Annotated in this window: 52 protein-coding genes and 2 tRNA genes; 36 read left to right on the top strand and 18 right to left on the bottom strand. The window is 41.4% G+C overall.

The features are described from left to right. Positions 1-95: 95 nt before the first annotated feature. Together RMY64_RS14105 and RMY64_RS14110 are read right to left on the bottom strand one after the other, a co-directional pair. Positions 96-1,382 (bottom strand): sulfite oxidase, encoded by a 1,287-nt coding sequence (locus RMY64_RS14105; RefSeq protein WP_322673628.1) that lies wholly within the window; start codon positions 1,380-1,382, stop codon positions 96-98. 212 nt (positions 1,383-1,594) lie between these two features. Further along, positions 1,595-3,049 (bottom strand): aminotransferase class V-fold PLP-dependent enzyme, encoded by a 1,455-nt coding sequence (locus tag RMY64_RS14110; RefSeq protein WP_322673627.1) that lies wholly within the window; start codon positions 3,047-3,049, stop codon positions 1,595-1,597. A 1,017-nt stretch (positions 3,050-4,066) separates the two neighbouring features. On the opposite strand from RMY64_RS14110, the gene RMY64_RS14115 reads away from it, so the two are divergent. Next, a complete protein-coding gene (locus RMY64_RS14115; RefSeq protein WP_322673633.1) occupies positions 4,067-5,590 on the top strand; it encodes a hypothetical protein in 1,524 nt (507 codons plus the stop codon). Between the two features lie 61 nt (positions 5,591-5,651). On the opposite strand, the gene RMY64_RS14120 is transcribed toward RMY64_RS14115, so the two are convergent. Then, positions 5,652-7,817, bottom strand: a complete 2,166-nt coding sequence (locus RMY64_RS14120) for a flavin-dependent dehydrogenase (RefSeq protein WP_322673626.1) — start codon at positions 7,815-7,817, stop codon at positions 5,652-5,654. 160 nt (positions 7,818-7,977) lie between these two features. On the opposite strand from RMY64_RS14120, the gene RMY64_RS14125 reads away from it, so the two are divergent. The 6 genes from RMY64_RS14125 to RMY64_RS14150 all read left to right on the top strand — a co-directional run bounded on the left by RMY64_RS14125 (position 7,978) and on the right by RMY64_RS14150 (position 11,989). Next, positions 7,978-8,211: a hypothetical protein gene (locus RMY64_RS14125; protein ID WP_322673625.1), complete on the top strand. Its 234-nt coding sequence runs from the start codon at positions 7,978-7,980 to the stop codon at positions 8,209-8,211. Positions 8,212-8,771: 560 nt separating this feature from the next. Next, a complete protein-coding gene (locus RMY64_RS14130) occupies positions 8,772-9,896 on the top strand; it encodes an alpha-hydroxy acid oxidase (protein ID WP_322700392.1) in 1,125 nt (374 codons plus the stop codon). A gap of 105 nt (positions 9,897-10,001) precedes the next feature. After that, positions 10,002-10,085 (top strand) — tRNA-Leu (locus RMY64_RS14135). A 33-nt stretch (positions 10,086-10,118) separates the two neighbouring features. After that, complete coding sequence (locus RMY64_RS14140) at positions 10,119-10,376, top strand: hypothetical protein (RefSeq protein WP_322700346.1); 258 nt, start codon at positions 10,119-10,121, stop codon at positions 10,374-10,376. A gap of 492 nt (positions 10,377-10,868) precedes the next feature. Then, positions 10,869-11,666 (top strand): WecB/TagA/CpsF family glycosyltransferase, encoded by a 798-nt coding sequence (locus tag RMY64_RS14145; protein WP_322673623.1) that lies wholly within the window; start codon positions 10,869-10,871, stop codon positions 11,664-11,666. 251 nt (positions 11,667-11,917) lie between these two features. Beyond that, positions 11,918-11,989: transfer RNA gene (locus RMY64_RS14150), tRNA-Gln, on the top strand. Positions 11,990-12,078: 89 nt separating this feature from the next. Here the strand turns inward: RMY64_RS14150 and RMY64_RS14155 are convergent. Continuing rightward, entirely contained in the window at positions 12,079-12,558 is a 480-nt protein-coding gene (locus RMY64_RS14155) for a hypothetical protein (RefSeq protein ID WP_322673622.1), read from the bottom strand. Between the two features lie 216 nt (positions 12,559-12,774). Between RMY64_RS14155 and RMY64_RS14160 the strand changes: the two genes are divergently transcribed. Further along, entirely contained in the window at positions 12,775-14,073 is a 1,299-nt protein-coding gene (locus tag RMY64_RS14160) for a hypothetical protein (RefSeq protein WP_322700347.1), read from the top strand. Positions 14,074-14,263: 190 nt separating this feature from the next. Here RMY64_RS14160 and RMY64_RS14165 read toward each other — a convergent pair whose 3' ends face one another. From RMY64_RS14165 to RMY64_RS14175, 3 genes are all read right to left on the bottom strand, one after another. After that, entirely contained in the window at positions 14,264-15,409 is a 1,146-nt protein-coding gene (locus RMY64_RS14165; RefSeq protein WP_322688816.1) for a SpoIID/LytB domain-containing protein, read from the bottom strand. Positions 15,410-15,607: 198 nt separating this feature from the next. Next, entirely contained in the window at positions 15,608-17,800 is a 2,193-nt protein-coding gene (locus tag RMY64_RS14170) for a polysaccharide biosynthesis tyrosine autokinase (protein ID WP_322700348.1), read from the bottom strand. Positions 17,801-18,541: 741 nt separating this feature from the next. Then, complete coding sequence (locus RMY64_RS14175) at positions 18,542-19,501, bottom strand: ribonuclease Z (RefSeq protein ID WP_322673618.1); 960 nt, start codon at positions 19,499-19,501, stop codon at positions 18,542-18,544. 504 nt (positions 19,502-20,005) lie between these two features. On the opposite strand from RMY64_RS14175, the gene RMY64_RS14180 reads away from it, so the two are divergent. Next, positions 20,006-21,754 carry an endonuclease gene (locus RMY64_RS14180; protein ID WP_322700349.1) on the top strand — a complete coding sequence of 583 codons (1,749 nt, stop codon included), beginning with the start codon at positions 20,006-20,008 and terminating at the stop codon, positions 21,752-21,754. Between the two features lie 202 nt (positions 21,755-21,956). Here RMY64_RS14180 and RMY64_RS14185 read toward each other — a convergent pair whose 3' ends face one another. Continuing rightward, positions 21,957-22,376, bottom strand: coding sequence for a hypothetical protein (locus RMY64_RS14185; protein WP_322700350.1), 420 nt, complete (start codon positions 22,374-22,376; stop codon positions 21,957-21,959). Positions 22,377-22,428: 52 nt separating this feature from the next. Beyond that, complete coding sequence (cobU, locus tag RMY64_RS14190) at positions 22,429-23,004, bottom strand: bifunctional adenosylcobinamide kinase/adenosylcobinamide-phosphate guanylyltransferase (protein WP_322700351.1); 576 nt, start codon at positions 23,002-23,004, stop codon at positions 22,429-22,431. Positions 23,005-23,407: 403 nt separating this feature from the next. Here cobU and RMY64_RS14195 point away from each other — a divergent pair, with 403 nt between their 5' ends. From RMY64_RS14195 to RMY64_RS14220, 6 genes are all read left to right on the top strand, one after another. After that, positions 23,408-24,235, top strand: a complete 828-nt coding sequence (locus RMY64_RS14195; protein ID WP_322700352.1) for a hypothetical protein — start codon at positions 23,408-23,410, stop codon at positions 24,233-24,235. A 203-nt stretch (positions 24,236-24,438) separates the two neighbouring features. Continuing rightward, positions 24,439-25,371, top strand: coding sequence for a glycosyltransferase family A protein (locus RMY64_RS14200; RefSeq protein WP_322683628.1), 933 nt, complete (start codon positions 24,439-24,441; stop codon positions 25,369-25,371). 24 nt (positions 25,372-25,395) lie between these two features. Further along, positions 25,396-26,352, top strand: coding sequence for a glycosyltransferase family 2 protein (locus RMY64_RS14205; RefSeq protein WP_322700353.1), 957 nt, complete (start codon positions 25,396-25,398; stop codon positions 26,350-26,352). A gap of 51 nt (positions 26,353-26,403) precedes the next feature. Further along, positions 26,404-26,985 (top strand): hormogonium polysaccharide biosynthesis acetyltransferase HpsU, encoded by a 582-nt coding sequence (gene hpsU / locus RMY64_RS14210; RefSeq protein ID WP_322700354.1) that lies wholly within the window; start codon positions 26,404-26,406, stop codon positions 26,983-26,985. 626 nt (positions 26,986-27,611) lie between these two features. Then, entirely contained in the window at positions 27,612-30,008 is a 2,397-nt protein-coding gene (locus RMY64_RS14215; RefSeq protein ID WP_322700355.1) for a response regulator, read from the top strand. 118 nt (positions 30,009-30,126) lie between these two features. After that, the gene (locus RMY64_RS14220; RefSeq protein WP_322700356.1) at positions 30,127-30,603 is read left to right on the top strand and encodes a hypothetical protein; all 477 of its coding nucleotides are present in this window, start codon (positions 30,127-30,129) and stop codon (positions 30,601-30,603) included. Positions 30,604-30,639: 36 nt separating this feature from the next. Here the strand turns inward: RMY64_RS14220 and RMY64_RS14225 are convergent, their stop codons facing one another. The 5 genes from RMY64_RS14225 to RMY64_RS14245 form a co-directional block, all read right to left on the bottom strand. Beyond that, complete coding sequence (locus RMY64_RS14225; protein WP_322673609.1) at positions 30,640-31,038, bottom strand: nuclear transport factor 2 family protein; 399 nt, start codon at positions 31,036-31,038, stop codon at positions 30,640-30,642. A 37-nt stretch (positions 31,039-31,075) separates the two neighbouring features. Beyond that, the gene (locus RMY64_RS14230; RefSeq protein WP_322700357.1) at positions 31,076-31,243 is read right to left on the bottom strand and encodes a hypothetical protein; all 168 of its coding nucleotides are present in this window, start codon (positions 31,241-31,243) and stop codon (positions 31,076-31,078) included. Positions 31,244-31,378: 135 nt separating this feature from the next. Continuing rightward, on the bottom strand, positions 31,379-31,678 hold the full coding sequence (locus RMY64_RS14235) for a protealysin inhibitor emfourin (RefSeq protein WP_322683540.1): 300 nt from the start codon (positions 31,676-31,678) through the stop codon (positions 31,379-31,381). A gap of 173 nt (positions 31,679-31,851) precedes the next feature. Next, positions 31,852-32,931, bottom strand: coding sequence for a M4 family metallopeptidase (locus RMY64_RS14240; RefSeq protein ID WP_322673606.1), 1,080 nt, complete (start codon positions 32,929-32,931; stop codon positions 31,852-31,854). Between the two features lie 415 nt (positions 32,932-33,346). Further along, positions 33,347-34,063, bottom strand: coding sequence for a class I SAM-dependent methyltransferase (locus RMY64_RS14245; protein ID WP_322700358.1), 717 nt, complete (start codon positions 34,061-34,063; stop codon positions 33,347-33,349). A gap of 251 nt (positions 34,064-34,314) precedes the next feature. Here RMY64_RS14245 and RMY64_RS14250 point away from each other — a divergent pair, with 251 nt between their 5' ends. Then, positions 34,315-35,517: a HAMP domain-containing sensor histidine kinase gene (locus RMY64_RS14250; RefSeq protein ID WP_322700359.1), complete on the top strand. Its 1,203-nt coding sequence runs from the start codon at positions 34,315-34,317 to the stop codon at positions 35,515-35,517. 79 nt (positions 35,518-35,596) lie between these two features. On the opposite strand, the gene RMY64_RS14255 is transcribed toward RMY64_RS14250, so the two are convergent. Continuing rightward, a complete protein-coding gene (locus RMY64_RS14255; protein ID WP_322673603.1) occupies positions 35,597-37,867 on the bottom strand; it encodes a bifunctional (p)ppGpp synthetase/guanosine-3',5'-bis(diphosphate) 3'-pyrophosphohydrolase in 2,271 nt (756 codons plus the stop codon). Between the two features lie 295 nt (positions 37,868-38,162). Between RMY64_RS14255 and patD the strand changes: the two genes are divergently transcribed. After that, complete coding sequence (patD, locus tag RMY64_RS14260) at positions 38,163-38,516, top strand: heterocyst frequency control protein PatD (RefSeq protein WP_322673602.1); 354 nt, start codon at positions 38,163-38,165, stop codon at positions 38,514-38,516. Positions 38,517-38,750: 234 nt separating this feature from the next. Here patD and RMY64_RS14265 read toward each other — a convergent pair whose 3' ends face one another. After that, positions 38,751-39,347, bottom strand: a complete 597-nt coding sequence (locus RMY64_RS14265) for a TetR/AcrR family transcriptional regulator (protein ID WP_322700360.1) — start codon at positions 39,345-39,347, stop codon at positions 38,751-38,753. 276 nt (positions 39,348-39,623) lie between these two features. Here RMY64_RS14265 and RMY64_RS14270 point away from each other — a divergent pair, with 276 nt between their 5' ends. From RMY64_RS14270 to RMY64_RS14345, 16 genes are all read left to right on the top strand, one after another. Then, positions 39,624-41,213, top strand: coding sequence for a DHA2 family efflux MFS transporter permease subunit (locus tag RMY64_RS14270; RefSeq protein WP_322700361.1), 1,590 nt, complete (start codon positions 39,624-39,626; stop codon positions 41,211-41,213). A 614-nt stretch (positions 41,214-41,827) separates the two neighbouring features. Continuing rightward, a complete protein-coding gene (cysH, locus tag RMY64_RS14275) occupies positions 41,828-42,553 on the top strand; it encodes a phosphoadenosine phosphosulfate reductase (RefSeq protein WP_322673599.1) in 726 nt (241 codons plus the stop codon). Positions 42,554-42,682: 129 nt separating this feature from the next. Further along, positions 42,683-43,936 (top strand): exonuclease SbcCD subunit D, encoded by a 1,254-nt coding sequence (locus tag RMY64_RS14280; protein WP_322700362.1) that lies wholly within the window; start codon positions 42,683-42,685, stop codon positions 43,934-43,936. Between the two features lie 151 nt (positions 43,937-44,087). Beyond that, complete coding sequence (locus RMY64_RS14285) at positions 44,088-44,717, top strand: restriction endonuclease subunit R (RefSeq protein WP_322673597.1); 630 nt, start codon at positions 44,088-44,090, stop codon at positions 44,715-44,717. 151 nt (positions 44,718-44,868) lie between these two features. Then, positions 44,869-45,144 carry a hypothetical protein gene (locus tag RMY64_RS14290; RefSeq protein WP_322673596.1) on the top strand — a complete coding sequence of 92 codons (276 nt, stop codon included), beginning with the start codon at positions 44,869-44,871 and terminating at the stop codon, positions 45,142-45,144. Between the two features lie 11 nt (positions 45,145-45,155). Then, the gene (locus RMY64_RS14295) at positions 45,156-45,548 is read left to right on the top strand and encodes a type II toxin-antitoxin system VapC family toxin (protein ID WP_322673595.1); all 393 of its coding nucleotides are present in this window, start codon (positions 45,156-45,158) and stop codon (positions 45,546-45,548) included. Positions 45,549-45,675: 127 nt separating this feature from the next. Then, positions 45,676-45,891, top strand: coding sequence for a type II toxin-antitoxin system HicB family antitoxin (locus RMY64_RS14300; protein WP_322673631.1), 216 nt, complete (start codon positions 45,676-45,678; stop codon positions 45,889-45,891). 289 nt (positions 45,892-46,180) lie between these two features. After that, complete coding sequence (locus RMY64_RS14305) at positions 46,181-47,338, top strand: sulfate ABC transporter substrate-binding protein (protein WP_322673594.1); 1,158 nt, start codon at positions 46,181-46,183, stop codon at positions 47,336-47,338. 88 nt (positions 47,339-47,426) lie between these two features. Next, positions 47,427-48,428: a PstS family phosphate ABC transporter substrate-binding protein gene (locus RMY64_RS14310; protein ID WP_322673593.1), complete on the top strand. Its 1,002-nt coding sequence runs from the start codon at positions 47,427-47,429 to the stop codon at positions 48,426-48,428. Between the two features lie 49 nt (positions 48,429-48,477). Then, complete coding sequence (gene pstC / locus RMY64_RS14315) at positions 48,478-49,419, top strand: phosphate ABC transporter permease subunit PstC (RefSeq protein WP_322673592.1); 942 nt, start codon at positions 48,478-48,480, stop codon at positions 49,417-49,419. A 6-nt stretch (positions 49,420-49,425) separates the two neighbouring features. Beyond that, positions 49,426-50,325: a phosphate ABC transporter permease PstA gene (pstA, locus tag RMY64_RS14320; RefSeq protein WP_322673591.1), complete on the top strand. Its 900-nt coding sequence runs from the start codon at positions 49,426-49,428 to the stop codon at positions 50,323-50,325. Positions 50,326-50,376: 51 nt separating this feature from the next. Beyond that, on the top strand, positions 50,377-51,204 hold the full coding sequence (gene pstB, locus RMY64_RS14325) for a phosphate ABC transporter ATP-binding protein PstB (RefSeq protein ID WP_322673590.1): 828 nt from the start codon (positions 50,377-50,379) through the stop codon (positions 51,202-51,204). A gap of 143 nt (positions 51,205-51,347) precedes the next feature. Continuing rightward, positions 51,348-51,572 (top strand): hypothetical protein, encoded by a 225-nt coding sequence (locus RMY64_RS14330; RefSeq protein ID WP_322673589.1) that lies wholly within the window; start codon positions 51,348-51,350, stop codon positions 51,570-51,572. Then, entirely contained in the window at positions 51,541-51,822 is a 282-nt protein-coding gene (locus RMY64_RS14335) for a type II toxin-antitoxin system RelE family toxin (protein WP_322673588.1), read from the top strand. The genes RMY64_RS14330 and RMY64_RS14335 overlap by 32 nt, the downstream gene beginning before the upstream one ends. A 115-nt stretch (positions 51,823-51,937) precedes the next feature. Then, positions 51,938-52,363 (top strand): hypothetical protein, encoded by a 426-nt coding sequence (locus tag RMY64_RS14340; protein WP_322673587.1) that lies wholly within the window; start codon positions 51,938-51,940, stop codon positions 52,361-52,363. A gap of 81 nt (positions 52,364-52,444) precedes the next feature. Then, entirely contained in the window at positions 52,445-54,541 is a 2,097-nt protein-coding gene (locus RMY64_RS14345; RefSeq protein WP_322673586.1) for a single-stranded-DNA-specific exonuclease RecJ, read from the top strand. A gap of 78 nt (positions 54,542-54,619) precedes the next feature. On the opposite strand, the gene psb30 is transcribed toward RMY64_RS14345, so the two are convergent. Beyond that, positions 54,620-54,763 (bottom strand): photosystem II reaction center protein Ycf12/Psb30, encoded by a 144-nt coding sequence (psb30, locus tag RMY64_RS14350; RefSeq protein ID WP_069068686.1) that lies wholly within the window; start codon positions 54,761-54,763, stop codon positions 54,620-54,622. Positions 54,764-55,155: 392 nt separating this feature from the next. Between psb30 and RMY64_RS14355 the strand changes: the two genes are divergently transcribed. The 3 genes from RMY64_RS14355 (at position 55,156) to RMY64_RS14365 (ending at position 56,418) form a co-directional block, all read left to right on the top strand. Next, a complete protein-coding gene (locus tag RMY64_RS14355) occupies positions 55,156-55,506 on the top strand; it encodes a YkgJ family cysteine cluster protein (RefSeq protein WP_322673585.1) in 351 nt (116 codons plus the stop codon). Positions 55,507-55,606: 100 nt separating this feature from the next. Then, on the top strand, positions 55,607-56,038 hold the full coding sequence (locus RMY64_RS14360; RefSeq protein ID WP_322673584.1) for a TMEM165/GDT1 family protein: 432 nt from the start codon (positions 55,607-55,609) through the stop codon (positions 56,036-56,038). Positions 56,039-56,115: 77 nt separating this feature from the next. Then, complete coding sequence (locus RMY64_RS14365) at positions 56,116-56,418, top strand: TMEM165/GDT1 family protein (RefSeq protein WP_322673583.1); 303 nt, start codon at positions 56,116-56,118, stop codon at positions 56,416-56,418. 158 nt (positions 56,419-56,576) lie between these two features. On the opposite strand, the gene RMY64_RS14370 is transcribed toward RMY64_RS14365, so the two are convergent. After that, complete coding sequence (locus tag RMY64_RS14370; protein WP_322673582.1) at positions 56,577-57,503, bottom strand: cobalamin-binding protein; 927 nt, start codon at positions 57,501-57,503, stop codon at positions 56,577-56,579. Positions 57,504-57,671 lie beyond the last annotated feature (168 nt).

A 57,671-nucleotide genomic window follows, 5' to 3' on the forward strand; every position in this document is an offset into this window, starting at 1 on the left:
GGGCATTGGGCATTGGGCATTGGGCATTGGGCATTGGGCATTGGGCATTGGGCATAGATTATTCTTCTTGTACCCCTGATACTCCCTTATTTTCCTCATGCCTGTACTGTCACCGGATGGCTAACAACACCTCCGTAAAGCAATCCAGAGTCATTCCACGGAACTGTACTCGGTTGTGTATTACCTAAATTGTCAGTAGCACGAGCCTGGAGAAAATATTCCCCAGGAAGTGGGTTCCATTCAATGTCCCAGCGTACCCACGCAAATGGAAAATTTGGTTCTCTCAGTCTTGCAAATTGCCAAGTTTTACCACCATCTAGGCTGACTTCCACACGGATAATTTTTCCTTTCCCAGACCAAGAACGTCCACGTAGTAAGTGGGTTTTAGCAGAAAGAGTAGCTGGCCATGCCAACTCGAAAGCGCTCTTAACATTTTGATAGGTAATCAGCTTACCTTTATATGGTGCGATCGCTGGGTAATCTGCACCAACTAGCACCATTTGCTCTGTTACCCACTGCGTATATATCGGTGTTTGGGAAACTTCAATTCGCTCAATCCATTTAACGTTGGCGTTTCCTCCCCAACCAGGGAATAACACACGGCACGGCTGACCATGATCTGGAGGTAATGGTTCTCCATTCATTGCGTAGACGACGAGCGAGTTATCTGCTAATGCTTTGCTAATTGGAACTACACTGCTGAACTTGGATTTATTTGTCTCCTTAGAGTCCAGCGAATCCACATCTGCACCCTCAACGAGTACGTCTTTCGCTGTGGATTTCAATCCAGCTCGCTCTAATAACATACCAAGTGGTACACCAGTCCACTCAGCCACACCAATAGCCCCAAGTCTCCACCGTGTTCCAGGGAGTGGTGTGTTGTAAGCCTCTTCAAAGAAGCGCCGACCGTTAGCAGCACATTCAATGGCACAAGTGACTGAGATGGATGGCATGGCGATGATTTGATCGTAAGTAAACTCACTAGGGGCAGAAACGCCAGTTCCATGAATTTGCAAACGCCATGTAGACGGATCAAAAGGGAGAGGTGCGCTGCGGTTGTGAACATAGAACCAATCATTTGGTACTAAATAACCACGCCCATACATCGCTTCCCAGTTCATCTCTAATGTACCTTTGCTATGAGAGATATACCCTGGTGGCAATGGCTTAAGTATTTTACTGCCTTTAGTTTTAATAGCTGCCTGACTGTGAGCAAGCGCAGGTTTAGCTAACCCCCCGATGGCTGTAGCGCCAACCATAGTAGCTAGTATTTTCAGAAAGCGCTGGCGCGAAATACCTGCATCTGTGCTTTTTTGCCAGATGCACTGTTCAACCCGTGCCTTTAGATAATCCTCTTGGTCAAAGAGGTTTTCATCGCTCAAGCTATTACCCCCTTGTAATTTATAATTCGTAATTCGTAATTAAGGCACAGAGTAATGAAGGGGCAAAGGGAGATGAAAGAGATAAGGGAGACAAGGAGAAAAACCAATGCCCAATGACGGCAGTTGCTCCACTTGGGGAGACCCCATCGCCCTTGGCGTCTCCCCTTGGGAGAAGACCGCACTGCCTCCCCCATGCCCAATGCCCTAAAAAACTAGCTGTTTATTGCTGTCCAAACACCAGTTATCGGATCTTGTGTGTAGTTAGGCAAATAGTGAGCTAATCCGTTTTTAGCTATTTGAGCGATCGCATTTATAAAGCGATCGCAATCTTCTAATGTATTATATACAGCAAAGCTGGCTCGGATAATACTAGGAATGTTCCGTGTAATTCCTCTGTCTACTTCTTGAGCAATCTCACAGTCTTGTTCGTCTGAAACATTCTTGAGTTTGCGAATGTATTCATAAGTGCAGAAAGCCCCAGCCCGAACCCCAATACCGTATTCTTGTGCCAAAATTTCTGCTACTAAGCGTCCGTCAAATCCATCAATATCAAAGGGAATAACATGGGCTAAATTATCTCCAGGAATATGTAATTTGACACCAGGAATCAGCCCAAGCCGTGTATATGTAAATTCAACTAGAGAGCGTTCATACTGAGCAATGCGATCGCGCCCTACTGCTTCGATAATTTCAATCGCCTTGGCAATAGCGATCGCACCCATTGCGTTTGGTGTTCCGGGGTCATGGGCCCGTTCTGTATAAAAACGCTTGATCTCTAGGTTTCTAGTGATATAAGGCAAGTTTCCACCCCCAATTTGATAAGGGTAGGAGCTATCAAAAAATTCTTTTGGCCCCAGCAAAACCCCGGTTCCATAAGGGGCATACATCTTGTGTCCAGAGAAAGCTACAAAATCTAAATGACATGGATCGTCATCAGCACACATATCGACTCGTTCATGCTGAATTAACTGACACACGTCAGCGAATATCTTCGCACCATACCGATGTGCTAAAGCTGCGATTTCGTAAATTGGTGGTCTATAACCTGTAATTGTCGAAGCACCTGTAATAGTTACTAACTTAATTTGCTCGGCTTCGGGGAGATTTTGGTGTGCCTTGAAGATATCTTCAATTTCTGCAATACTTACACTCCCATCTGGCTGTGTTCTGTACTGCACAACCTCGTCTCTAGTAACCCAAGGCAGCAGGTTAGATGAATGCTCGATATCAGAAACTAGAATTTTTCCAGGTTTTTTTGCCCAAAGTGTGGCAGCTCCATTAATTGCTTCTGTTGTATTCTTGGCAAAGATTACATAGTTATTTGAAGATGACCCGACAAAGTCACGAATGATGTTTCGACTGGCGTCATATTCTCGTGTAGTGATGATGGATTTTTGCCCAGAACCTCGATGTACGCTGCCATAGGTGTCAAGCATTTCGTCCACGTACTGCTTGAGGGTTGCAAAGGGTGTGGTTGTAGCTCCATTATCCAAGTTCACGTACTTAGCATAGTTTCCGTTAAGAGTTTTAACCTTGAAAGATAGAGACTCATCTGTAAATAACGGTCTGATTTCTTTGTCCCAAAAGCTGTCACAATTTTCTACAAACTGCGGTAATTTAGCATTCTCTTGCTTGATATTTGCGCTCATTGCAAGTATATCAGTCATCTTTAGCACCCCGATTTTAAATTTTGATTTTTTTGAAAAAGCCTAACTGCTGCAACACTTTATTTCGCGCTACAACCAGATTAATTTTCAGTAATTATGGTCTTTATAATTACTTTACTTATAGTAGAAACCGCGGTTATTACAATTATTCTTTAATAAAAAAATTAAAATTAGTATCCGTATTAATGCTCAACTTAAATATTTTTATCGTAAATTAATATACAGTGTAAATATTGTTATTAAGTAATAAAGTATACTTTAAACAATTTTATTCCAGTCATTAAACAAACTTGACGTATTGAAGATAAGTCGATCGAAAAGCTTATAACTAATAAAACCTGCAATTCCCTACTGGCAATGTATTTATCGAGAAAAAAGTCCTCACTAAGTTGAGATTACTCTTTAAAAAAGTTTTATATTTTACTTAAACGAATTGTTACGTCTTTATTAAGACTTTATAAGTATTTATTCGTATTGAGCGATATCTCTTAAGATTGCAGTTATAGCGAAAGCTCTTAGTTGTTTGCTGACATTAAATAGCGATCGCTTCGGATGAGAGAATTATCATTGAAGAGTAGATACTTGTACGGACATCTATATCTAAATCTAAGTACTCAATCAGGAATTACAAAATGTATTTCAGAAAAAATCATATTTTATATCTTAAGACAGATGCGATATTAAAAAATAAAGTATATTAAGGCAGTTTTTTATGTAAAAAACTTCATCAGCCAGCCAATACAGTTTAATTTTTAATGTATCGGGTTTCTCCTCGCTCTGGCCTATCTTCAAAGGCGGCCAGAGTTCCCCTTCCACCTCTTCTTGACGGGGCAGAGCATCATAATGTTATAACGGCATCAGTCTAGATACAAAATGGGGAACACCAATTGATAATTAATTGCTGGTGCTTGGAGAGAGTTAAACTTAGCTTCTAGAGCAAACCCTGATTAGACACAGTTGATAAGCAATGCTAATGCCAGCACTGCTAAATATTTTTAAGCAGGTGAGTCAAGAGTGATGAATGAAGCTGACACCTCAAACAAGGGGGCTGTGATGGAATCCCTAAATTCTGCTAATTCGCCACAATCAGAGCAGGCGAATTGTCCCTTTTACTCAGTTGTGCCTAATGACAATATGACAGTTAAGAAACTGCCACTCCTCATGCCAGCTGAAGATACACAATTTTCACAAGATACCACCCAGCAGGACTGGGTTGCAGAGCCTGAAAGCGGCAAACAAGCACTTATTGACTCGGAATTTCAAAAATTGCTGGCATTGAACGAAGAATTACGTGCGGCTAACAATAAATTGTATGAACAAGTGGAGCAGCTAAAAGACAACCTAGCTGAGTCAGAAAAGGTTTTGCAGTGGCAGAAAACGCGTTCTAGCGTTAGTGAGTCGATGCTCAACCAACACACTCAGGAACTAGCTGCGGCTCAAGAACAGATAAAATCTTTATTTCAACAATTAGAAACTGCTGTACAGACTGTTCAACGTCAGGAAATTTTCACTGATACTTATAAAGCACAGCTACAAATTAGCCAACAACGCCTAGCCCAGTTAGAGCGAGAATGTACGTTGCTACACACTAATAACAACGAACAATCTCAGCAGTTATTGCAATCAGAAAATGTTTGTCGGGAGTTACGTACTAGACTGATGCGACAACAACGCCAGACGCTGCAATTCAAAGCAGCTTTGGAAAAATGTCTAGATACCTCGGTTCCTAGCTATGACTCCTTAGAGGATGCTGCCAAACATCCTAAAGACATAACTAGTAGCCAAGGAAGATTTTCTAGAAAAGCTCGGTCTTTGTTTCCTAACGCCCAGCCAATTCAACCTTGGTCAGGAGAAGAAGAATCATTAAGTAACGATCTAGATAATTCTTGGGGTGAACCTTCAGCACCAATTCCATTCCAAAGAAATGAAGCTCCTGCAACACCGCCATCATCTCCTTGGAACTGGACAGTTAAGAAAGACACGCCAACACCAACACAACCCGCGCCATCTCCAAAAGTTGATGATCCAGATACAACTGAAGCGGTTTCACCTGCGGATTCATCAAATTTAGATCGGCAATTAGATAGTTTAATCCAAATGTTTTTCACCTCCCAGCCTGCATCTACATCACCACCACCTGCTGCGAAAACCGATGTTAGTGATGTGCCTATTTGGGAGACTTTAGCAACAATCTTAGAAGACGATGAGGAACTAGAAAATCCACACGAGGAAGATTTGAAGGCAGAAATTAATCCTTCTGCAACTACCTCTACTTCTTGGACGACGGATTCTGTGCTTTCACCAGCTAATAACTTACTGCTTTCCTCTAATCCATCTCACACCGAAACGCCTGTTGGAGAAACTGAAGACTACTGGTTAGAAGTTTCTCAATTGTCAGCAAGTGATTTGTCCTCAGAGTCATTAGGTGATAACACCAATGATGACAATTCACCTTCACCAGTAGTTTATCCCCAGCGCCCACCCAAGGGGCGTAAATCATTGGCATCTGTAGAACTGCCGAATTTTCGCCCCAAGAGTTAGGAGAGACGCGATTAATCGCGTCTGTACAAGTGATTAATGCCTAATGTTCCATGCTCCATTCCTAATTCAGAATTCTTGCTTCTGACTTCGGAATTATGGCTTCTGGGTTGGTTTTTGCTACCTGACTTGACGATCGCGGTTTGCCTGTGGCGATCGCATAATTAATCGCCAATAACCACAGCCACAAGCTTGGATTTCGGGGTTCTAGCCAAGAACCTACCCGGTTTAAGAAGCGCGGCAACCACGGGCTTAATAAAGCATTAACCAGGGCATGACGACCGAAGTTGAAATAACTACCAAGCCATCGCACTAAATCTCTAGGGCCAGCAAGTTCCCAAATCCATAAAAGCAAGGCAGGATTTTTCCTGGCTGCTTTCAGTGCTAAACGGTTAAAGGTTAACCAATCACACCGATCTTTGATGAAGTTATCTGCCACCTCTGGCGGTTCGTCTGCTAACAGCCCAAAAAAGGTATTGAGCATGGAGTTAATCCGTTGTGGTGGTAAAAATTTCCCTGTGGGAACCATCATCCCTTTGGAAAATAGCCAAGTCACAGAAACGTTGCTTTGGTAGGCGCGAATTTGGTTCAAGTGGCGGAAACTCAACAAGTCATGTTTGAGGGCAGTATCCAAGAGCGTTGTTAAGCGCTCTAAGTTGCGAACTAGGGAACCAAAACCGGTGAAAACGAGGGGAGATTGGAGTGATGCTGCATCACCAATCGCCATCAATCGATCGAAGGCAACTGTGCGATCGCGACTCCCCACACTAAAATGCCCTGGTATATACCCAAATGTCGGCTTTTTCCACACCAATTTGTCCATATCGCACCTGCGATACTCTGGCAAAATTGTGAAAAAGTCTTCGTACATCTCCAGCAAAGAACCGGGATTTTCAGCATTGACTTCGTGGTAATGAAATAAATAAATCGTCAGTTCCTTATCTGCTGCGGGAAACAATTCCCAAATCAACTGCCTTCCCCGCGAAATATCCCCATGACTGTAAAGAACATCCCCATATTGGGAATCCCATACCCCTGGTTCAAATCCGCTCTCAATTGCCGCTCCCACTGTCGGACAGACACTATCAAAGGCACGACCACCATTTAATTGCCAAGCGATGGGGGAGGCAGTTCCCATTGCATCTATTAGCAGTCGTCCACTTACTTGCTTCTCAATCTGACTGGGCAAGTGCTTGACTTGCAAAACTACCTGTGATATATCAATATCTGCACGGATAAATTCTGTTTCATCCCAAATTTCACCGCCTGCCGCTTGCAGTTTTTGCCCACACATTTGGAGCCATTTGTCGGAATCCAAGCCTAAATTTAGGACTGTGGGTGTGTGGAGGATGGGCGATCGCAGTTTGGCTGGATTATTAGCATCAAAAAACTTATTGAATCCGTCTTTGTATTCCCTGGCAATGATGGTTTCTAACTCAGCGGGGGTGAGTAAACCCAAGTTAACCAAGCTTTGAATCTCGTCGCGGGAAATATTCCATTCTCGGTTCATCCGCCCAAAGGGCATTCGTTCTACCAGCAAGACTTTATATCCGAGTTTTGCCATCAGTGCTGCATGGATTACGCCTAATGCGCCGCCAATGTAGATGATGTCGTACTGGGCATAGGGCATGGGGGATGGGGCATTGCTTATTTCCCCCCTGCTCCCCTGCTCCTCTGCTCCCTTGCTCCCCTGCTCCTCTGCTCCCCTGCTCCCCTGCGAAAACACCACTTGACGCGGCTGTTGCGGATTCCGCACCCCTTCGCGCCATCGTTGTTCCCACCAATAGGCACGAGTTAGGTCATATTCACCGTTGGGCATTTTCTGAAAATACTTGACGGTAAGGGGGTAAGTAGAGCCTAGTACGGTAAATATTGATTGCTGGGATAAATCAATTGTTGGCGGTTCTGGGTAATGATGCGGAAAACGGCTTCTGATTTCCTTGGTCAAGCGTTGCAGAATTTGTCCTTCACTGGGAAAAGGTTGTTCTGCCCAGCGAAACACTTTCAGATAGGTAGTTCGTTGCACCGACCAGACAAATACCGAAAGTTCTGTAGGCAAGTTTTCGGAAGGAGCCACTCCAGTATCTGTAGTAGCACTAGCTATTCTAAGGCGAAAGCCTTCCGAAGTAAGCACTTTTTCTCCATTTCCAGGTTCAAAATCTGTTTGTAACCAACTACGCACAGTTTCTGTTTCTGGAGTTGGAACTTCTAAATAAAGGATTTCTTTCATTTTTTCCTGACATCTCCCATCAATCTACTCACTAAGACAGATTTTCTTAAGGCATAAAGTAAGGTAAACTCCGCCCTATTAGTTTCGTAAAGATTCAGTGAAGAAATTTTAAGAGTTTGTCAAAGTTATTGTTCATTTTGTATTTCTGTAAACCCACGCCATGAATTATCCCATTCCAGACAGTCCCCAAGAAATTATTGCTCTGCGACAACAGCCAATTGATGAAGAACTAGTTGCCAGTGCGATCGCTGGAGTAATTAAAATTGTCCGCGCTCAGGGTCAATCTTTGGAAGAATTGACCGCTCAGTTGTTAGCAGACGATCCACTACTGGATCGGGAACAACGCCGCTGGTTAAGCCAATTAGTTGCCCAATCCTGGGAAAAGTTCTCCTAAAATCTTGCATAAAATGAAGTTTTGGTCGCAGCATTAGATTTCTATATCTGTACCTAAATGTTGGCGATGCCTGCGGCGGGCTGCGCCTACGCATTGTCGGTATAGGAGTAATAATAATGGTCAGTATGGGATTGGCAATTGGGTTACTATTTTTGTGTTCGTGGCACAGAAGCCACTAAATTAACCATATCAGCGTTTTACATTGCTTATAAATTTTACAATGTTCTGAAACAGAAAGACCTCTGCTTTACGCCAGAGGTCTTTTTTTGGGAGCAATCTTGATACTATTTGTTGAACAACGCCTCAACACATAAATTAATTGAGCGATCGCTAACTAAGTAAAAATAAATACATTTGCAAGCCTTGACAAAGAATAATCGTAGTCAGCGGCTCTAGCCATTTAAAATCTTATGCAGAGCGATAAATCGCTCACTACGAACAAAAGTTTTATCTCATAGCACAAGCTTTGGTGATTAGGACATCAACAGATGATAAAACTTAGACACAAAAAGACTTTTCACCCAGTCCCCAGTCCCCAGTCCCTTGCTATAGATTTAATGATGTCTACCGATTTATCTACTAACGATCGCTTTCAACCCATCAATCTTTTTGAGTACGAAAAGCTAGCAAAAGAATATCTATCTCAAACGACACTTGATTACTATAGCAGTGGTGCTTGGGACGAAATCACATTACGAGATAATCGTGCTGCCTTTGAGCGAGTCAAGCTGCGACCTCGGATATTAGTCGATGTGAGCGATCGCAATCTAAGTACCTCCATTTTAGGACAACCCCTGCAACTACCTTTGTTAATTGCACCGATGGCTTTTCAATGTCTAGCCCATCCAGACGGAGAAGTTGCCACGGCCCTAGCTGCTGCATCAGCTGGTGTGGGTATGGTGTTAAGTACAATGGCAACAAAGAGCATTGAAGAAGTGGCGACTGCATGTAATCAGTTTCCAGATTCTCTGCGGTGGTTCCAGCTTTACATCCATAAAGACCGGGGATTAACTCGTGCTTTGGTAGAAAAAGCCTATAAAGCAGGTTACAAAGCACTTTGTCTAACTGTGGATGCACCCGTTCTCGGACAGCGCGAGAGAGATAGACGTAATGAATTTGCTTTACCTCAAGACTTACACCTGGCTAATCTTGCTAGTATCTCAGGACTAGATATTTCCCATGAAAAAGGCGAATCTGGATTATTTACTTATTTTGCCCAACAGCTAAACCCAGCAGTAACTTGGGACGATTTGGAATGGTTGCAGTCTTTATCTCCATTACCTTTAATTGTTAAAGGAGTTTTACGCTCAGATGATGCCGTGCGGGCTGTAGAATATGGAGCCAAAGCAATTGTTGTTTCCAATCATGGTGGCAGACAACTTGATGGTGCGATCGCTTCTTTAGATGCCCTCGCTGAAATAGTAGCCGCAGTGGATGGTAAGGTAGAAGTAGTGTTGGATGGCGGCATTCGTAGAGGCACAGACATTCTCAAAGCTCTGGCATTAGGAGCAAAAGCAGTACTAATCGGACGACCTATATTGTGGGGACTAGCCATAGCAGGGCAAATCGGCGTATCTCATGTCATTTCACTGTTACAAGATGAGTTAAATGTGGCAATGGCACTTAGCGGCTGTGCCAAAATGCAGGATATTGACCCTAGTTTATTAACCCTGCCACGCTTTTAGTCGGAGAACTGTTAGAAATGTGATTCCAGCAAAACTTTCAGAAATAATTTTCAGACTTGTTACAAAATCCCTTAATTAGAGTATACTAGTTAAGGTTAGATACAAGGGCGGGTGGCGGAATTGGTAGACGCACCACACTCAAAATGTGGCGGCCTTACGGTCATAGGAGTTCGATTCTCCTCCTGCCCACTACCAAACAAGTACTAAAGAGGTTAAAAACTTATGCGCCTGAAAAGATGGGAATCTCCCCGTAAAGAAGGCAGAAATGATAAAGGTAGAGGCGGTTCTGCTAGGAAGCGTCAACTAAAAAAACAAAGGCAAATGTTACGCCAAAGACTTAAAGAAAGTAACAAGCCAGACAATAGCAAAAACGATAGACCAGGGAAAGATAAATTTATCTTTCCCTTATTTTTTGGGCTTTTATTTCAGAAAAAAAGAAAATTTAGAGATTTTTCAATACAGACACTACATTATTATTAAATCTGTAATAAATTTGGAAATTATTATAAGAGAAAAGAAAATTATTATTTTTTAAAATATACTAAATTAATTCAACCTCTTAAGCGCATATTGACGTATAAAACCCGCAGATTAACTGGTTAGCATTTTACATTTATACTTAAGTAATTAAGTAGTGTATACTACTTAATATACAGTTTGTCTCTAGGAATTTATCGCAATTATAATGCTTGGATGAACTAACTGAAAATTAATTATGAAGGAAGTATGAATTTTGTCAAGCAGTGTCTAAAATCCTTAACATAAAACAGTAAGCTAGGACACAACAGTAAATAATTCTAGTATTACCGATTAAGCCAAAAGTATACTAAAAAGGCAATTGCACCTCCACGTGTTAACTTCCAACAATCACACAAGTTTACAAAAAGTCAGGAGTCATCCAATCTAAATATTAAATCGTTGTGATTGGTCTAGGTAATCTATGAATTGTTTTCTTGGATACAGGAGTTATTGATGGTGGCGAGAGTGCTTCTACCTACTAAAAAAGTGCTTGATTTTCCTATTACTGCTTTACGGTTTGACGAGCAGATACAAACAATACTGAAGTGGGCGAGTAGGCGTGAGAGTAAAACAGTATATGTAGCCAATGTACACATGCTCATTGAAGCCCATTGGAATCCAGAGTTTGCCATCGTATTGCGAAATGCAGATATAGTTACTCCTGATGGTATGCCTCTGGTGTGGATGATGCGAAAAATGGGAGCGCTTTACCAAGACCGTGTGGCAGGGATGGATATTTTTCTCGCCTTGTGTCAGCTAACTCAAACACAAAATCTGAGCATTTTCTTTGTAGGTTCCCAAACAGAAATTCTTTCTAGGATGCAAAACAGGTTAGAGAAGGAATTTCCGCAGATAAAGATTGCGGCAATGGAACCTCTACCCTTTCGTCCCCTAACTGAAATTGAAGACGAAGCCTTGGTTAAAAAGATTAACTCTAGTGGTGCTAGCGCTGTCTTAGTGTCTTTGGGATGTCCCAAACAAGAAAATTGGATAGCTCAACATAAGGGCAAAATACAAGCTGTAATGATTGGACTGGGTGGAGTTTTTCCAGTTTATGCCGGAATTCATAAGCGCGCACCCCGCATAGTTCGAGACTTAGGACTTGAATGGCTGTATCGATGGATTCAAGAACCGCGCCGACTTTGCGGCCGCTATGCTAAAACTATTCCACTCTTTATATGGCTGGCTACTAAGCAACTACTGTCATCAAGTCGGATTGCAGGGGTCTTCCTTCACGAGACTGGAGACTAAAGAAAAAGAAATAGGTTAAGACAGACTCAAAGCGGTTCATTATCAAGAGAACCAGACTTTAGATGCTAAGGAAAAAATCTTCTGCTTAAAGCACGAAGATTCATCGCTTCAGGTGAACCGTTGAAAGAATTCAAGTACAAGGATTCCCACCAATCACTATCCTGCTGTAAAAACCCATTATCTGAAATCAACTATTAAAGTACTTGACATTAACCCAGGACTAAGTGTTATATTAACCATAGTGAAATTATTGGGGCGTCGCCAAGTGGTAAGGCAGCGGGTTTTGGTCTCGCCATCCCTGGGTTCGAATCCTAGCGCCCCAGTTCATCTAAAGACAGGTATGATAACCTGTCTTTTAGAGTATTTAATTGAGTTTTTAAGATGTATTTCAATGCATCTAATTCTGTAAATGTTACTTATCAGGGGATTTGAGAGCTTGATCTAGGGTCTGCCTAGCTAGTTCTGCTTTAGCTCGCGCTTCTTGGTAACGCACATTAGCTTGGGCAAAGTTTTTGAGAACTTTAAAACCTTCCTTGAGTCGAGTCATTTCCTCTTCTGTCACCGAGTCATCGGTAAATAGAATATCAACAGCTTTACGAATTTCCAACGCTTCAGATCGTGACTCCTGAACTTTCAGTTTGAGCGTGGCCAGGTTACTCAGAATCTGGACAGCTTGTGTAATCGTATCTTCACCATTAGCAGTATCAATAGTTGACTCTTTTACCTCAATTAATTGTTGAGGGCCAAATCCTTCTTCCAGTTCCGTGGGTAGCTTACCTGCATCCATCAGTTCCATTAGCTGATCCATTGCTTTATCACGAGCTTTGGATGAATCTTTTCCAGAAACAGTAAGGATAATTTCTGGGCTTTGAGCGAGAGTGTATTGAACCATATTTGAGCAGTAAATTTGCTGATTTAACCAAGCTGAGGCAAGTAATTATATCATTTTGCGTGTCCGATCGTTTGTTGATTGTCTAGTCAATTAAAGAGTTGAAGACCGAACGTCAACACTTTGAATTTTGAATTGTTACCTCTATCCCAGCTAAGTCGCTCAAAATAAAACTTTATACTTAAGAAAAGGAATAATTTTCAATAGGAGGGGAGAGCAATGGCTCCCAGTCCCACCATCATGCAGGCTGTGGAACAACTGGGCTACCGTGTCACTGTTGGTGATGTGGCAACTCAGGCAGGATTGAACGTCGCTGAAGCTAATCAAAGCTTGTTAGCTCTGGCATCTGATGCTGGCGGGCATTTGCAGGTAGCGGATTCAGGTGATATAGTTTTCCTTTTTCCACAAAATTTTCGAGCAATTTTGCGTAATAAATTCTTTCGGCTACGATTGCAGGAATGGTGGAAAAAAGTCTGGAGTGTTCTGTTTTACCTGATTCGCATTTCTTTTGGAATTTTCTTAACTGTTTCCATCGCTCTGATAACTATTACCATCTTTATGATCGTTACTGCTGCCAATTCAGACCGTGACGGGGACAATCGAGGCAGTAATTCCGGCGGTGGGGGCTTCTTCTATTTTCCAAATTTATTTTGGTATCTTAGCCCAAATTATGACACCCACTACCAGGAACCGCGACGTGGAAACCAAGAAGAAAGCAATCTAAATTTCTTTGAAGCTGTGTTTTCGTTTTTGTTTGGCGATGGTAATCCAAACGCCAACTTAGAAGAACGTCGCTGGCAAGAAATTGCTACGGTGATTCGGAGTAACCGTGGTGCAGTGGTAGCAGAACAAATTGCCCCATATTTGGATGACATTGGCGAAGGATACACAAGAGAGTACGAAGATTATATGCTGCCCGTTCTGACGCGGTTTAATGGGCAACCAGGGGTAAGTCCAGAAGGGCAAATTGTTTATTATTTCCCAGAGTTGCAGGTGAGTGCAGTTAAAAAGCGTCGTCATGCAATATCAGATCGTTTAGAGGAATTTCCTTGGCGTTTTAGTGCCGCAAGTTCCGGGCAAATTATGCTGAGTGCTGGGTTAGGGATACTAAATTTTGTTGGTGCTTTAGTACTGGGAAGTTTATTGAGAGATGGAACTGTTGCCGTCCAGTTAGGTGGACTGGTAGCTTTTGTACAAGGAATTTATTGGCTGCTATTGGCTTACGGAGTAGGTTTTTTAGGTATACCGTTATTGCGTTATTTCTGGATTGGGTGGCGTAATCGCAAAATAGGCGATCGCAACCGCGATCGCCTTTCCAGAGCAAGGGTATTGGCAAGTCCTGACACACTTTTGCAACAAAAAATCAACTATGCTCAACAATTTGCAACAGAAAAAGTCATTGGCAACGAAGATTTAGTGTATTCTAGCGAAACTGACTTACTCGACCAAGAAGTTGAACGTTCTGCAAAAATTGATGCTGAATGGCAACGGCGCTTAGAACGTGGGAGTGGGGAATAGGAAGCAGAGGGGCAGGGGAGCAGGGGAAGCAAGGGGACTTGGGGACTTGGGGACAAGGTGACAAGGTGACAAAAGTTTAGAACTTACAACAAGTCTTTCCCCTTGTCCCCAATTCTCCTTGTCTCCAAGTCCTCTTTCCAATGCCCAACGCCCAATCCCCAATCCCCAATCCCCAATCCCCAATCCCTGATTACTTCGCCTGAATTGGTGTTAGAGCTACACCTTGATAATAATGTCCCAAAATTTGCAGATGGTTCACTCCTTGCCGAGCCAGATTGTACGCCCCCCACTGACTCATGCCTAAAGCATGACCATAGCCAAGCCCTTGCAGTACAAAACTACCATCAGCCCCCTTAGTGACGCTAAATTTGGTACTTTTTAACTTGAGGGCTGTTCGCACTTCTTCACCCTGTAGCACCTTCGTGCCCTTGTTACCGACAATTTTTAAAACTTTAACACTGCGAAAAGGTGAGTATGTTTCTGGAATCATCGCCGTCACGCTGCCCACTTCAGGAAATTTAGCGCTAATTTCACTGGGCGAGAAAGTTTTTACCCAATTACATTCGCGGATATTTTGATCGTAGTCTTGAACAGCACGTAGATAAGGTTCGCTGCTTCCCCAAACATCTTCTACGTTTTCAGTGTGTCCCCCAGAACAAGCGTGGAAGACTGAGAGAATAATCCGGTTTTTGTAAGTTAGTACTTGCCCTAGAGTAGAATCCACTGCGGCGTAAGTAGCAGGAGATTCACTGATGACACCTTTGTAAATTTGCCAGCGATCGGGGGTATTGCCTAAATCGTAAACGGGATTATTGCGTTGTCTTTCTCGTTCGTAGAGGGCGTAAGTGCGGGCTGCGATCGCTTGGGCTTTTAGTGCTTCTTGGGGCCAGCTAGCATCCATTTCCCCACCGAGAACGCTGTAGAGATATTCTTGATCGTCAACCCAGTTAACAGCCGTTAAGCCTTTTTCTGTGGGGACAACCAGAGTTCTGCCTCGATACCAGCGATCGCCAATATAAACAAATCCTTTACCAGTTGGCTCAATCCAAAATAAACCAGACTGCCACTTATCTAAAGCAACTCCGCCAGGAACGGCTTGGGCATAATATGCGCTCATCGCTGGCAACTGTCCGAGAGTCCGGCCAGTACTATCCTTAACAATCCCAGTGGTGGAACTGCCTACTTTTACCTGATTAACACCCCTCTCAATTGCCACGCGTAAAATTACAGACGCTTGGGCTGGGGCAACCAAAGCAATCCACAAAAAGATACTTACCCACCAATAACGTACTTTAATCTGAGAAAATAAGGAGCCTAAGTAAAGTTGGAATTTCATACCGATCATCTAATCACACTAGTATCTAATTGACGCTCTGGATTATGGCGTCTACTACTTAAGATGAGACAGTTCTCCAACGCGGGAGGTTGCCACCTCCTACTAATTATGCATTTTGCTTTAAATATAAGGTAGAAATCAGAAAAAGTGAATCGTCCAAATCTGACTGCTGTGGAAGAGAAACTTTTATTCTTCGATTTACGATGCCAATACCTTTTGAGAATTGCTCGCTTCATTAGCGATAATTCCAATTAAATTCAACTTACTCAAAATTTCTGTTGCTTGAGTCAGTTCAGTTCGAGTCACTTTCCCCATACGCTCTACCATTACAATACCATTGCAAAAAGATGCCACAATCCTGGCATCAACCGTGCCTAAAATAGATGGAGCATCTATTAGTACTAGATCATAACTTTGCTCAAATAGCTCTATTAGTTCCTTCATTCGTTGAGAACTGAGCAACTTCACTGTGTCTTCTGGTTCTGGCCCAGCAGTCAAAATATCAATAGAGGGGTGAATCGGCTGGATGTAATCTTGAAAATGAGTAGTTGTCTCATCAACTAATAACAGAGAGAGTCCCCAATCATTGGATAGTTCCAAGATTTTGTGTAGGCTAGGATTATGTAGGTTAGCATCAATTACTAATACCCGTCTATGCATCCGGGCAGCGCTAGCTACAAGTCCTAATACTAAGGTTGTCTTTCCTTCCCCTGGTAATGCTGAAGTGAACATCAGCGACTTGAATGGTAAGGGGTATTTTAATATTTGAATATTTTGATAAATCATGTCCAAAGTTTCATGGACGGGCAATTTACTGCTGGCTTCTATTACAGAAGAATTTGACCTACTTCGGACATTCCAAGGCAGGCTAAATCGCCGTTTTTTGACACCACGTGACGGTAGTTTTGGTACCGATCCTAATATACGTAGGTTCGTCAGTTTCTTTAAATCTTCGGCACAATAAATAGCGTCATTAAACTTTTCCAAAATCAGAGCTGCTAAGATACCTAAAATCGGCCCAATTACTGCTCCTCCAACCAAAAAGAATAATCTGTTGTTGCCCATATAAATACCGGGAGAAGGTTCTGTCAAAACTTGCCAGTTATATCCTTCCTGAGCAATTTTCAGTCCTAATGACTGTTGTGCCTGGATTAGTTGTTCAAGGTTTTTACGACTAGTTTCTACCTTTGGCAACAGACGATTATATTCTGCTATTAAGCTTGGATATTTGTTTAGCTCAGAGCGTAGTTGCTGTTCTGATTCGACTAAATTTTTTTCATTGGCAGTGAGTCCTAAAACACTTGTCTGTACCAAAACAAACTCATCTACTAGCGTTGGATCGACCCCTAACATTTGTCCTTTGAATAAAGGCTTTTCCTTACTAGTATTAGTAATAGTTTTCACCTCTTCTCGCAAGAGGGAAAGTTGACTTTGGCGTTGCTGTTTTAATTTTTGTACCGATGGATAATCATCTGTGTAGCGGAGCCGCTCCTTAGCCAACGCTAGTTCAGTCTTTTGAATTTCACTTAATAATGCTTGATAGCGGCTTGACTGATTTAAACGAGAAGAAAGTAGTGTATTCTGCTGAGACGAAGACGCTATTAATTGCTCTAGATTCTCGTAGCGAGCGTTTACATCTTGAAGATTGGCACGAGTGGTTTGTAATTGTTGTTGAATATCGGCTAGAGATTCTAGCAGAATTTTACTTTGGACTTCGGGATCGAGTAATTTATGTTTTTTGCGAAACTGTTCTAAGTTTTTCTCAGCTTTACTTACCTCTTTTTTCATTTCAGGTAGGCGAGTGTTTACAAAAGCTAATCCCTGATTCAGACGTTCTTTTTGCTGCTGTTTGTTGTAGTTTTGATAGACTTTCTGTAGCGCTTGAAGTACTCTTTGTGCTTTTACTGGATCGTCATCATTAAAAGAAACTTTAAATGCTTGATTAAAAACTTTATTTGCTCCTATACCTCCCGCTTCTGGAGTTACTTCTAAAGGTGCTTTTTTGTTATGTTGTTTTTGACCATTGATATCTTCTAAAGTAAGCTCAGGATAATCAGAATGGAGTAAATCTACAGCTTTTTGAAGCAACTTAGAACTCAGCATAAGTTTCATCTGAGTAGTGGAATCAACAACTTGAGAATTTGAATTAGTAACCTGAGTATTTGACTGCGATCCTTGAGATAAATGGGAATTCACCAATATCTGCATATTGCTCTGGTAAGTAGGTTTTGCATTGATAGCCAAGAGGCTAGCAACTGACATAACTACACAGGAAACCCCAAAGATCAGAAAGCGTCGGCGAAGCAAAATAGTAGATAGTTGTCTGATGTCAACTGCGCCTTGTGTTGAAGTAGTAACCTGTTGCTTTTGATTCAGACTAGTCTTAGCCACTATTAAACTCCTCTAATATCGAAACACTATATTTATTTGGAAGATTTATGAGAAATATGAAATGATTTTTTTTACACCTAATACCATTTTAGATTTTGGATTTTAGATTTTGGATTGGAAATTGCCTTGGTGCGTCTGGCTTGGTGTGAATCCATGTGTCGCGATCATTTTTCAAAATGGTATAATAGCTGCGATCGCATACTTAATTCTTCTTCCAACAATGACAAGCTAATTTGGCACAACATTATGCCAACTGGTGCTTTCATGTTCATCAATTCATGCATATAAATTCTGAATCAGTGTTAGAAGGATAAATTTTTAATAAATATTTTATTTAAGGAATAAAAATCTTGACGAAAAATTAATTATTTTTCCTAAGTATTTGAGTATAAAATTATCCAACTCATAATATTACTAGATATATTATAGTTATTTTAATAACTTGTAATAGAAAAAACACATTGATAAAAATATTTAAACCATACTATTTGTATATTATTGATACATCTAGTTAACCGTAAATTGTTGGTTAAATAGTTTACTTACTCAGAAAATAAAGCTACTGTTTATTTGCTTGATTTTATGATTGAGACTATTAAAATCTAAAATAGAACCTGGTTAATTTTAGATTTTAGATTAGAAGCGCTCAGTAGGAAATCTAAAATCTAAAATCGTTAGACTTAGCGTAGCCGTACCCTTCCAGGGAAGCTACGCGTAGCGTTACGCAGGAAAGTCCAAAATTTAAACGCTTACCTTGGTTAACTCTATTTCCCGTCGTCTGGGTACTTCATGAATCATAAAATCGTAAGCCATATCAGTACGGGGAAAAATAGCACGAGCTTCTTTGAGGAGATCCTTCAACTCTAAAGTATTTCCGGGAGCATAGCGGGGACTGAAATGACTCATAATCAGTCGATGCGCACCAGCAGCTAAAGCTGTTTGCGCTGCCATTGTGGTTGTGGAATGTAACCGCTGGAAAGCCATATCTGCATCTTGATGGGCAAAGGTTGCTTCGTGAATTAATACATCGACATCATGAGCTAATTCCACTGCACCATCACAATAAATTGTATCTGTACAATAGGCAATCTTTCGACCAATTTCTGTAGGGCCGCACAATTGGGTGCCATCAATCACCCGTCCGTCTGTAAGGGTAACTGTTTCACCCCGTTTGAGTTGACCGTAAACCCGACCAGGAGGAATTTGCAATGCCTTGGCTTTTTCCACATCAAAGCGTCCGGCTCGGTCTTTTTCGGCTACGCGGTAGCCGAAAGCTGTAATTCGATGATGCAAATTACCGCAGCTAACGGTGAAGTCATTGTCTTCATAAATTATCCCTGGACGGATGGCGTGAACTTTGATCGGGTAAGAAAAATGCGTGTAGGAATAACGTGAGGCGGATTGAATGTAATCATTTAATCCAGGTGGGCCATAGAGATCAATTCGTTCCACATTGCCAGCCAAGCCGCAAGTAGCAAGAAGTCCCATCAAGCCAAAGATGTGGTCGCCGTGCATGTGGGTGATAAAAATTCGGGAGAGTTGACTGATTTTCAGTTCACTCCGCATAATTTGATGCTGAGTACCTTCGCCACAGTCAAATAACCACAGTTCTGCCCTTTGGGGTAATCTCAGAGCGACACTGGAAACATTGCGCGATCGCGTGGGTACACCGGAACTCGTCCCTAAGAATGTTATCTGCACAGTGTTCTTTAGTCTTCCTATTGCTCAATTTGCAGCTCTATTTTCTATAGTGGCACGGTTATTGAGCAAAATATTTAGGAATTTGAGCATTGGGCATGGGCCAAAACAGTTCAAAGTTTTATTAGCGGGGCATTTAGCCCGTTCTCAGTCCTGAGTAAAAAAGTAAGATTCCCCATTCAGCACTCTTGAGAAGCATAAGGCATTTGTTACTAGTTACGATCGCAATTTAGTATCTGCAAGTGACTAGATAATAAGTTGATAAATACCAAATGACTGCTGTATTATTGGTTGTGTTATGACTTATTCTTGGGAATCGAAGTACATCTCTTAATACAAACATAAGCTTGCACTCAATACTTGATTTTGGACTGAAACAGATAGATTGTTTTGCTTGTTTTTCTTAGTCAAATGGCTTTAGAAAAACTTCAATTTCTTTGTTTCTCATATCTTCGGAATGGCGCTCCAACTGAGTTAAGTCTCTATTTGCAATTAAGGAGAATGTTCATGAGTTCTTTCCGAAAAGTCTTGCATACACTGTGCTTTATCGTTTTTCTTGCATTCTGGCTTCCTTCAGGAATCGCTCATGCTGTACAAGTTACATCTTTGGTAGGGAGTCCTACGCAATTAACGATTACCACCTTTAACGTCGAAAACCTCGATCCTAAAAAGGAAAACGTCTCTAAGGTTGATGATAGGTCGCCCAGAAACGTCGATGATGATGTGAGAAACGGTAAGTTTGCAGCTTTGGCAAACCAGATTGTTAGTAATCTTGAAAAACCAGATATTATTGCTTTGCAAGAAGTACAAGACAATGATGGAGCTGAGTTAAGTTCTGTAGTTGATGCTACTCTGACTGCTGACACTCTAATCAGTTCTATTCAATCTGTAGGAGGCCCAGCCTATGAATATCGGGAAATTCCTCCTCAGAACGGACTTGATGGAGGCCAACCAGGTGGCAATATTCGGGTAGGCTTTTTGTTCAATCCTCAACGAGTTAAGCTACAAAAGCTTGAACGCTTTGCGGACGATCCAGCTTTTTTAGAAAGTCGCAAACCTTTAGTGGGTGAATTTACTTTCAATGATATTCCTATCACTTTGATCAACAATCACTTTGCTTCTAAAAGTGGAGGAGCAGCTTCCAACCCGAAACGGATACAGCAGGCAACAATTGTTAACAAATTTGTCGAAAATCGCTTAACTACTGACCCAAATGCAAATATTGTCGTTCTTGGCGATCTAAACGATACTCCAGACTCCCAGCCGATTAAAATCCTTGAAGGAAATCAGCTGAAAAATTTGGTAAACAAAATTCCTCAAGATGACCGCTTCTCTTATGTCTTTCAAGGGAATAAGGAACAAATTGACCAAATCCTGATTACCCCAAATTTGTTTAACAATGGAAATCCTGAGATCAATGCTGTTCACGTTAACGCAGGGATTTCTAGAGTAGTCAGCGATCATGACCCTGTAATTGCTCGATTTACTCTATCAGCAATTGGTGAGACTACTCCCATTCCATCAGTCCCAGTTAGCAGTCCTGAACCACCAGTTACACCAGGCACAATTCTTTCTGATGTTACAGGAGACGATTTACTGGAAAAACTAGATAGCCTTTACTCGCCTCGTGCTAGCCTCGGATATGGTAGTGCCCGTGATTTGCTCTACACCAAAATAGATAACCAAGGCGGTACAGTAACGGACATCTACGCTGGTTACAGTGTTCCGCTCGACCCAAATTCAGATAAACCCAGAGAGGAAGCAGCACGACACAGAATCAATGCTGAACACGTCTGGCCGCAGAGTATGGGAGCTGAGGGCCCAGCAAAAAGCGATTTGCATAACCTCTTTGCTTCACGTGTGGAAGTTAACAGCGATCGCGCCAACTTTCCATTTGGAGATATTCCTGATAATCAAACTACGTCTTGGTATCTCGATGATGATGAACTAAGTTTCCAACCAAATCCGCAGGAGATTGACAAATACAGTGAATTCAGACGGGGATTTTTTGAACCACGGGAGGCAAAGAAAGGAGATATTGCTCGCGTAATTTTCTATTTCCGCACAGTCTACCCAGAACTGGCAAATGCAAGCTTCTTTGAAACACAAAAGGATACTCTCTGTAAGTGGCAAGCAGACGATCCAATTGATGTTAGTGAGGTAGCACGCAGTCATGCGATCGCTAAAACACCCCAAGGTAATGATAATCCCTTTGTATTAGATTCTACCCTGCCACAACGAACCTACTGCAACTAAAAAATACATAGGTCTTAACTCTATCCTGGTGGGAAGAGTTTTAGACCTGCATTTTTGAGAAATTGAGCAGATGGGTTTTTCGACAGCCGTTGAAGTTGCAATTGGTTTTATAGGGAACTCCAAAAAATAAATTATCCCGCTTGAAGTTGCTGACTGTTAATTGTGGGATATTTTTTTCTTTGGAAGTCCCATAGCAATTTTTTTATGTAATATTCTTTACAAGCCGATCGCGAATTGTTTGGAGTTGGTTTTGAGTTTTAATTGGCTCTCGCGGTGCTGGCAATTCAGTATTCGGCCAGTTAGGTAAATCATTGCAGGGACATAACAACGCCGGCATCCCGACGTTTCGCGCGGCTATTGGCATACTGCATCGGCTGCAAGGTAGCATATTCCATGTTGGCGTCAACAATTCAGCAATAGTTTCATGTGTACCCTCAAGGTAACAATCACCCGATTGCGATGAAATAATTTTTTGCCAGCATTCTTCAAATTCTTCACTATAGCGATCGCCATTTAGCACCGATTGGGGCAAAAAGCTTGCCTCACCGTTGCCCGTAATCACTCTCTTACCCAACTGAAACCAGTAGGCAAGGTATTTTCTTACTTCTTGTTTGGTTGCCATATTACAATTCTAGATTTTAGATTTTAGATTTTGGATTAATTTGAATCAACAGTTAAGAATCTTGACTCCTGAATGTTCCAGCATCAACTCTATTTGGCAATGGCGAACCAAGGATGCTGAGATTGAGAACATGGCCCCCAGTCACTAAATAAACAGTTTCGCTAAGTGTTGCTAGCTGGCGTACTAAAGAACCGAGGCGATCGCGGAACATCCTTCCAAGGGGATAAGCTGGGATCACACCCCAACCCACTTCTTCTGCTACAAACAGCATATCAGCAGCAACCAATTCCACCGTCTCTAATAATTCTGCAAGGGTATTTTCCCAGCTAGATTCATCCTGTTCTAGGAGATTGGCAACCCAAGTCCCTAAAGAATCAACTAAGAGGCAAGTATAGGGTTTGGCATCAGCAAGGGTAGCAGACAGTTCCACAGGTACAGATAAAGTTACCCAGTCTTGGGGACGACGTTGTTGGTGTTCTAAAATGCGTTGGTGCCACTCTTGGTCATCTGGGTTATCGGTGGCTGTTGCTATATAAACAACTGCTTTTCCTGACTGCATAGCTAAAGTTTCTGCCCATTCACTTTTACCAGATCGTGCTGGCCCTGTTACTAAAATGATTTTACCCAAAGTTTTTTACTGAGTATTTTAACAAGAGAGGCAGGAGGCAGAGGGCAGGAGGCAGAAGGCAGAAGGAATATTGCCGTCGCCTCCTATGGTTATTATCGCAAGTAAGCTTGTGGTTTAAGTCCTCCAGCAAAATCTACAATTTCGTGGTCTGGAATTAGATGGGGTTAAGAGCAACAGATAAATTCCAATCTCCTGCCTCCTGCCTCCTCTACATACCCACGGTTACAATTGATGGCCACATTTTTTTACTTCATGGGTGAGATTTTTGGTTTCAAATAACTTTTAAGGGATAAAATTAGCACCAGCATCATTAGATGCTACAACTGGCAAAAGCCAAAAATCCCAACTACCCCATTCTTAATTATTCAATACTACTGGGGACAGCAAACTTTAGGATGTCTTTATGAACGCAGGCTTAAAACGCATTGAAGCAACTCTACACGATTTAGGGAATCGCGGCACTGCCTCTACTGCCGAAACAACTGATTCGACAACAAAACGGCCTTTCTCCTTTAGAATCAGCGTCGGAGCTAACGAACCTACAGAAAGTACACAAATTCCATCCTCTCAGGATGAGGAAGTAAAGTCACAAGAACAAACAGTTGACTTAAGCGTAAATACTGAAAATTCTTCTCCTTCTGACCAAAATTTCTTTCCTCACCATGAATCTGTGCAGACCTTTCAAGCAGAAGAGAATGGTAACAAAACACCCAGCCTACCCAAGTTGAAAACTCCCACTTTTAGTAGCCATCGCCACGGAGCGAATCCAGCATTGGCAATGAATCTATTGCAAGAAATTCAGGAAACTGTTGCTGGTTGGCAAACAGAATTGCAAAATATTTTGAAACAAATTCAGGATATTTACTTAGAAGGGCCAATTGTCAATGGCTGGTTAGAATCCAATCCCCCCGAACCAGAACCAGGAGGAACTGCGACACTGCGCCATGCAGAAGTTGACCGCCTGATGAACTACGTAGAAGAAATTTGTGCCACTGGTGGAAAAGTATCTTATCAATCATCTATTACTGGCTATCGCCTCTGTGGTGTAGACGATACTGGTAAAGTTTGGTCGCGTCCATGTCCACCGGATCAGGTTCCCAATGTTAGTATGGCGATCGCTCGTTACCAAAAGTTACGTCAACTGTTAGGGCGCAAGCAATCTTTGGAAACCCGCCTTAGTCAACTGGCGCAAACTCTTGTAGTTTTACACAGTCATATTCAACAAACGTAAAGTTTTAAAGATTATTTCCGAAGAAACTCGGTTGGTAGGTCGGTAACTTTTGGTTTAGATTAACTCTCAGCAGTTATAGCGTTGGATTTAGATTTTAATCTAAAATCGTTCGACTGAGCGACTTGCCTTGAGCGTTCGCGTAGCGTCTCGTAGAGAAGTCGAAAGGAGCCGAAGTCCCAAATCTCAAATCCAAAATTCAATCTATGCCAGACATCCAAATCTCTGCCATTATCTGTACCCACAATCGAGATACCTATTTAGGGGCTGCAATTGATAGTCTTTTAGAGCAGGATTTTGCTGCTGACTTTGAAATTGTGGTAGTTGATAATGGATCTAGCGATCGCACTCGTGAGGTTGTAGAACAAAGAAGCCACAATCCGCGCCTGAAGTATGTTTTTGAACCCACCATTGGTTTATCTGTCGCCCGCAACACGGGTGCAAAGGTAGCCAGTGGTGATATTCTTGCTTATCTAGATGATGATGCCGTTGCCAGTAAGGGCTGGCTACAAGTTTTATATTCTGCCTATTACAATAATTCTAAGCTAGCGATCGCAGGTGGCAAAGTCACTCTCCTGTGGCCTCCAGGAATTCAACAACCACGATGGCTATCTCCGGGGCTAGCTGCAAATCTGGGTGCATACGACTTAGGTGACAGTAACATCTACATTGAGCAACCTGGCTTAACACCCAGAGGCTTAAATTACTCTATCCGCCGCAGTTTCCTCGAAGAAATTGGCGGTTTCGATCCCCATCTCGGTCGAGTGGGTAAAAATTTATTATCTAACGAAGAACTGCAAATGACCGAATTTGCTCTACAGCGTGGTTGGCAAGTTGCTTATCTTCCTGAAGCACTCGTCGCTCACAATGTAGCCCCAGAACGCCTCCAACGCTCCTGGTTTTTAAACCGGGGCTGGTGGCAGGGTATCAGTGAATGCTATCGAGAACAACTCGCTGGTAAAGCTGGGATCGCTCAATTACAGCGAGGTAGCGAACGGTTTGTGCGAGGCTTGTATAAAGCTTTACAGTATTTCTCCGATCCAGCAGAACGGTTTGACAAACTGGTGTATGCTTACGGTCAGATTGGTTACTTAAATGCTGCTATTCAGGGTCTTTTATCTACATCAAATAAGAAATAACCAGTAACATAATTTTTACTCAATATGTCATCTAAAATACCAGTTTCAGTACTAATTCCAGCAAAAAATGAACAAGCTAACTTGCCTGCTTGCCTTACTAGCCTCAGCAGAGCAGATGAAATATTTGTAGTAGATTCTCAAAGTACTGACAACAGCATTGAGATTGCTAAAAGTTACGGTGTAAATGTCGTACAATTCAACTTCAATGGACGCTGGCCTAAAAAGAAAAATTGGTCTTTAGATAATTTGCCTTTTCGTAATGAATGGGTGCTAATTGTAGATTGTGATGAGCGCATCACCCCCGAACTTTGGTCAGAAATTGAGCAAGTAATTAAAAATGATGAATATACAGGTTATTATCTCAACCGCCGCGTATTTTTCTTAGGAAAATGGATTCGTTATGGCGGGAAATATCCTGATTGGAATCTACGTTTATTTCAACATAAAAAAGGTCGCTACGAAAATCTAAATACAGAAGATATTCCTAATACTGGTGATAACGAAGTTCACGAACACGTGATTTTGCAAGGGAAAGTTGGGTATCTCAAAAATGATATGCTCCACGAAGACTTCCGCGACCTTTACCACTGGTTAGAACGGCACAACAGATATTCCAACTGGGAAGCCAGGGTTTATTTTAATATTCTTACAGGTAAAGATGATAGTGGTACTATCGGCGCTAATCTATTTGGCGATGCCGTACAACGCAAAAGATTTTTGAAAAAAGTTTGGGTACACCTACCATTTAAACCCGTTTTGCGGTTTGTTTTATTTTATATAATTCAACGCGGTTTTTTAGATGGCAAAGCAGGATATATCTATGCACGTTTACTCAGTCAATATGAATATCAAATTGGCGTTAAACTTTACGAATTACGCAACTGTGGTGGTCACTTAAATACTGCAACTATCCCAAAAGAGGGAGCAGAGGAGCAGGGGAGCAGAGAAGCAGAAGCAAAGCTATTGACCATTGATTCCTGATAATAACAAATAACAAATAACTAATGACTAATGACTAATGACTAATGACTAATGACTAATGACCAACCTTTCGTAGATTTACGCAAATATGACCAATCTTGGTTTGACCGGGGGCGTCCAAGTTGGTATGTTTTATTATGGTGGTTTGTACAAGCGATCGCCTTTCCTCTAACTCCTCAACCGTTAAATATTGTACGTTGTGCTTTGCTACGATTATTTGGCGCTCGTATCGGCAAAGGTGTATTAATTCGACCTACAGCCCGATTTACCTACCCCTGGAAAGTTACCATTGGTAACTACAGTTGGATTGGAGATAACGTAGTTTTATATAGCCTCGATCGGATCGAAGTCGGCGAACATTGCGTAGTTTCCCAAAAAAGTTACCTGTGTACTGGTACTCACGATCTCCAAGATCCTGCCTTTGGGTTGAAAACAGCAAGTATCACCATTGAAAATGGTGCATGGGTAGCGGCTGATTGTTTTGTTGGGCCAGGAGTGCAAATCGGGGCTAATGCTGTAATTGGCGCTCGGAGTAGTGTTTTTACTAATATGCCTTCTGGGCAGGTTTGTTGGGGAAGTCCCTGTCACCCCAAAACGGCTCGGCTAAAACTCGATCCCTCCACAACTCCATAGATTTATTTATAGATAAACATAGTAAAGGCGTGCAGCTAGCTGTGCGCCCTTAACTTTTCCATATATATATTTATTTGTTTTTGGAAAGAGAATAAAAGTGCGATCGCTATATAGCTTTTTCTAATAAGAATGAGGTATAGGACTCCTATTTTATTTTTGAACAAGACTCAGTACGGATCTATGCCTTCTTTCCTGTTCCCTGCCCACGCAAGTAAATTCAGGAATCAAACCGGATTCCTATATATACTTCATCACTTGGAAACCGCTATTTTGTGGAAATAGTTTACTTTTATTTAATTAAATCTTTTTAATTTAAGTCTAAAATTTGTGTGTATCTAAAAAATTGGCAGAAAGTATGGTATCTCAAATCAGCCAAGAGACATTTTAAATAGCAAAATTATTTTTGCTATTCCAACAAGTAGGCGATCGAGTGCCATCTGCCACACATCTTCATCAACTTGCTAAAGCAGGAGTTACGCAAACAATAGCTGAAACCCTGATTTTTAGATAGGAGTAATTTCTGAATTGCCCCTACCACCTGTAGTTTTACGTAAGTATTTTAAAGATTTTATTTTCAAGAAAAATCAATTATAGAAGTTTTTAAATAAATTTAATAAGAGGCAAGTATGAATGTTAATATAAATGAAAAACCTGTTATTTTAATAGTCGATGATACTCCTGTTAATTTACAAGTATTATTTGACTTTTTAGATTATTACAGCTTTCAAGTTTTAGTATCTGAAGATGGGCAAAGTGCCGTTTATATGGCAGAATATGCTTCACCTGACCTGATTTTACTGGATGTATTAATGCCAGGAATTGACGGTTTTGAGACTTGTAGACTTTTGAAAAACAATCCAGCCACTCAAGATATTCCCGTAATATTTATAACTGCCATGAGTGACAAGGTAGATAAAGTTAAAGGTTTGAATCTTGGGGCTGTAGATTACATTACCAAACCTTTAGAATCTCAAGAAGTTTTAGCTAGGATAAATACCCATTTACGTTTACGGAACCTCACAAAAAAACTTACAGAGCAAAATAACCGTTTAGAGAGCGAAATTTTGGAGCGTCAGCGAGTAGAGGAAAAACTACGATGTCATTCAGATGCATTAGATGAGTGGAACAATCGCTATCAAGCACTAATTCAAGCAAGTGGTCAGATTCTCTACGATTGGCACTTGCATACTAATGAGATTAAATATGATGGCAATGTAGAGCGAATATTAGGTTACTCTATGCCTGAGATGTTGGGAGGTTTGAACCGCTGGTTAGAATTGATTCATCCTAACGATCGCAGCTTTTTTAACAAAGAGATTAACCGGGTTTTATCCACAAAAGAGCGATTCCATCTTGAATTTCGCGTATGTCGTAAAGATGGCACTTATATCACAGTTGAGAACAATGGGTATATCTTTTTAGACTCTACAGGTAAAGTTGCTCGGATGGCAGGCTTTGTAATTGATATTACCGAACAGCAAGCTGCGCTACGCGAACGCAAAGATGCAGAACAGAAAATCCGCGAGCAAGCTGCTTTGCTTAACATCACTACAGATGCGATTATCGTTCAAAATTTGATTAACCAAATTCAATTTTGGAATCAAGGGGCTGAACATCTCTACGGCTGGATGGCAGAAGAAGTAGTGGGCAAGAATGCAAATCAGCTTTTTTATCAAAAGCAAAGTTTTTGGCAATTGAAAAACATCCAGGAAACTTTAGCTGAGAGTGGTGCGTGGCAAGGTGAGTTATATCAAGTCACAAAACAAGGCAAAGAAATCATCGTTGCTAGTCGCTGGACACTAGTAAATGATGATGAGGGGCAAGCCAAATCCATCCTGATTGTCAACTCCGACATCACAGAGAAAAAGCAACTTGAAGCCCAGTTTCTCCGGGCCCAGCGGATGGAGAGTCTTGGCACTCTAGCAAGTGGCATCGCTCATGACCTCAACAATGCACTGACACCGATGATGATGACAGTACAACTTTTAGAGGCAAAGCTGCCGGATGAAAATAGTCAGAAATGGCTGACAATTATGGAAACTAATATTAAACGTGCAGCAGATTTAGTTAAACAAGTGCTATGGTTTTCACGTGGCTCTGTAGGTAACTTTAAAACCTTACAGATACGGAATTCAATTTTAGAAATCGAAAACATTGTTAAGCAAACATTTTCCAGAGCTATTGAAATCCACATTGATGTTCCTGGGCAAAACCTGTGGGATGTCTTTGGTGATGCAACTCAGATACACCAAGTACTGATGAACCTCTGCATTAATGCTCGTGATGCTATGCCTTATGGCGGTATCCTAAAGATTTCTGCGAAGAATTTCTGGGTTGATAGCCATTATGCTCGGATGAATATTGATGCTAAGGCGGGTTCTTATGTGATGATTACCGTGCGCGATACAGGTATAGGAATTAAAAGAGAAATAATAGATAGAATTTTTGAGCCATTTTTCACAACAAAAGAAGTGGGTAAAGGCACAGGGCTTGGTCTTTCAACAGTCCTTGGCATTATCAAAAGCCACAGCGGTTTTGTGAATGTAGTTAGTGAAGTGGGCAAAGGTACAGAGTTTCAAGTTTGCTTACCCGTAACGCAAACAATCGAAGCAGATAGTAAATTAGCTAGATATCAGGAATTACCAGCAGGGCATGGAGAATTAATTCTCGTTGTTGATGATGAAGATTCAATTCGAGAGGTTACTCAAACCTGGTTAGAACAAAATGCTTATAAAGTTTTAGTGGCTAGTGATGGTATTGATGCGATCGCACTATATACAAAATATCAACAAGAAATTAGTGTGGTGTTAGTTGATATGATGATGCCATCTATGGATGGGCCAACAACTATCAATGTATTGAAAAAAATTAATCCAGATATCAAAATTATTGGTGTTAGTGGATTAGCCTCCAATCATGAAATGATTAAAAACCTTGGTAATAGTGTTAAAACCCTTTTGTCCAAGCCCTACACCTCAAGCGACTTATTAATAAATTTACAGATGGTGATTAGCACAAAGTAGAGTTTGTCATTAGTCATTGGTCATTAGTCATTAGTGAATAACTAATTCCCAATGCCCAAGCAAAATGGTCAGTAGCAGTGGTAATATGTTTTTATGGCTGCTCTAATCCTTGCTATTGATGAACAAACTATTGGATGAAACGCTGTCAATCAAAATTGCTGAACAGATAAACAGCAGAGCTAGCACTCCGTTTGATAATGCTTATAAAGCAGCATTATCTACTGAGGGAGCAAAGTATATTCAGGGATTTTTAGCTTTTGCTGGAAAACCATATAGACCGATCGAACACAGTTGGATTGAGCTAGACGATACCTCTGATGTCCGGATTATCGATCCCACGTTACCTTACCTGAACAAAAATCCTCAAGAAATCTGGTATTTTGCAGCACATAGTTTGACTGTTAAAAAACTGAAAGCCATTATTGAAGAATCAAAAGAAGATTATCCAGAAGACGATCCATTGCCAATTTATGGCGATCCACCTTATGAATATTACGGTGATGTAATGTTGGGTGGTCAAGATTATCTGGCAGCATATCAAGCCGCAGAGGCTAAGTGCAAAGAAATCAACGAACTCAACCCTGAGAGTAACTAATAAAAATCAATTAAATAATTCATAATTCCGACTTATTTAATACGATTTACCATCGCTGCCAAAATATTCCCTATACCCACAAATTTTGTCTCCACGCACATCAAAAGAAACTGCTACCCGATTTCTGTAAGGCTGTCCGAATAAAAGCCCCTCGTCCCGAAACTCAAAGACAGCAGTCGTTTCATTACTAGTAACACGGTCTAGACCAATCAGCTTCAACCCAGGACTAAAGGATTCAGAAACGTACTCGAAAAATTCTCTAGCTCTTTCTTTTCCCACGTTTAAACCGTGGAATTTTGCCATTGGAAACCAAAGGGTGAAATCTTCTGTGAGCATATCTAACAATGCTTCCCACTCTCCTGTTGCCATACCATGCGTTAGACCCTCAAATGCCTGTTGAGCAACTTTTAAAGTATTTTCTGAATTTTGTGTCATTTTACCCTCGCCTGGATATAAACTAATACCGTGTTGCTTAAAATCTCACTACCACTGTGCCACAATTCTGAGTACTGAGGAGATATTCTACAGTGTTAGGTATAGATTTTATGCCTTGAAACTGTGTTGGTTCAAGAGCAACTTTGGGTTTATCCGTGTAGAAGAAGTTTAAGAAGCGATCGCGTGTCTCTGTATTATTTATCATAAAGTACAAGAAAGTTTTTTGCGTATTTTGGAGATAAAACCAACCACTACTAAATATCCTCGCATCGGCAAATTTGCAACACAGGTATCAAATACCCCTTTGCTTACACTCAAAAATTAAATTAATCAATTATTTTTACTTTTTCTGTGCTACCATCTGTAGCCATTCAATTAGGGGTCTTAAGGTTCCTGGCAATGCTGACTCACTGACAGTCACTGTATGTTGCTTGCCGTTATCTTCTACTGTTAATTTATATTGAAAGCGATCGCTCTGGGGATTTGGCGAAGTAATTAGTTCCGGTAGCCTAAATAAATCAGCAACTTCCACTAGTTGGGCAAGTGTGGCAGCTTCATGTGGCGGGAGAGTATCTGTATCAACGGTTGTCTTCTTGGTAATTCCAGCAAAGCCACCCGTGCGTTCAAGTGATACCCGCATTTTTTTGCTCTCCGTTGTGTTATTTAGTTGAAATACATACTAAGACTGGGAGATGATACTTCTCAACTCCCAGTTTAACAACAACAAACAACACATCTCAAAAGTTAGAAGTTAAGAGTTAGGAGTTAGAAGTTAAGAAAAAACTCCTAACTCCTAACTCCTCACTCCTCACTTTAAATAACTCCTACTTTTTGCCAAGCATTTCGCACAGCTTTTTGCTCATTACTGTCATTACCGTAGAGTTCGCCAGCAACTTGAATGGTGACGTTGGCAGCTTTTTTAAAATCTGCTTTGGCACGCAAGCGATCGCGTAAAGCTACATACCATATTTTGCCAGCTTTTTCCCAGGCATAGCCACCAATCTCAACAGCCGCTAGATAAAAGGCATAGTTAGGGATTCCTGAGTTGATATGTACCCCAGCATTATCTTCAGTACCAGTATATTTATCTTTCACATGGGCTGGTTGAGGATCTTTACCCATTACAGAGTCATCGTATGCTGTTCCAGGTGTTTTCATAGAGCGGAGGGCAACACCTTTGACAGTCGGTACTAAAAGACCTTCACCAATCAGCCAATCTGCCTCTTGTGCAGTCTGATTTTTAGTCTTTTGTTTCACCAAGGAACCAAAGACATCAGAAAATGACTCATTCAGTGCCCCAGGTTCGCCATAATACTGTAAACCTGCTTCGTACTGGGTTATACCGTGAGTTAACTCATGCCCAATCACATCAATTGATTTCGTGAAGCGTTGAAATAGTTCTCCATCGCCATCACCATAAACCATTTGGTCGCCGTTCCAAAAGGCATTGTCATATTTGACACCATAATGCACACTTGAGTCTAAACGTAGTCCTTTATCATCAATGGAATTGCGATCGAACATCTCATTAAACAAGTCATAAGTCGCACCAGCAGCATCATAGGCTTCATTCACTGCTGGATCGCTGCTGGGAGGATCGCCCTCAGCACGCACCAGCGTACCAGGAAGTTGCTGCCCATTTTTGGCATCGTAGATGGTACGGCGTTTCTCACCAGGAGAAGGCGCAAATGAGATATTACCTACGACGTTTCTCCGTCCCTGAAATTGTGCCGAAATATTTAATGTATGAAATGCCCAAGTACGTTGCTGGGGATTACCATTGACCACGACATTTTTTAGTATATGGGGTGGGATAATACAACAAATAGGGCATCTAGAGTATGGTGATTGCTCATGCTTGAAACCGACTGATTTCTTTTTATTTCGAGCCATCCAAGATATTCTCCTTTTGAAACTAAGTGATGGCAAACAGTGGCTTTAACTCCACTGGAGAAAGGAGCAGAAAAACGAATCTAAATCGCGTGTTCCTGGTTTCTTGTTTGAAGAAAATTTTCTACTCTGTATTTTTGGATAGGTCTGTAGAGGATTGATAGTATCCTCACGGCTACTTATGATGTGGAAATATTGTATAAAAACACCAAGCCAGCTTAATTAACGCAAGTTTCAGTCAAAACCCTTGTGTAAGTTAGCAAGACTTCCTTTACAGGCCTATTGAGTTTATATATTAGTTCTTATCAACAGAAATAATATTATTTATTGCTGTTTTGTTACTATCAAGTTGTTAATTCTATAAATGCCTATTGGAGACAGGGGAATCTCAAATCTAGGCATCCAAAACCGATAATTTTCACAAACAGCCACCAAATACCGCTAGACCATAATATTTCCAAGGTACTGCAACTGCCTTAAATCCAGCTTTGCTCAACATTTGTAAATGAGCATCCAAAGTAGCTAGCTGGTCTTGGCTGGAGTAACCTTGAGAACTGCTGGTGGCACGTTTAGCGCGAATCTCTGTCAAGTTAATTCCCTGTTTCACTGCCCATTCCTCTCGTGCTGCTTTGTAAACTTCTGCTAAGGCTGGTGATTCTGGTAAGGTAGGATCTGCATTCCAAAAACAGCCGTCTTGAGTGAGGCTAGCAGCAATTCGCTCAAATAATTTCAACTTCATCTCATCTTGGAGATGGTGAATTGCCAAAGATGAGACACAAGCATCAAATTCGTTACCAATATCCAAGTTCTCTGGATTATCTGCCCAGTCGCCAAAATCTGCTTGTATCCCAGTCCAGCGTTGTTGATATCCAGCTGCTGTGATTTTATCTTGAGCAAATTGCAACATTCTCGGTGAGTAATCTAGGGCAATTACTTGAGAATCTGGAAAGCGGTTGAGTATCTTGAGACTAAGTTCGCCTGTACCACAACCTAATTCTAAAATACGCCGACTTGTAGAAGTTAAACAACGGGTAATTACTTCCAACATCTCATCGTATCGCGGTAACAGTTGGCGAATACCAGTGTCAAAATCCGCAGTGTTGGCGAATACCTCTCCGGGAAATAACTGTTGCATAAAATTTGGAAAAAATAGACAAATTAATCAATATTAATCATCCATCATTACTGGGGTATATGCTACATCGATAAGAGAAACTTTTAGTATTAAAATCGCTCTTGCATTTATGGTGAAATAAGCTGAAGTCATTAGTTCAGTAAAAACCTGTCTTTTCACTAACCTCTATCTTCTGTCAGGTGCGAACTGACATAAAACGTACTAATCTACCTCTAGTGGGAGAGGCTTCGCTGTGTTTGGTTGAGCAAAAGATGGATTTTAGTCAGACTCTAATTGCAAAAAGTGATGCCATTCTCGATCGATGGGTAGAAGCAGTTTACCAGGATCAACAAATTGAAGCTACTAATGAACTTACTTTCAAAGCTGTACGGGATAGCTTACCCCGCGTTTTGAAAGCATTAGCAACAGTACTTTCTGAATCTGCAACCAGCGATTTGCAGACAGTAGTAGATGCAAGTTTAGAACACGGTACACTCCGCGCCCAACAGGGATTTGAACCAGAGGAAATTGCGCGAGAGTATCGTTTACTCAGGTTTGTGATTTTTTCCTTTTTAGAAGAAGATTTATTACAGGGATCTGCACAAGAGGTGCTAAGGGCTGTTCGCCTGATTGATACAGTAATTGATGAAGCGATCGCGCGATGCTTTAATAGTTATACTCAAGGAAGATTACAAGAGCTTAAACAACTCCAAAGTCAGTTACGGTTGACTAATCAAGAACTAACTCGTTTGGTTCGCGCTAATAAAGATAGTCTCTCTCATCTGGCTCATGAACTGAAAACGCCCCTCACTTCAATCATCGGTTACGCAGACTTATTTCTGCGCCAGCAGCGTCAGCAATCAGAACTCAAAGACACCTATGCAAATCTTGAAAGTATCGAGCGAGTTCTTAAGAGTGGTAGACTTCTTGTCCGGTTAATTAACGATACTCTGGAAATTTCGCGCTATGATGCCGGACAGATGAAATTGCAGCCTACTTTAACCGATGTGCGTAGTTTAATCAACTTTGTTTTAGAGATGATTGAGCCATTAGCGCGTACTAAAGAATTATCCTTGGTTGTTGAATGCGATCGCGCCCCAAGTCAAATTATCACAGATCCGCTTCGGCTTCAGCAAATTCTAATAAATCTGCTCAGTAACGCAATTCGCTACACAGAATCTGGTTCAATTCATTTGGAGTGTTGGACGGTATCTCAACAGCAGTGGGCTATCTCCATTACTGATAGTGGTATTGGTATTTCTTTAGATGCTCAAGCACAAATCTTCAATCCCTATTTTCGGGAAGTAACTGCTCCCCAAGTGCAAAATTCTGATGGTACAGGATTAGGTTTAGCAATAGTCTCTCGATTCGTTCAGTTAATGGATGGTGAAATTAAAGTAGATTCACAGCTAGGAAAAGGATCAACATTTACTGTAATTTTGCCATTAGAAGCGCTCACCTATAACCACGGCTGACTATTTCAGCGAAATTTGAAAGTGAAATCGCAACTTAAACTGGTGCGTTACACTCCGTTAACGCACCTAACTGGCGCATCTACTCGTCAATTTGACCGACGCGGCGGATATTCAAAATGTCGCTCATTTTCTTAATTTGGACAAACACTTGCTCTAGCTGGGGGCGATCGCGTATATCTATTCCTAAGTCGATCAATGCTGGTTGACCAGTAGAGGTTTTCACCTGGGCATGACGGACATTGATCCCTTGATCGCTTAACCGTGACAAAATATCCTTTAGCACCCCTACGCGATCCAGAGCTTCAATTTGAACATCTACGGGGTACGTGTGCGGACGACCACTATTTTCGGCGGCTGGGTTCCACCTAACTGGTACTAAGCGTTCATACTCCACAGTCTCCAGATTATGGCAGCCTTGGCGATGAATTGAAATCCCCCTACCTCGCGTTACCACACCAATAATTGGTTCGCCAGGAATCGGGGTACAACACCCAGCTAAATAATATACCAAACCTTCCACCCCAAAAATTGGCGAATCAGTGGAACGTGAGGTAGTTGCAGGTGCATCTCGCAAAGCTTTTGATGTCGCTGGTTCTTTGGGGATAAATGGTGACACAGTGGCAACTGGTTGTTGTCCCTTGGCTACTTCTCGCCAGCGATTTAGTACTAGGTTCAAGGTAATCTCTCCGTAACCTAAACCGGCGAGTAAATCTTCTACGCTGTGGTAGTTACACTTTTCGGCGACAATCTGCATCGCATCCGACTTCAGCAAACTATCAAAACCAGTTTTACCCAGTTCCTTTTCTAACAATTCCCGTCCACGGGCAACATTTTCTTCCCGGCGCGATCGCTTGTACCATTGTTTTATCCGATATTTCGCTGCCGAAGTTCTGACAAAGTTCAACCAATCTAAACTCGGATGGCAGTTCTTTTGGGTGAGAACTTCTACAATATCGCCATTGTGCAGCCGCGTTGACAGTGGCACCATTCGTCCATTCACCCGCGCCCCTGAACAGTGGTTTCCGACTTCTGTATGAATGCGATAAGCAAAATCTACAGTGGTAGCACCGGGACTTAAAGGAACAACATCTCCCTTAGGGGTGAAGACATAGACATCATCTTCAAATAGATTATCTTTGACGCTATCAAGATATTCTTGGGCATCCTTGAGATCGGTTTGCCATTCCAGCAGTTGCCGCAGCCAAGTAAATTTGTCATCTGTCGCTGTCAAATGGCTAATGCTAGAACCACCTGTTTCTTTATACTTCCAATGAGCGGCAATCCCATACTCGGCGATATGATGCATTTCGATTGTCCGAATTTGCACCTCTAAAGGACGGCCAGTTAATCCAATCACCCCAGTGTGCAACGACTGGTAACGGTTAGGCTTTGGCAATCCAATATAGTCCTTAAATCTGCCAGGAATTGGGCGAAAAGCATCATGAACCACCGCCAAGGCCCGATAGCATTCTTCATTGGTTTGAACAATTATTCGCAGCGCTGCCAAATCGTAAATTTCATGAAATTCCTTTTGCTGGCGGTGCATTTTTTGATAAATGCTATAAAGGTGCTTGGGGCGACCGCTAATCTCCTGAAAGTGGATTCCGGCTTGCTGCAAACGCTCTTGCAACATATTCGTAGCTCTAACCAACTTCTCTTCTCGCGCCGTGCGTTTTTCAGAAACATGCTCTTGCATTTGGCGGTAAGCTTCCGGTTCCAAATACTTAAAAGCCAAATCTTCCAGTTCCCATTTAATCCGCCAAATCCCCAAGCGATTGGCTAAGGGTGCGAATATATCTCGCGTTTCTTGGGCACTGCGGCGGCGGCTGGCCTCTGACATATATTGTAAAGTTCGCATATTATGCAAACGATCTGCCAATTTCACCACAATTACCCGAATATCTTGCGCCATTGCCAAAAACATCCGTCGGAAGTTTTCGGCTTGGCTTTCGGTTTTGCTGGTGAAATTGATTTTAGAAAGCTTGGTGACACCTTCAACCAATTGCCGCACTTCTTGGCCAAAGCGTTCTTCTATTTCTTGACTTGTAACTTCTGTATCTTCAACGACATCATGGAGAAATCCAGCTGCTATCATAGCAGCACTGCCTCCCAAGTCACGCAGCAATTCAGCCACAGCAATGGGATGAGCAATGTATGGTTCTCCCGATTTGCGGTATTGACCTTCATGCAGTTGGTAAGCAAATTCAAATGCCCGACCAATTAAGACCGCATCATTATGTCTTCGGTCATCTTCTGCTGCGCCGCTAGTTGTCGATGACTCCTTCAAACATTTTTTTAACCATTCGGGAATGGCAAGGTCAACTGATGAATTTATCGCTATACTGCTCATACAATTTGGGTTTGAATGGATCGGTAGATAAGTGAATGATAAATAAAACTAGCAGCATCGCCCTGATAAAGATGCTGTTGCCCAAAGACGGGTTGGAAAAAGCAGTGTAAGGACGATTCTCCAATTGCCAGTGGTAGTCATCCAGTTTGAATTTCAAGAATCGTTAAAGAAAATCCATTGATGGCAAACAAAGCCCCAAATTACGATTTGAGGCTTTTAGTGCTGATAAGTGTTTAAGAAAGTTTATTGTAGAAGAAAAATTACTTGACATTAATACTATCTTAACTAGCACTGGATGTCTTTAAACCGTGAGAAATATCTGGCATTCGTAACTTTATTAGAGCAATTACGCTCCGATGCCACAACTACCCAAATCGCGGCGCCAGAACTGCGGCAGCGTGTAGCCACGTTGCAGCAATTTTTCGGGCAACAGATTGTGCCTTTGGCTGATGAAAACTGGCGAGTGCAGTCTTATCAAACGGAGATGAGCAAGCAATTGCGCCTGTTGGAAATAGATGTGATGTTTTTGCAAGGAGCGCGGCAAGCATCTACTGTACAAACGAGACTTCAAACGATTAGCGATCGCTTGACAACCCTCATTCAATACTGTGATGCTATTCTGCAACCAGAAGCGGAAGGAGAAAAATAACAATTGTTCACCTTTTTCTCTAATTTCTCCATCATCTCATTTATGACCGATGATGAAAAGTTATTTTGCTAACAAGTTGAATTGGGAATTGGGAATTGGGCATTGGGAATTGGTTATTCTCGTTGTCCCTCTAAAGTTCTGATTTAAGGAAGCTTTATCTTAGTCTTGTCCCCATGCCCCATGCCCCATGCCCCATGCCCCATGCCCCATGCCCCATGCCCCATGCCCTATGCCCTATGCCCCATTCCCAATACCTTTGAGGAGAAGATTCATGGTGCGGCGCATGTATGCTTCTACTGGCTCGGTTGTGGGTTTGAAAATCAGTGCATAATATAGTGAACCGCTTACAAGGTCGATAATTAAGTCTACGTCTGCGTCCTTGTGAATTTCGCCTCTGGACTTGGCACGTTTAAGTATTTTAGAAAAAGCTTCACGTCTGAGTTTTGTATATTTTGTCCAGTAAACCTCGGCAAACTGAGGATTGCTAGACGCTGTACTAATAATCAGTGCAAGTGTCTGACGACCAAGGGGACTATCTATTTTTTTGGCGGCATTCTTAATCAGGATATCCATGTCTCCCCAAAAGCTGCCGGTATCGGGGATCGCTAAATCATCTCTGAGACTTTCGATCGCGTCTGCAACTAGTTCTTCTTTGGAAGTATAACGCCGATAGATGGTTGTTTTACCAACTCCAGCACGAGAAGCGATCGCTTCTATACTCATGCTTTCATATCCTACCTCTGCAAGCAGATCCAAAGTTGCTTGCAGAATCGCTTGGTCGGCGTGGATGCTGCGTGGGCGTCCAGAGGTGCTGTTGATTTGCTTACTCATAAAAATATCATCCCCAAGCAATATCTTTTTGGTCATTTACTCCACTGTTGGGCATAGAACATCGCTTCTGGGAAACAAATAAGCTTTATAACCCAATTCTCACGCACTAAAACAGCAGCAATGACCATCCATCTTTAGCATAGGTATTTCTGCCACTTTTCAGAAAAAACTCTCTTGACCGTTTTTATATGATACGCTACCGTAGCGTATATATACAATACTTAATTTTAGCTTTGGCATTGCTTGACATCTCCCAAATATTATTTGTGCTAAATAATGGCTATCAACATTAAAGGTTCTAGTTTTGACCAATTTGGTTATGTCCACGGGCCATTGAAGTGGGCGATCGCATTTACGGCTTCTCTTGGTGCAATATTAGAAGTAATTGATACTAGTATTGTTAACGTCGCTCTCACTGATATCCAAGCTACCTTGGGTGCAACTGTCAGTGAAGTGGGTTGGGTAGTTAGCGGATATGCGATCGCTAACGTCGTCTTAATTCCCTTATCTGCATGGTTGGGAGATTACTTTGGGCGTAAAACCTACTTTATCTTCTCGCTAGTTGGTTTTACGATTTCCTCTATTTTATGTGGGCTGTCCTTCAATCTACCGATGTTGATTGCGGCTCGAATTCTCCAAGGTTTATGCGGTGGCGGATTGCTAGCGAAAGCCCAAGCGATTTTGTTCGAGACTTTTCCCCCAGCTGAACAAGGTTTGGCCCAAGCAGTTTTTGGCGTGGGTGTAATTGCTGGGCCAGCAATTGGCCCAACCTTAGGAGGATTTTTAGTAGATGGTTTAGGCTGGCGCTGGATTTTCTTTGTCAACATTCCCTTTGGGATCGTTGCAGTCGCGATGTCTTTGGCGTTTTTGCCAAAAAATAAAGATAAGAGCGATACAAAGAACCAAGCTGTTGATTGGTGGGGAATTGGCTTTTTAATTGTGGCCGTGGGTAGCATACAAACTGTATTAGAAGAAGGGGAAACAGACGACTGGTTTTCCTCTAGTTTCATCGTTTCTCTGACTATCCTCGGTATTATCGGCTTGGGGTTGTTTATTTGGCGAGAACTGAAAACAGATCACCCGGCTGTGGATTTGAGAGTTTTGCGTCACCGTTCTTTAGCTGCGGGAAGCGTTCTTTCAGCAGTGGTGGGTATGGGGCTTTATGGCGCACTGTTTGCTGTGCCGATATTTGCTCAGAGCGTGCTGCAATTTACGGCAACACAAACAGGACTATTATTAGCACCTGGGGCTTTAGCGTCTGCGATCGGGATGGTTTTATTAGGCAAGCTGACTAGTATAGTTGATGCCCGATTTTTAATTGCGATCGGCGCTGTCGGCTCATCTGGAGTCATGTTTCAATTAGCAGCAATTACCCCACAAAGCGGCACAGACGATTTATTTTGGCCATTGGTATGGCGCGGAGCTTTTACTGTATTTATGTTTCTCCCTTTGAGTTTGGCAGTTTTAGGCCCCCTACCTAAACAAGATGTTTCTGCTGGTTCTGGTTTCTACAACCTTACCCGACAACTAGGTGGCAGTATCGGCATTGCCCTACTTACTACTCTGCTTGACCGACGACAGGTTTTTCATCGAGCTATGCTGTTAGCAAAACTTAGCCCTTATGACCCAGAAACCAGTCAGCGTCTCGACTTGCTCAACGGGGCACTCCAAGGTCAAGGTATGGATGCGGCAACAGCACAACAACAAGCACTAGCTTTATTGAGTCAAACAGTAGATATTCAAGCTGCGGTTTTATCTTACGCAGATTGCTTTCGAGTCGTAGGGATAGGGTTTCTTTGCTCATTACCTCTGTTGCTATTTCTGGGTAAAGGCGGTGCAGGAGCGAAAGCGCCAGTCGGGCACTAAGGTAAAGGAAATAAGGAAATAGCGATCGCATCCCTATTCTAAATTTTCTGAGTGCAAAACTACGTAATAACACGGCTTTTGGATTATTTTCTGCCGAAAGTGATAGCAGAAAATTAATACACACCGATCGATCTGGATGAAAAAAGTAAAAGTCCCACTCAGTTTTGAGCGGGACTATATGAAGTCTTATTTCTAAAATGAGAAATCTTAAATCTTAGAAAAAGTTCATGATTGTAATAACCCCAACGCTGGTTAACATCATTAAAGCGCCCATAATTATAGACTGACCTAATGGATTGCTGAATTTTGCGTTGTTCATTTAAGTAAAATCCCTTTTATTAATAGTTCCTTAACCATATCAAAATCAGTATAAATATCTATAAAACTAATGCAAAACTTAAATTACCGTAAAGTTTCTTAATAATAACTATTGCAGACGCTTTTGTATCATTTATAACAAGTATTGAGCATAATTATTTTCTTGTCCTATTCTCCATTTTCAAAATGTAGTACTTTCCGCCCAAAATAATTACCTTATCTCCGAGCGGAATACGCGTCTTGATGCAGTAAGATCGATATTAATCAAGGTAGAAATATTTGAATAGAAGATTATCATGACAGTCTCCACGGCATCTAGAAACCAAGCGATCGCTTTTGACTTAGAAAAATTAAATGAGCAATTTGAAACTGCCACACCCAAAGACATACTGGCATGGTCTATAGAGAATATCCCAACGGGACTGGTGCAAACAAGCGCCTTTAACGTGGATGACATGATAATTACCCATATTCTTTACAGCGAACTGAAGCATCCCGTTCCTGTAATCTTTCTCGACACTTTGCACCACTTCCCTGAAAGCCTAGAATTAGTTGCCAAAGCCAAACAAATCTATAATCTGGATTTGCAAACTTTCAAAACTCCAGATGTAGACACCCGCGAAGCCTTTGAAGCCAAATACGGCGACAAACTTTGGGACACGGATATTGCCCAATTCCACAATATTACAAAAATTGAACCATTATTACGGGGTTTAGACGAACTCAACAGCGTTGCTTGGATTACCGGACGCCGCCGTGACCAAGCAGTAACCCGTGCAAATATGCCCATATTTGAATTTGATAATAAAGGTCGGCTGAAAGTAAATCCCATAGCTACCTGGACACGCCAAGACAGTTGGGTTTACGTGGCTGAACATGGAGTCATCTACAACCCCCTCCACGACCAAGGTTATCCCAGCATCGGCGACCAACCCATCACCACCAAAGTAGGTGAAGGCGAAGACGAACGCGCCGGACGCTGGCGGGGAAGCGATAAAACAGAATGTGGAATTCATATTTAGTCATTGGTCATTTGTCATTAGTCATTAGTCATTGGTCAAAAATGACAAAGGACAAACGGTTAAGGACTCATTTAGTCATTTGTAATTAGTATTAGACAAAGGACAAATGACTAAGAACAAAGGACAAATATGATTAAAATCCTCCATCTCTCCGACATCCACATGGGAAGCGGCTTTTCCCACGGACGAATTAATCCAGAAACGGGATTAAATACACGGTTGGAGGATTTTGTCAATACTCTATCTATATGTATTGACCGAGCGCTGAGAGATGCTGTTGATATGGTGATATTTGGTGGCGATGCTTTCCCAGATGCGACACCACCGCCTTATGTACAACAAGCGTTTGCTAGCCAGTTTCGCCGTCTGATGGATGCCAATATTCCAACAGTGCTGTTGGTAGGCAACCACGACCAACATTCCCAAGGACAGGGAGGAGCGAGTTTAAATATTTACCGCACTTTGGGAGTGCCAGGGTTTGTTGTTGGCGATACATTAACTACGCACTGTATCGAAACCCGTAATGGCAAAGTGCAAGTAATCACCCTGCCTTGGCTGACCCGTTCCACCTTGATGACTCGCCAAGAGACTGAAGGTTTGTCTTTGGCGGAAGTCAATCAACTATTAACGGAACGTCTGCGAGTTGTTTTAGAAGGGGAAGTTCGCCGTCTTGACCCAGATGTACCTACTATCCTTTTGGCTCACTTGATGGCTGACAATGCTAGCTTGGGTGCAGAAAGATTTTTGGCGGTGGGTAAAGGCTTTACTCTACCCCTATCTTTGCTGACGCGACCTTGTTTTGATTATGTAGCATTGGGACACGTCCACCGCCACCAAAATCTGAATAAATCCAACAATCCACCGGTGATTTATCCAGGGAGTATTGAGCGGGTAGATTTTAGTGAAGAAAAAGAAGACAAAGGCTATGTGATGATAGAACTGGAGCGGGGAAGCGTTGAGTGGGAATTTTGCCCTTTAACAGTTCGGACTTTCCGCACCATTGAAGTGGATGTCTCAAAAGCAGACGATCCGCAAGCGGTGTTAATGAAAGCGATCGCCAAGTATGATATTCAAGATGCTGTAGTGCGGCTAATTTACAAACTCCGCTCCGAACAGATGGATTTAATTGACAGTTCCTCTCTACATACTGCTTTAAGTCCCGCTCATACCTATACCATTCAAGCAGAATTAGTCAGTCAATTAGCCAGACCCCGAATTCCTGAATTGAGCGCAAGTAGTAGCATCGACCCAATGGAAGCTTTAAAAACTTACTTGAATAACCGCGAAGACCTTAAAGATATCGCAACTTCAATGATGGATGCAGCACAAAAGTTGCTAGCAGATGATGTGGAAGTTTGGCTGGAAGCAGCAACTAATGAGTAGGTGAAAATAATTTGTAATTAACAATTAATTATTATGGAATAACGTAGACGCTTCGGCTTGCCGCAGGCTACCGCAGAAGCGTAAAGGGCACGGAGAAATCAGAGTTTTACAGGTATTTTGTGTAAGCCCTATTTTCCACTCTCCAAAATATATGACGCAAACAATCCCAGCAAAAGTCATCGACTTACGCTATTTAATTGACAACTTTGGTATTGAGTTAGTTTTGGATGGCTCATTCTTCCGTGAATGGCAAGAAGATTTACCAGAAATCAATGATTTAGATAAACAACTTTTAGATAAGGTAAAAACGGGTTATTTTAATCTTCTTAATTACCCACCTTTCCTGGAAAATGTAGTTAGAATGGCAGTTATAGACCCATTGCTTTTTATTGGGGATTTTTATCTAGCTCCGTATTATGTAAAATCAGAAGAATCTATAGATATTGCTGTGCCAGATGAAGATGTAATTATCAAAGGTAGAATAGATACCTTAGTTTTAAAAGAGCAATTTTGGCTAATGATTATTGAGTCTAAAAGAGCTTCGTTTTCAGTCGAACAAGGACTCGCACAAATTCTTGCTTATCTGTTAGGAAATCGAGATAATGATAAACTTAGTTTTGGTATGATTGCTACGGGAAGCGAGTTTATTTTCGTTAAATTAGTGAAAGGAAATCCACCACGTTATGCTTTATCAAAGGGTTTTTTGATGCGTAACCCTGGAAATGAATTGTACGACGTGCTACGTATATTGAAACGCCTGACTCAGTTGGTGGGTGCTTAAACCCGATCGCCCGATCGTATATTCTCATAACAGGGGCGATGTCTGGCGACCAATAGCTACGCGTCTACGCTACATCAGTTAATCAGTTAAGATTAAGTAATGAGAAAATATCTAAGATTTGAATAGTAAAGATTACAGGAGTAAGCATATAATGCAAATTAGAGGAATCAAACGCGGCCAAACTATTGAATTATTAGAGCAAATTCACAGTATTCCTGATGGGGCAGAAATAATCGTTAATCTAGAACTACCTGCTACTGAACCTGTAGTAGCAAAACTAGACTTAACAGATGAACAGAAACTAGCAAAATTGAATCAATTATTTGGAGTTTGGCAAGACCAAACAGAGTTGATAGATATCTTTGCTGAAATTAACCAGCAGCGTCATACTTACCAAGGAAGGGTAATAAATTCAATAGATAAATAGAATCAAGACTAATGTATCTCTTAGATACTAACATTTGTATTGCACTGCTTAACGGTAATTCCAAAGTAGTACCTGTATTCAATCGCTATTTCAGCCAATGCTATCTATCTACAATAGTAGTTTCAGAACTTTACAAAGGTGTTTACTGTTCTAAACAAGTTGAAAAAAATTTAGAAACACTAGCACAACTAACTGAACTATTACCTATTGAGCCATTTGATATAGATGCTGCCAGACAATTTGGTAAGATCCAAAGTGAATTGAGGCAAATTGGTAGACCAACAGGAGAAGTAGATGCACTAATTGCTGCTGTTGTCCGTTCTCGTAATGATATTTTGGTTACAAACAATATCAAAGATTTTGAAAATATACCTAATTTGCAATTAGAGAACTGGTTAGAGTAGCAAAAAAGCTGTATGAGTATTTTTACAAGTGAGCGATCGCCCGATCGTATATTCTCACAACAGGGGCGATCGCTCTTTCAATAATGAGAGAATAATTAATATAGTATAAATTCAGAAAAGAAGAGTGATGAAGCGAGAGTTTAATGTAATTCTCGAACGAGATGCTGATGGCTACTTTGTTGCTTCCGTCCCTAATCTTCCTGGTTGTCATACGCAAGCCCAAACTTTAGATGAGTTAATGGAGCGGATTAGAGAAGCGATTGAACTTTGTTTAGAATTTGAGGAAGAACAGCAGGATTCAGTGGACTTTGTTGGTATTCAACGAGTCGCAGTTGAGATATGAGTCAATTCCCAAGTGTCAAAATAAAATCGAGCCTTCATTATTGTTTTGTATTAAAAATTACATATTTTTTAGTAAATATTATGTATGCAATCAGATTGTTTTGCTATCCAGCAAAAAAACTGTCTTCTAAAATGCCTTGGTAAATCAGATTTATTTGCTAGTTTTGATCGTTAATTGCTCATTGAGTAAAAAAAAATTAATCCAGATGATAAATATTATTCTATATACCCTATAATTCTCCTAATCACGGTATGCATGTAGAAATACCGTAGATTTAGGGGTGATTCTAATGAGCAAGTCGCAACAACCGACACAGTTAAGTAAATTTCTAAGTGAAGGAATACAGCCTTATGTCATGAAAGCTTTGCAGAGTATACAACTCCGGTATCAACACGCAATTAAAAGTTGGTTGAATGGACGCAGTGTACAAAGCTTTGTGAGTCTGTTTTTAACAAGTATTTTTTTGAGTATAGCAGTTGCCTCTTGTTCTGGAAGCAGTTCAGCTAGCAAAAATGATGTTAAGCTAAAACTTGTATCTTTCTCTGTCACCAAAGCCGCTCATGACCAAATAATTCCCAAATTTATCGAAAAGTGGAAGCAAGAACACAACCAAAACGTTACATTTGAGCAAAGTTATGGAGGTTCTGGCGCTCAAGCGGCTGCTGTCATTAACGGTTCGCAAGAAGCAGATATAGTACACTTAGCACTTCCTCTCGATGTCAGCAAAATTCAACAAGCAGGTTTGATTAAATCAGGTTGGGAAACCGAAGCTCCCAGAAATGGTATTGTTAGTAAATCGGTTGCTGCGATCGTCACCCGTGAAGGCAATCCTAAAGGTATCAATACTTGGGCAGACTTAGCAAAAGATGGCGTGAAAGTGATTGCCGCCAACCCAAAAACTTCTGGTATTGCTATCTGGGAATTCTTGGCTTTCTGGGGTTCGGTGAGTCTAACAGGTGGTGATGAAGCCACAGCGCTAGATTATGTCACCAAAGTTTATAAGAATATCCCGACTCTAACGAAAGATGCCCGTGAGGCTAGCAATTTATTCTTCCAAAAAGGTGAGGGAGATGTTTTAATTAACTACGAAAATGAGGTAATTTTGGCAGGACAAAATGGGACGAAGTTGCCTTATGTTGTACCTCAAGTCAATATTTCTATTGATAATCCTGTGGCGGTAGTTGATAAAAACGTCGATAAACATAGTACAAGAGAAGTTGCACAAGCATTTGTTGATTTTCTTTACTCTACAGAAGCTCAACGGGAATTTGCCAAATTACAATATCGTCCTGTTAATCCCACCGTTAGCCAAGAAGTAGCATCACAACATCCGCCAATTAAAACTTTATTCACATCTCAAGATTTAGGTGGCTGGGATATTATCCAGAAAAAGTTTTTTGGAGATGGAGCAATTTTTGACAAAGTGCAAGCTGCAAACAAAGCATGATCTGTATTTTTTAATGCAGCATTTTTTATTTGCAGATAGCCAAGCATAAGCAGCAATTTACAGTCATTTTACTGAAATTAATAATTTTATGAGCTTTCGTAGCCGATTTAAGGATAGCTTTTTCCTAACATCTTTAATGCTTATTGCCAGCAGTATCAGTGGTTGTAACGGTGGGCAAGAATTGAAAAGTCAAGTGAGTATTGATGGTGCAGCTGTAGGCTTTCCGATTTCTTTAGCAGTTGCAGAAGAATACGGTAAAGTTAAACCTGAGGCTCAAGTTAGCGTTGCCTCAAGTGGCACTGGTGGTGGTTTCAGTAAATTTTGTAATGGCGATATTGATATCGCTGGTGCTTCTCGAACCATTAGAGATGAAGAAATCAAAAAATGTAAAAGTAAGAATATTGAATTTGTCGAGTTGCCTGTAGCTTTAGATGGCATCGCCGTGATTGCCAACCGTAAAAATAACTTTGCCAAATGTCTAACTATTAAGGAACTGGGTAAGATTTGGGGCGGCAAATCAGACGGCAAAATATTGGCATGGAATCAAGTTAATCCCAAGTTTCCTAACGAAAAGCTAAAGCTATATGCTCCATCTTCTGATACAGGAACATTCGATTATATGACTCAAGCTGTGACTGGCAAAGCCAAGAATGGCCGTACAGACTACACTGCTACTCAGAATCAAAACCTTTTGGTACAAGGAGTGTCAGGTGATGTAACAGCCTTGGGTTATGTTGGGATATCTTACTACATTCAAAATCAAGAAAAACTGAATCTAGTTGGTGTAGAAAGTCTTACTGGAAAGTGTGAAAAACCAGTTCCGGTGGATAATGTAATTAAAAATATCTATACACCTTTGTCTCGTCCTCTCTTCATCTATGTCAGCAAAAAATCTTTAGATACAAAGCCAGCAGTCAAAGAATTTGTAGATTTTTATCTAGAAAATTCTTGGAAGTGGGTAGATAGTGTAGGTTATGTAGCATTACCTGATGAAGCTTACCTCAAAGTCAAACAAAAATTTGCTACTGGTGAAACTGGGACAAAGTTTAAAAAAGCAAAACCAGGTGAACCGATCACAAACTTTATTTAAATAAAGTCTCAGGCATAGTAGTTTAATTTTAGTGAGAAGTTAATTGTTTATGCAAAATACTAATTCTCAAGATGGTCTTTATCTACAATCCAGACAGTCTCTGGATAAAAATCCATCTGAAGATATATCTGAAAAGATTGTTGCGGTAATTTTATTTGCTTGTGCTTTAGTTTCGGTTTTGACTACTTTTGGTATTGTCGTAATTATCTTTCAGGAGACATTCAGTTTTTTCCAAGAAGTTTCCTTTGCCAAATTCTTTCTTGATACTAAATGGACACCTCTATTTGCAGAGAAACATTTTGGCATTTGGCCCTTAATTAATGGCACTTTTTTAACTACAGCTATTGCAATGGCGGTTGCTATTCCTCTAGGTTTGTCTTCTGCGATTTATTTAAGTGAGTATGCTCAACCCAAAGTAGCAGCTATTTTACGTCCGGCAGTGGAACTTTTGGCAGGAGTACCTACAGTAGTATATGGTTACTTTGCCCTGTTGTTCCTTACACCATTGATGCGAAATGTGATACCTCTGGAAATATTCAACGCTTTGAGTGCGGGGTTAATGATGGGGGTAATGATTACTCCTACTGTTGGTTCTATCAGCTTAGATGCTATCCGAGCAGTTCCGCGTTCTTTGCGAGAAGGATCTTATGCTTTAGGTATCACTAAACTGGAAACCATTTTTAAAGTAGTTCTACCAGCCGCGCTTTCTGGAATCATAGCCTCGATTATTTTGGGTATTTCTCGAGCTGTGGGTGAAACAATGACTGTCCTCATCGCCGCCGGACAGCAACCAAGACTAACTATCAACTTTGCAGAATCAGTAGAAACAATGACAGCCTACATGGCACAAATTTCTGGTGGAGATAGTCCGCGCGGTAGCCTCAATTTCAAAACATTATATGCTGTAGGCGCTGTTTTATTTCTACTTACCCTTGCTTTGAATATTGTGAGTTTCTGGATTGCTAATCGCTTTAAAGAAAAATACGACTAAATAGATATGGCTACAAGTTATCAACAAGATGATTCTCTCGATTCTGCGGCAGAATTTACCGATAATGTTGAAAGTAGAGAGACATTAGGGAAAGTATTTGAAGTACTTTTTTTGTTAGGATTGCTGATTGGTTTATTTGTCCTAGCGTTGCTACTTTTTGATATTTTGAAAGACGGATTAGGCAGATTTTTATCACCCGGCTTTCTCACGGAAACTCCTTCTCGTTTTCCTGACCAAGGTGGCATCCGCCCTGCAATTATCAGCAGTATTCTTTTAGGGTTGGTTGTGATTTTAGTTACTGTCCCCATTGGTGTTGGAGCAGCTCTATATCTAGAAGAGTATGCACCTAAAGCTTGGTGGACAGCGATTATTGAGATTAATATCAGTAATCTGGCGGGTGTACCTTCTATCGTTTATGGATTGCTAGGTTTAGGGGTTTTCAATTATTTGCTTGGGTTTGGCCCCGCTTTGATTTCCGGTGCATTGACTTTATCTTTGTTGTCTTTACCAGTAATTATTGTGACAGCTAGAGAAGCAATTCGCGCTGTTCCAGATTCTCTGAGAAATGCTTCTTACGGATTAGGTGTCACAAAATGGCGAACTATTAGCAATCATGTCATACCTTATGCTGTTCCCGGTATTCTGACGGGGGTGATTATCTCTGTATCGCGCGCTATAGGTGATGCAGCTTCTCTGATTGTTGTCGGTGCTGTGGGTTTTCTCACCTTTAACCCTGGTTTGTTTCAGAGATTTATGGCATTACCCATTCAAATTTACAGTTATATAACTCGTCCCGAACCGGGTTTTGCTAGTGCAGCAGCAGCCACAATTATTGCGTTGTTAATTTTGATTTTAGCTTTAAATGGTGTTGCAATTTATATTCGACAACGCTTCTCAATAAATTAGGTAATTAAATATCTAATTTGGATAGATTCATAGATATTGGAGTTCAACCAAATGACTTATAGCAATAGTAGAAGTAAATCAGATAGTGCCACAATTGACCAAGATAATGGTGTATTCAATGTTGAAGGGGTGAAGGTGTATTACGGTGGATTTCTGGCACTTTTAGATGTCTACTTAAAGATTCCTGATAAACAAATTATTGCTTTTATTGGGCCTTCAGGATGTGGTAAAAGTACTCTTCTGCGTTGCTTCAATCGGATGAATGATTTAATCCCTGGAGCTAAAGTTGAGGGTAGACTGAATTATCGCGATCGCAATATTTACGATCCGAAGATAAATTCTGTAAAATTACGCCGTCAAGTCGGCATGGTTTTTCAAAGACCAAATCCTTTCCCCAAGTCAATATACGAAAATATTTCCTTTGGGCCGCGGGCTAACGGTTATAAAGGTAACATCGATGAATTGGTGGAAGATTCCCTTAGACGCGCTGCTATCTGGGATGAAGTCAAAGACAAACTTAAAGAGAAGGGTACTGCATTATCTGGCGGACAACAGCAACGACTTTGTATTGCTCGTGCGATCGCAATGAAGCCAGATGTATTATTAATGGATGAACCATGTTCAGCTCTCGACCCAATTTCTAGCCGCCAAGTAGAAGAACTCTGTTTAGAACTCAAGGAGCAATACACCATCATCATGGTGACACACAATATGCAGCAAGCTTCTAGAGTCGCAGATTTTACGGCTTTCTTCAATACAGAAATTGACGAGCATGGTAAGCGTCGCGGCAAATTAGTTGAGTTTAATCCTACAGCCCAAATGTTCAGTTCTCCTCAAACCAAAGAAGCTGAGGATTATATCAGTGGACGGTTTGGCTAAAGAGGCATCACAGTAGAAGGGGAAAGGTAAAAGTCAAGTTCAGTTGTGAACTACTATTATTCTTTTGCCCTTTAACCTTTCCCTCCCGCACAAGCTGAGACTAGGTAATATATATACATCTAACTACGAATTAAAGGCATACAGTGGAAATTCAAGAATTAAAAGCATTGATTAAAGAAACGATGCGTGAAGTTCTACAAGAAGAAAGACTTCGACTCTGCCAAATTCTTATTCCTTACATAAGTGATGATGAGCAACGCGAACTTGAAGCCGAATTCGGTCTACCTTCAGATGATGCTGAAGATGAAGTAATTGATATGACCGATTGGGTAAGATATGGCAATAAAATTTCGCAAAAAAGCGATTAAATTTTTAGAAAAAGCAAATCCTGAAGATGTCGAAAATATTCGGGAGCAAATAAAGCAAATTTTTATTGCTGTCGAAGACCAAGGCATTATCCCGTTTACAGAATTAGATATCAAAAAGATGAAAGGTGATTGGGAGGGATTTTACAGACTACGTATAGGTAAAAACAGAATTATTTTTACAGTTGATATTGATTCGAGAGACATCGAAATTTACGCTATTGGTGCGAGAGGAGATGCTTATAAAAAATAATTCGTAATTAGTAATTTAATAACTGGGAATTACCAAAGTAATTTTGGAAAATATACTGAGGTTTAATGGTACTAAATTGAAGTAATATTTCAGTTTAGTACTTATACTGTGTATTATGTTTAAGCCTCTGTCATTTGCTTTAGTTGCAGCTACAATTCTAGTTGCATCAATCAATAATCCCAATGCTACTTTAGCTCGAACTTGTGCCTCTAAGTGTGGGTCGCACCCAATTCAGTTTACACCTGGGCAACACATCCGAGTTGAAGTTGTAAATAGCACACCTAACCCGATCAAAATTCAAAAACCCTCCGAGACTGATGCAATATCCTTGAGTCCAGGGCAGAAATTAAACTTAGGACAAATAGAAGGTACAGAACCAAATACATCTTTGATATTTTGGAGCGAAACAGGTTTATCACTACAAGCGATTGTCTCTAAACTTAACTTTGGTACATTGCGCCTGGAACTCCGTCCGACTTGGCGCTCTCCGGGCGATCGCTCGTTATATATTATGGATGATGGCAGAATAAACGTGTTTTAGATAGCAAATAATGTTATTAGTTATGAGTTAAGAAAAAATTTTAAATTCAACACTCCTAACTAATAACTCCTGACTTGTATTGTGCTACACCGACCTGTATCTGAGCTATCAAAACCTAGCAAGCGTTTACCCGATCAGCGCTGGCAAATTTATCCACAAAAACCAGAATTTGCCCAAAATCTGGCGTTTTTGACAAATCTTTCACCCATTATCAGCCAGTTATTAATTAATCGGGGGATCGAAACACCAGAACAGGTACAAGCATTTTTAAATCCAGAGTCTTTAGTTTTGCCTTCGCCGTTAGAAGATTTCCCTGATTTGGCGATTAGTTTAGAGTTGTTGGAAAATGCGATCGCTTCTCAAACAAAAATTGCTATTTGTGGTGACTACGATGCTGATGGGATGACTAGTACTGCTCTACTTTTGCGTAGTCTCCGCACTTTAGGCGCACAAGTAGATTATGCTATCCCCAGCCGGATGCACGAAGGTTATGGTATTAATAAACGCATAGTTGAAGAATTCCACAGCGAAGGTGTGGGATTAATTCTGACTGTAGATAATGGTATCTCTGCGTTTGAACCAGTTGCCAGAGCTAAAGAACTTGGTCTTGCAGTAATTATCACCGATCACCACGATATCCCCCAAAAATTACCACCAGCTAACGCTATCCTCAACCCCAAATTAATAGCCGAATCCTCACCTTATCGGGGTGTTGCTGGTGTTGGTGTTGCTTACATTTTGGCAGTGTCTCTAGCACAACAGCTAGGTCAGGCTAAGGGCTTGATCCAGCCGATGCTAGCATTATTTACACTGGGAACGATCGCAGATTTAGCCCCCTTAACTGGTGTAAATCGTCGCTGGGTAAAACGTGGTTTACAACATTTACCCAAATCCAACTTAGCTGGTATACAGGCGTTAATTCAGGTAGGTGGCGTGCAGGCGAGAGATGAGGGAACAGGGGGAGCAGTCCCTAGTCCCCAGTTCCCAGTCCCCAGTCCCAAATCCCTGAAGCCTGAAGATATCGGGTTTCGCTTGGGCCCGCGCATTAATGCTATTGGTCGGATTGGTAATCCCCAGACTGTGATTGAATTGCTGACTACAGATGATATGGGGGTGGCGCTGGAAAGAGCAATGCAATGCGAACAAGTCAACGCCTCTCGCCAAGAGATGTGTCAGCAAATTGAACAAGAAGCGATCGCTTATGTAGAGACGGAATTTGTTACGTCTCTACAAAAAGACCGTGTATTAATTGTTGTTCAACCCAATTGGCATCATGGCGTTATTGGGATTGTCGCCTCTCGTTTGGTAGAACGCTACGGTGTTCCTGTGTTTATCGGTACTTATGAAGATGAGGGACATATACGCGGTTCTGCACGCTCAATTCCAGAGTTTCATGTGTTTGAAGCTTTGGAATATTGTCACGATTTACTAGGCAAATTTGGCGGACACAAAGCAGCCGGGGGATTCTCTTTACCAGCAGAAAATTTAGAGATGGTGCGATCGCGTTTGATTGAGTTTGCTAACCAGTGTCTTGAACCCCAACATCTCAAGCCTCTGCTAAAAATTGATGCCGAAGTCAACCTCAACCATCTCAATCAACAGCTTTATCAACAGCTTAATGCTCTACATCCCTGCGGTATGGACAACCCCGATCCAGTTTTCTGGACACCTAATATTCAAGTGGTTGAGCAAAAAATCGTTGGTAAGGGTCACATCAAACTGACCGTTGCCCAAACTATAGATAATCAGGAGTATAAAATCAAAGCGATCGCTTGGCGTTGGGGCGACTACTTCCGTTTACCACCGCGAGTGGATATCGCTTACAAATTGCGAGAAAATTACTTTAACGGTAACACTAGCATTGAGCTAGAGTTAATCGGAGTCAGACTGCCAATTCCGATTCAACAATTTTTTGCTTCGCCACCTATCCAGTCAAGCACCACATTTGAATACAACCAGCGACAATATACTTGTGGTTTCTATAAAAACGGTATTGAAGCAGAATTAAGAATTAGAAATTCTGAAGGTAAAGTCTTAGCCATCCAGCCAGGACATATAATTGGTTTGCTGGGCACTAATCGTCAAAACGCTAAAGAAGTTAATATTTCTCAACCACAGTACGACAATATTATCCAAGCTGCCCTTCAGGCGTTATCAGTACTGAGTGCTGAGTTATGAGTTATGAGTTATGAATTCTTAATTAACTTCTCACTCCTAACTCTTAACTGTTAACTCCTTAGTCAGCACTCAGCACTCTTATAGGTTGCCGTTGCGAAATGCCAGCACAAAGATTACTGCTGGGCCAGCAATCACGATGAGCGCCACGGACAACAATTGGAAAATAACTTCCCAATTGATACTAGTAAAAGCGTTAAACAAGTCAGACACAGCGTCAAACATTTTTCCTTTTCTCCTGCCAATAGTCTTAAAAAATTCAATAACTTAAATTAGAAAACCCGAAATCGATCATATATGGCTATGGACTGTTAGATTTAATTTACTTAACAAAATTATAAGAAAAGATATAAAAACGTAAAATAGGGGGATTGGGCATTGGGGACTGGGGGGACTAGTTCGGTTAAGGCAAGAGACGCGATGAATCGCCGTCTCTACAATAATCAGTCTTTCATTTTGATAGCGATTTATTGCGTCTTTGCGATCTCAAATTTTCATCAAAAAACCTTAACCGAACCGTATTGGCTCCCAATCCCCAATCCCCAGTCCCCATTACCCCTTATCCCCAGAGGGGGCCCCACCTTCCCCAATCCCCAGTCCCCAATCCCTAATCCAAAATGTCAACTTGGCAATGTGTAAAGCAATGTGGAGCCTGCTGTAATCTCGATCCAGCAGAGCGTCCAGACTTGGAAGAGTACCTCTCTCCACCAGAACTAGAACTCTACCTCAGCATGGTAGGTGAAGGGGGATGGTGCGTTAATTTCGACCATACTACGCGAGAATGTCGCATCTACCCCAATCGTCCGCGCTTCTGCCGTGTGGAATCAGAAGTGTTTCAAGATATGTATGGGGTTGAACCAGAAGAAGTCAACGATTTTGCTATTGACTGCTGTCGCCAGCAAATAGAAGGAGTTTATGGCGATCGCAGTTTAGAAATACTACGCTTCGACCAAGCTGTTGGCCTTTGACATCCAACCCTGCTTTTTTTGTGTGAGATTGCAATTTATGACAAAAATCTGAGAAAATGATAGAAATATGAAAACACCCTAGCAACCAAAACTACTGCTTGTGAAACTTGATTCTGCACCTTTGGAGATTTCTGGCATATCTCACACTGAGATCGAGCTAGAACTGGAAGACAGCAATGATTTTAACTTAACTCCTGCGATCGCTCCCTTGGTTCAGCCTGTAATTGCCGATAGTCCTCAAAAGCAGCAATCAACGTTGGTAATTTTTGGTACGACTTTTGTAACCATTTTTCTAGCAGAAATTGGAGATAAAACTCAGCTATCCACTTTGTTAATGAGCGCACAATCTCATTCGCCGTGGGTGGTATTTATCGGCTCGGCGGCAGCCCTAATAACCACCAGCTTATTAGGTGTACTTTTAGGTAGTTGGATAGCCAATCGACTCAGCCCGAAAACTGTAGAAAAATCAGCCGGCGTAATGTTGTTGGTAATTTCCCTAATGCTATTTTGGGATGTATTTACTAGTTATTAGTCATTAGTCATTGGTCATTGGTCATTGGTCATTAGTCATTGGTCATTAGAAAAATTCCCCACTGCTCCTTAATTTATATGGATTGGCATTTATTAGGACTGAGCTTTATTACGGTTTTTTTATCAGAATTGGGTGACAAAAGTCAGCTAGCGGCGATCGCACTTTCAGGACGTTCTAATTCTCCGCGTGCAGTGTTTTTCGGTGCAGCAGGTGCATTGCTGTTGACAAGCCTGTTGGGATCGTTAGCAGGGGGTGCAGTAGCCGAATTATTACCTACACGGGTTTTAAAAGCGATCGCGGCTGTAGGATTTGCCATTCTTGCTGCACGTCTGCTGTTGTTTAACAATGAACCATCGGCAGATTCTGAAAAAACACCTTGAAGAAGAATCCAGAATCCAGGAATCAGAATTAGTCTTTGTAGGCGATTGGAACGCATCAAGGTTTTAAACCAATCTCACTCAGCCTGACTTAAATTTATACTGAATTCTGACCGGAGGCGGAGCGTCTCCGGCTCCGCTCCTGAGTTCTGAATTCTTTTTTACAAACGTTCCCAAGCAGTTCCTTTATAGCCGTATTGAAAAATTTCTGGATGCAAAATTTCTGCCAAAATTTCTAGAGAATCTACCAGTCGCGGCCCTGGACGATTGAAATAAGAATTGCCATCAGTAATGTAGACTCTACCAGTTTCGGTAGCATGTAGTTTTTCCCACTCTGGACGTTGAGTTAACAAATTGGCTTCTTTGCGAGTGCGGTTTAAATCAAAGCCACAAGGCATAAAAACAATTATGTCGGGATTAGTTGTTAATAGTGTTTCCCAAGGCAAGATCGGAGAAGGCTGACCTGTAGCGCAAAATAAAGACTGTCCTCCTGCTAAGTTAACTAATTCAGGAATCCAATTAGCGGCGATCATCAAAGGATCGATCCACTCGATACAAGCGACAGTAGGCAGTTCATCTAAAGAAAGTCCTTGGATTTTTTGCTGACAAATTTTGACGCGAGCTTCTAAATTTTCTAAGACTTTTACCGAGTCTACGCCAAAGGTGTTGCTGACTCGTTCAATGTCAGCCCAAACATCTTGGAGAATATTGGGTTGTAAAGAAATAATCTGAGGTTTACTGTCAATGAGTGTAGCAACTGCCTTTTCAACATCGTGTAAGCTAACAGCACAAACATCGCACTGGTCTTGAGTGAGAATATGGGTAGGCTGCAATTGCTCTAAAACATCTGTTTTGATTTCATAAATACTCAGAGCAGATTGCAATAACTTGTTCACGTCGTCGTGAATTTGGCTGCTGGAGGCATCACTGTTTAAACGTGCTTGGGTACAAATGGGGCGATTGAGGATTTCTGGAGGGTAATCGCATTCGTGCGATCGCCCCACAATAGCATCAACCAATCCTAGTGTCGCTAAAATCTCTGTTCCACCGGGAATCAGGGAAACAATTCTTACATCACTATCTGTCATCGCTCCACCTCCGCAAAAGCTGCCGTTACCTTAAGTTTGGCAGAATTTGAGCCATTAAGTATCTTTCTCTAGGAGAATCAAGGGTATTTTGCTAGTCAGTACTAAGCAAGAAATTGTACTAGGGATTGAGTATTGGGAAAAGTCTTTAGCACTCCCCAGTTTCAAATA

The organism is Nostoc sp. DedQUE08, assembly GCF_034530895.1.
In the GTDB taxonomy this organism is placed as follows: domain Bacteria; phylum Cyanobacteriota; class Cyanobacteriia; order Cyanobacteriales; family Nostocaceae; genus Nostoc.

Coding starts and splice junctions, on each gene's coding strand:
- pstB (WP_322673590.1), top strand. CDS start 50,377: ATGACTTATAGCAATAGTAGAAGTAAATCAGATAGTGCCACAATTGAC.
- RMY64_RS14125 (WP_322673625.1), top strand. CDS start 7,978: ATGAATTATCCCATTCCAGACAGTCCCCAAGAAATTATTGCTCTGCGA.
- RMY64_RS14110 (WP_322673627.1), bottom strand. CDS start 3,049: ATGACTGATATACTTGCAATGAGCGCAAATATCAAGCAAGAGAATGCT.
- hpsU (WP_322700354.1), top strand. CDS start 26,404: ATGACTAATGACCAACCTTTCGTAGATTTACGCAAATATGACCAATCT.
- pstC (WP_322673592.1), top strand. CDS start 48,478: ATGCAAAATACTAATTCTCAAGATGGTCTTTATCTACAATCCAGACAG.
- RMY64_RS14195 (WP_322700352.1), top strand. CDS start 23,408: ATGAACGCAGGCTTAAAACGCATTGAAGCAACTCTACACGATTTAGGG.
- RMY64_RS14130 (WP_322700392.1), top strand. CDS start 8,772: ATGTCTACCGATTTATCTACTAACGATCGCTTTCAACCCATCAATCTT.
- patD (WP_322673602.1), top strand. CDS start 38,163: ATGTCTTTAAACCGTGAGAAATATCTGGCATTCGTAACTTTATTAGAG.
- RMY64_RS14220 (WP_322700356.1), top strand. CDS start 30,127: ATGAACAAACTATTGGATGAAACGCTGTCAATCAAAATTGCTGAACAG.
- RMY64_RS14265 (WP_322700360.1), bottom strand. CDS start 39,347: ATGAGTAAGCAAATCAACAGCACCTCTGGACGCCCACGCAGCATCCAC.
- RMY64_RS14365 (WP_322673583.1), top strand. CDS start 56,116: ATGGATTGGCATTTATTAGGACTGAGCTTTATTACGGTTTTTTTATCA.
- cysH (WP_322673599.1), top strand. CDS start 41,828: ATGACAGTCTCCACGGCATCTAGAAACCAAGCGATCGCTTTTGACTTA.
- RMY64_RS14305 (WP_322673594.1), top strand. CDS start 46,181: ATGAGCAAGTCGCAACAACCGACACAGTTAAGTAAATTTCTAAGTGAA.
- RMY64_RS14120 (WP_322673626.1), bottom strand. CDS start 7,817: ATGAAAGAAATCCTTTATTTAGAAGTTCCAACTCCAGAAACAGAAACT.
- RMY64_RS14215 (WP_322700355.1), top strand. CDS start 27,612: ATGAATGTTAATATAAATGAAAAACCTGTTATTTTAATAGTCGATGAT.
- RMY64_RS14255 (WP_322673603.1), bottom strand. CDS start 37,867: ATGAGCAGTATAGCGATAAATTCATCAGTTGACCTTGCCATTCCCGAA.
- RMY64_RS14235 (WP_322683540.1), bottom strand. CDS start 31,678: ATGCGGGTATCACTTGAACGCACGGGTGGCTTTGCTGGAATTACCAAG.
- RMY64_RS14230 (WP_322700357.1), bottom strand. CDS start 31,243: ATGATAAATAATACAGAGACACGCGATCGCTTCTTAAACTTCTTCTAC.
- RMY64_RS14165 (WP_322688816.1), bottom strand. CDS start 15,409: ATGAAATTCCAACTTTACTTAGGCTCCTTATTTTCTCAGATTAAAGTA.
- RMY64_RS14180 (WP_322700349.1), top strand. CDS start 20,006: ATGAGTTCTTTCCGAAAAGTCTTGCATACACTGTGCTTTATCGTTTTT.
- psb30 (WP_069068686.1), bottom strand. CDS start 54,763: ATGTTTGACGCTGTGTCTGACTTGTTTAACGCTTTTACTAGTATCAAT.
- RMY64_RS14335 (WP_322673588.1), top strand. CDS start 51,541: ATGGCAATAAAATTTCGCAAAAAAGCGATTAAATTTTTAGAAAAAGCA.
- RMY64_RS14310 (WP_322673593.1), top strand. CDS start 47,427: ATGAGCTTTCGTAGCCGATTTAAGGATAGCTTTTTCCTAACATCTTTA.
- RMY64_RS14185 (WP_322700350.1), bottom strand. CDS start 22,376: ATGGCAACCAAACAAGAAGTAAGAAAATACCTTGCCTACTGGTTTCAG.
- RMY64_RS14240 (WP_322673606.1), bottom strand. CDS start 32,931: ATGGCTCGAAATAAAAAGAAATCAGTCGGTTTCAAGCATGAGCAATCA.
- RMY64_RS14200 (WP_322683628.1), top strand. CDS start 24,439: ATGCCAGACATCCAAATCTCTGCCATTATCTGTACCCACAATCGAGAT.
- RMY64_RS14285 (WP_322673597.1), top strand. CDS start 44,088: ATGACGCAAACAATCCCAGCAAAAGTCATCGACTTACGCTATTTAATT.
- RMY64_RS14225 (WP_322673609.1), bottom strand. CDS start 31,038: ATGACACAAAATTCAGAAAATACTTTAAAAGTTGCTCAACAGGCATTT.
- RMY64_RS14300 (WP_322673631.1), top strand. CDS start 45,676: ATGAAGCGAGAGTTTAATGTAATTCTCGAACGAGATGCTGATGGCTAC.
- RMY64_RS14160 (WP_322700347.1), top strand. CDS start 12,775: ATGGCTCCCAGTCCCACCATCATGCAGGCTGTGGAACAACTGGGCTAC.
- RMY64_RS14205 (WP_322700353.1), top strand. CDS start 25,396: ATGTCATCTAAAATACCAGTTTCAGTACTAATTCCAGCAAAAAATGAA.
- RMY64_RS14155 (WP_322673622.1), bottom strand. CDS start 12,558: ATGGTTCAATACACTCTCGCTCAAAGCCCAGAAATTATCCTTACTGTT.
- RMY64_RS14355 (WP_322673585.1), top strand. CDS start 55,156: ATGTCAACTTGGCAATGTGTAAAGCAATGTGGAGCCTGCTGTAATCTC.
- RMY64_RS14290 (WP_322673596.1), top strand. CDS start 44,869: ATGCAAATTAGAGGAATCAAACGCGGCCAAACTATTGAATTATTAGAG.
- RMY64_RS14280 (WP_322700362.1), top strand. CDS start 42,683: ATGATTAAAATCCTCCATCTCTCCGACATCCACATGGGAAGCGGCTTT.
- RMY64_RS14340 (WP_322673587.1), top strand. CDS start 51,938: ATGTTTAAGCCTCTGTCATTTGCTTTAGTTGCAGCTACAATTCTAGTT.
- RMY64_RS14115 (WP_322673633.1), top strand. CDS start 4,067: ATGAATGAAGCTGACACCTCAAACAAGGGGGCTGTGATGGAATCCCTA.
- RMY64_RS14145 (WP_322673623.1), top strand. CDS start 10,869: ATGGTGGCGAGAGTGCTTCTACCTACTAAAAAAGTGCTTGATTTTCCT.
- RMY64_RS14270 (WP_322700361.1), top strand. CDS start 39,624: ATGGCTATCAACATTAAAGGTTCTAGTTTTGACCAATTTGGTTATGTC.
- RMY64_RS14140 (WP_322700346.1), top strand. CDS start 10,119: ATGCGCCTGAAAAGATGGGAATCTCCCCGTAAAGAAGGCAGAAATGAT.
- pstA (WP_322673591.1), top strand. CDS start 49,426: ATGGCTACAAGTTATCAACAAGATGATTCTCTCGATTCTGCGGCAGAA.
- RMY64_RS14245 (WP_322700358.1), bottom strand. CDS start 34,063: ATGCAACAGTTATTTCCCGGAGAGGTATTCGCCAACACTGCGGATTTT.
- RMY64_RS14250 (WP_322700359.1), top strand. CDS start 34,315: ATGGATTTTAGTCAGACTCTAATTGCAAAAAGTGATGCCATTCTCGAT.
- RMY64_RS14295 (WP_322673595.1), top strand. CDS start 45,156: ATGTATCTCTTAGATACTAACATTTGTATTGCACTGCTTAACGGTAAT.
- RMY64_RS14370 (WP_322673582.1), bottom strand. CDS start 57,503: ATGACAGATAGTGATGTAAGAATTGTTTCCCTGATTCCCGGTGGAACA.